We start from the raw sequence: 57671 nt of genomic DNA, 5'->3' as shown, positions 1-57671 counted from the left end.
CCTTTACACCATGGCCGGAGCGCTGCGTGGTGCACCCTATCTCGATTGGGGGATGAGCAAGCTGCCGGCCGAGTTCTACGGCCATATCGCCCACACCCATCATGCGATCGACGATGCCCGCGGCTTTGCCCGAGTCCTTGTCGAATTGTTCAAGATTTCCCGCGCCCTGCCGCCGATTACCGGCAGCCAGAGCGACTTCCGTTAAGGTATGCGATCATGAAGTTTACCCTTGAATGGCTCCGCGAGCATCTCGACACCACAGCCTCCGTGGATGAGATCAGCAAATCGCTGACCATGATCGGCCTCGAAGTGGAAGGCGTGGAAGATCAGGGCGAAGCGCTGAAGAGCTTTGTGGTGGCCCATGTCGTTTCGGCCGAGCAGCACCCCAATGCCGACCGGCTGCGCGTGTGCAAGGTCGATGCGGGCAGCGGCGAGATGATCGATGTCGTGTGCGGCGCGCCCAATGCCCGGACCGGGCTCAAGACCGTGTTCGCGTTCCCCGGGACCTATATCCCGGGCAAGGACATGACTATCGGGGTAGGCAATATTCGCGGCGCCGCCTCCAATGGCATGCTGTGCTCGGCGGCCGAGCTCGACCTGTCGAGCGACCATGATGGCATCATCGAGCTGCCCGAAGATGCACCCGTCGGTCACCGCTATGTCGATTATGCCGGCATCAATGGCGTCGTCTTTGACATTTCGATCACGCCCAATCGCGGCGACGCCACTGGCGTTTATGGCATAGCCCGGGATCTGGCAGCCTTTGGCCTTGGCACATTGAAGCGCACCGACATGTCTCCCGTGGCCTCGAAGGGTCCGAGCCCATTGGCGCCCCTGCCGCACCAATTCGCCGAAGGCGAGCCCAAGGCCATCCGCAAATTCGCTGGCCGGGTCATTCGCAACATCAAGAATGGCCCCTCCCCTGAGTGGCTGCAAAGCCGCCTGCGCGCGGTGGGTCTGCGCCCCATCAATGCGGTGGTGGATATCACCAATCTGGTGTCGCTGGGCTGGGGGCGTCCGCTCCACGCCTACGACGCCGACAAAATCGTGGGCCAGCCAGTGCTGCGCAATGCGCGCCCCGGGGAGAGCCTTGATGGTCTCGACAACAAGCTCCACCCACTCGACGAAACCATGACGGTGATCGCCGACGAGCAGGGGCCGCTCTGCCTTGGCGGCATCATGGGCGGCGAACGCTCGGGTTGCACCGACGGCACCACCACGATCCTGATGGAATGCGCCAGCTGGGATCCTGATCTGATTGCCCGGACCGGACGCAAGACCGGCATTGTCTCGGATGCGCGTTACCGGCTGGAGCGTGGCGTTGACCCGGCGCTGACCGAACCTGGTCTTGAGTTGGCTACCCGACTGGTGCTGGAACTTTGCGGCGGAGAGCCGGCTGAGCCGGTGATCTCGGGCGAGGACGTCTTCCCCAATACGCGGGTAGAATTCCCGCTTCCGGAGGTCAAGCGCCTGACCGGCCTGACGGTTGAACCCGGCCGGATCGAGGCCATCCTCGAACGTCTCGGTTTTGCTGTGACCGGCGGTGGTGAGACGCGCGATGTCGCAGTGCCCAGCTGGCGGCCCGACATCACGCAAAAGGCCGATATCGTAGAAGAAGTGATGCGCATGGTGGGCGTTGATGCCGTCCCCGTCGAGCCGCTGCCCCGGCTGCACCACGTCGCCCCGCGCGTGTTGACGACCATGCAGAACCGGCGGCGTATTGCGCGGCGCCTGCTGGCCGCCCGCGGTTTGGACGAGGCCGTCACCTGGTCGTTCATCTCGCACAAGGAAGCCCTGCGCTTCGGCGGAGGCGGAGAGACCCTGCAGCTGGCCAATGCCATTGCTTCCGATATGACCGATATGCGCCCTTCCCTGCTGCCGGGCCTGCTGGCTGCAGCGCGGCGCAATTCCAATCGCGGCATTGAGGATCTTGCCCTATTCGAGGTCGGGCAGGTGTTCCTGTCCGACGCTCCCGAAGGCCAGCACACCTATGCCACTGGCATTCGCACCGGCACGGCCAAGCTGACCGGCAGCGGTCGCCGCTGGGACGGCAAGGCGGAACCCGTTGGCGTGTTCGACGCCAAGGCGGATCTCGCGGCCGTGCTCGATGCGCTTGGGGTTGATATCGAGAAGGTGCAGGTGCTGCCCGAAGCCGCCTCCTGGAGCCATCCCGGCCGTGGCGGGCGCCTGGCGCTCGGACCCAAGGTGACGCTGGGCTGGTTTGGCGAGCTGCACCCGGCCCTTAGTGCCGAGCTTGATCTTGTTGGGCCCGTCGCAGCCTTCGAGATCGATCTGGATGCCTTGCCCGAGCCCCGCCGCAAGCCGACGCGCACCAAGCCGGCCCTGCCGCTTTCCAGCCTCATGCCCCTGAGCCGTGACTTCGCCTTTGTGGTCGACAAGTCGGTGTCCGCCGGGACGATCATCAAGGCCGCCCGTGGTGCCGACAAGGCACTGATTACCGGCGTCGAGGTGTTCGATGTGTATGAAGGCACCCACGTCGGCGAGGGCAAGAAGTCAGTGGCGATCGCGGTAACGCTGCAGCCTACCGACAAAACCCTGACCGACGAGCAGATCGAAAAGGTTTCGGCCGCCGTGGTCAATGCCGTCACGAAGGCCAGCGGCGGCGTGCTCCGGACCTAGGAGCCTAGCGCCGGCGGGGCCGCTCGGCGCGCCAGGCCAGCACAGAGATCAACAGGCCCAGCGCCAGAACCGAGAGCAAGGGCCAATGGCGCCATTGGGCAAACGGTGTGCTGGCCAGCCGTTCGGACGGGCGCACATCGAGCGCGGCCATCTCCAGGGGCGCCAGTTGCCCGGTGATGCGGCCCAGCGGATCCGTGGCAAAGGTAATGCCAGTATTGGCCGCCCGGATCAGGCTTATCCCCTCTTCCACCGCCCGCACCCGGGCGTGATGGGCGTGTTGAGCCGGACCGATCGAGCCGTCGAACCAGGCATCATTGGTGATGTTGAACAAAAACTGGGCTTCGGCCGTGTCCCCCAGATCACCGGAAAACAGGATTTCGTAGCAGATCAGCGCCAATAGGGACGGCGTTCCCGGCAGGTTCAGCAAGCGCCGGCGCGCATCGCCATGGCCCCAGCCTTCCGCGCCGGGCACGAACTGCTTGATGCCAAGCTGGGCAAAGAAGTCCTGAAAGGGCAGGAACTCGCCAAAGGGCACCAGGTGAGCTTTGTCGTAGCTCTCGATCACCTCACCGTCGCTGTTGATCGCCAGAATGGCGTTGAAGGGCGGACCCGACGGACTGGTCGCGCCCGGAGCAAACTGCTGGCGCGGCGCCCCGGTGAGGAGGATGGTGTCGTCCGGCAGCATGCGCGCAATCCGCGCCAGCGCATCGGGATAGGACGCCACAAAGAAGGGTAGGCTAGATTCGGGCCAAACCAGATGGGTGATGTCGGCAAGACCCTGGTCCTGCGGATCCATCCGGATTTCCGACAGCATCAGCAGCCGGTCGATGAGGCCAGCCGGATCCACCCGGGCCCAGTTGGCATGCTCATACACCAAAGGCTGCACCAGGCGCATGGCGATATCGGTACGCTCGGCGACCGGGGTGCCTGCCAGCCGGTTGAAGCCATAGCCTAGCTGGCCAGCCAGGACCGCCAGCGACAGGAAGAACGGAAGCAGCCGCCGCGACAGCGGGCGCCCGTCAGCAGGCCAGATCAGGGCCGGCGTCATTGCCAGGAGGGCCGCAACAAAGGTGAGGCCATAAACGCCCACAAGGGCCGTCGCCTGCATCATCTCGGTTGTAGGCGTCAGGGCATAGCCAAGCAGGTCGAACGGAAAGCCGGTCAGCACATGGCCGCGCGCCCATTCGGCGGCGGTCACAAAGGTCGCGAGCGTCACAATGCGCCAAGGTCCGGTGGACCAGAGTAGGTGCGCGCCAGCGCTGCCCAACCCCCAAAACAAGGCGATCAAAGCAGCAAGGGCCAAGATGGCAAAGGGCATCAGCACCAGCATGACGCCGCCGTCCACAAAGAAAGCCGCGCCCAACCAGTGCAACGCGACTGTGAAATAGCCCCAGCCGAAAGCAAAACCAATGGCGAAGGCTGGTCCGAACAATCGCCGCCAGCCGCGGCCATGCTCGGCACCATCAAGGCACCAGACCCAGACGGGAAACGCCAGGAACAGCGCCGGCAACACGAACAAGGGGGGCACAGCGAGCCCTGCCATCGCCCCGGCCAGCACAAGCAGCATGAAACGGCGCCAACCATGGCTCAGCATGGCGGTCTCGGCCAGCCAGGTCATTGCGAACTACTGCGCGAATCGGGGTGCATGGGCGCAAGCTGGCTGCGCAAAGCCCCAGCGTCAAGGCGCTGCCCGAGGCACATTGGCGAGTTGATCGGTCTCGACACCGAAGGACGACGCCGCTAGAGCGATAGCTATGCAGACCCTGCCCATCACCCTCGCCATTGATACTGCTGCGCCCCGGCTGCAGCTCGCTGTGCTGCTCGCGGATGGAAGCGTGGATGTGCTAGTCGACGAGATCGCCACCGGCCATGCCGAATTGATCTTCGGGCGGCTCGCGGCGCTGCTGGAGCGCAATGGGTTGGGTTATGCCGATCTCGGGCGGGTGGCCGTCTCGACGGGGCCCGGTTCCTTTACCGGCTTGCGGATCGGGCTTTCCGCTGCCCGAGGCATAGCGTTGGCCCGGGGCATCCCGGTGGTGGGTGCCCCGACCCTTTTGGCCCTGTCCCTCTCCGCTCCAAGCGAGGGGCCGATAGCGGTGCTGCTCGATGCGCGGCGGGGTGAGGCCTATTCCCAGACTTTCAGCACTAGAGGCGTTCCGGCCGGTGCAGCGCAATTGCTGCCCATGGCGCAAGCGGAAGCTGCGGTGCCAGCAGGGGCAACTCTGCTGCGCGGCCCCTTCATCGATGTCAGCTTGCTGGCCCGCTTTGGGGCTACCGCTGATCCGGCCGACTATCCCCCGGAAGCTGCCTATGTGCGCGAAGCAGATGCCAAGCCCCAGGCTGCCGCCCGCATACCCCGGCTCGCCCCGTGAGAAAGCTGTGGCTGGGGCCGCATGGCCTGCATGTGGAGCCCGCCCAGGTAGGCGATGCCGAGGTCTTGGCCGCTATTCACGCCCAGGGCTTCTTTCGTGGCTGGTCTCGCGAGGAGTTTGCCGACTTCCTCCAGGAAACGGAATGCACTACCCTGGTCGCCTGTGACCCACGGCGCCAAGTTGCCGGTTTCATCCTGGTGCGACTGATTGGTGATGAGGCGGAATTGCTCAGCATTGCCGTTGAGCCTAAATGGCGGGGCAAGCGGGTGGGCCAGGCTCTGCTGCGAGCGGCTCTGGATGATCTGCTGTTTACCAATGCCCGCCGCATGTTCCTGGAAGTGGATGAGCGCAACAGTGCAGCGCTGCGACTTTATCGCAGTCATGGCTTTGTGGAAGTGGGTAGGCGCAAGGGCTATTATCCCCGCCCGGATGGTTCGGCAGCCACCGCGCTTGTCATGGCCGCCGATCTTGGCTAACTCCTTCCCATAGCCTTGGCAGGACCCGCTTGTGAGCAAGACCAGCAGCGAACCGACCCTGGAAGAGGCCTGTGTGGCGCAGGGCATGCGCATGACCGACCAGCGCCGGATCATCGCCCGCGTGATCCAGGACAGTGCTGACCATCCCGTCGTCGAGGAATTGCACCGGCGCGCAGCGGCGATCGACGCCGGCATCTCACTATCCACAGTCTACCGGACGCTCAACCTGTTTGAGGAAGCCGGCCTTGTCACCAAGCACGATTTCAAGGATGGACGCGCCCGGTTCGAACTGATTCCCGACGAGCACCACGACCACCTCATCGATGTTCGAAGCGGAAGGGTGATCGAGTTCCGCAACGAGGAAATCGAGGCGATCCAGGAAGTGATTGCCAAGCGGCTGGGATACCGGCTGGTGGATCATCGCCTTGAGCTTTATGCCGTGCCGATCGAAACCGGATCCAAGCCCGCCAAGGGCGAGCCGCAGTAGCACTGCCGTCCCAAGTTAACACTAACCGCCGAGCCTTCTAGCGTTAACGAGCCTTCGACGAGTACAGCATCCTTGCTGGCGCTGCAGGGAGGTTGGCGTGGCTTGGCAATTGATCGCGATCTGGACGCTAGTGGTGCCCGCCGTGCTGTGGTTTGCAGTGGATGAGCGCCAAGAGCATCGTCGCCGGCGGAGGGCGGCCCGGCTCTACCCTTCCCCTGCCCCACGAGCCGCGGCAGAGGCTCAAAACGCTCAGACTTTTCCCGGCCTTTCGCCCGCCTACCGCGCCTTCCTGCAGACCACAGGCAATCAGCCCTATACCTGATCGAGCTTCGATTTCAGCCGCGCCAAAATGTCGGCGGCTTTCACCAGCAAGGCCATGTCGATATCTTCTTCGCTCATGGTTTCGGACGTGTTGGCCCAAACCGGGATATCCAGATCGTGGCGCTGTTCGCGCCCATCGCGTATTTCGGTCAGCACGGCGCGCACCTTGCCAGTTACGCGGTGAGGCAAGCGGGGATGGGCGCTTTTATGCGCTACGGCAATGTCGATAAGTTGGTAAGTCAAACGGTTACGGCCCTGTGGACAGGCAACGATGCTGGACGTTTAGCGTTCCAGCCCAGTTAACCGCCTCGAACTAAAGGCGGTTCTCCACAGCGTGCGGGAGGGTCAAACGCGCACGGCGTGCTCTACCCGACCAGCATCACCAAAAACGCGCAGATAACGCTCAATTTCGCTTTTCTCGCCAGTTGCCTTGGCCGGATTATCGGACAGCTTGACCGCCGGCCGCCCATTGGCCTCGCTGACCTTGATGACGATCGAAATTGGGTCCAGTCCCGGATTGGGCTCTGGCGCGCAGCCTTCAAAATCATTGGTCAGGTTGGTGCCCCAGCCAAAGGCCATGCGCACGCGCCCGTCGAAGTGCAAATAGGCCTCTTCGATCATGTCGACATCGAGCCCATCGGAAAAGATCAGCAATTTGTCACGCGGGTCGCGCCCCCGCTCCTGCCACCAACGGATGATGCGTTCGCCGCCGGCAATAGCGGGGGCACTATCTGGGCGGAAGCCAGTCCAGTCGGCAACCCAATCGGGGGCATGCTTGAGAAAGGAATCAGTGCCGAAGGCATCGGGCAGCACGATCTTGAGATTGCCGCCATAATAGCTTTCCCAGTCCTGCAGCACGCCATAGGGGGCCTGGCGCAGGGCGTCATCGGTCTTGGCCAGCGCCGCGAGGACCATTGGGAGCTCATGCGCATTGGTGCCGAGAGCCTCGAGATCGGTATCCATGGCCAGCATGACATTGGAGGTACCGGTAAAAGCTTCCCCGATCCCTTCCTTGAGCGCCTCGACGCACCAGCGCTGCCAGAGGAAAGAATGGCGACGGCGTGTGCCAAAATCGGAAATGCGCAATTCCGGCAGCTTTTGCAGCCGTTCCACCTTTTCCCACATCTTGGCCTTGGCCCGGGCGTAGAGCACATCAAGCGTGAAGGGCCCGTAGCGCTTCATCGCGGCCCGGCTGCGCAACTCGTTGATGATTGAAAGTGCGGGAATCTCCCACATCGAGGTTTCCAACCACTTGCCTGGAAATTCCAGCACGAACTGACCGTCGCGCTGCTCCAGATGGTATTCCGGCAGCCGGAAGTCTTCGAGCCATTGCAGAAAGGCTGGCTCGAAAATCTGGCGCGAGCCGTAAAAGGTATTGCCGGCCAGCCAGATCATTTCCTTTTTGGAGAAGCGCAGAGTGCGCGCGTGATCAAGCTGGGCGCGCAACTCGGCGATGTCGATCTCATGGGCAAGCTGAACCGAGCGGGTGCGGTTGATCAGGGAGAAGGTGACGTCGATCTTGGGGTACAAGCCCCAGATCATCTGAAGCATCAATAGCTTATAGAAGTCGGTGTCCAGAAGGCTCCGGATGATCGGGTCGAGCTTCCAGGTATGATCATAGACCCGCCGAGCGATATCTGTTGTGGGCACGCGGTTCACCTCCAGCTGACGCGGCCGCCTTGTAGCGCGGCGGGCGGTGGATGGAAAGCGGCTGCAGCGGGTTGGGTCGCCGAGTGATTGAGAACCCTCGAGCGGGGCTCAACCCCGAGACAAGTCTCGTCAGGGAAGTTATCGAAGGATTGGTGGAGCCAAGCGGGATCGAACCGCTGACCTCTTGCATGCCATGCAAGCGCTCTCCCAGCTGAGCTATGGCCCCATCTTTTCGGGTTCGTCCGGGTCATTCCCGTCCGAAGCGAGGCGGAACCTATTGGATGCTCCGTCCCCTTGCAAGTGCCTAAATGACACTTTTTTATTTCGCCGGCCGAAAGCTTGGCCGGCGAAAAAATTCAAGCGAAATCAACGATCCTCGTCGCCGCCAACATCGAATGCCAGGCTGTCGTCCTCGTCGTCTTCCTCTTCCAGGAACACGTCTTCGTCGTCGCCGAGTTCCTCGTCGACCTCGACATCCTCGACATCAGGGATCTCGTCCTCGCCGGCTTCTTCAGCATCGGCGTCCTCGAGCGAAACGATCTCGGGCGCTGCCGCGTCCACGACCTCGTCTTCTTCTTCCGTCTCGTCTTCTTCCTCAACTTTCCGGGCGGTTGCCGGGGAAGCCTTGCCGACCAGCACCTGCTCGAAGTAGGACCGCGGATAGCTCTTGCCGGTATAAGGCGAAACGATCGGGTCCATGTTGAGGTCGTAGAACTTCTTGCCGGTGTCGGGATCGGTCCGCTTGGTGCCGCGTTCGGAACTGGCCATGGGTGGTCCTCGTCGATGGGAGAGCGCGGGGCAAGCCCCGCATTGGCTCGTCCGGTTATGGGCAAACCTTGCCCCTGTCAAACCGAAAATGCTAAGCCCGCCCCGCCGTTCCAGCCGCCCGGAGAAAGCCATGATCATCGCCGTCGACGGACCCGCTGCTTCGGGCAAGGGCACGCTCGCGAGCGGCCTCGCCCGCCATTACGGGCTGCCGCATCTGGATACGGGCCTGTTGTACCGCGCTGTCGGGCAGGCGGTGGACGGCTTTGAGGACGCCCCGGATTTTCAGAACCGCGCCATCGCAGCGGCCCGGAAGCTTGATGAGGGGGACTTGCAGTCCGAACTACTGCTTTCGGCGCGGGCGGGCCAGCTGGCGTCCAAAGTCGCCGTGATTGGAGAAGTCCGTCAGGCACTCTTTGACTATCAGCGCCAGTTTGCCCTGCAGGAGGGCGGTGCCGTACTCGATGGTCGCGACATCGGTACCGTGATCTGCCCCGAGGCGGATGCTAAGCTCTTTATCCAGGCTGATTCCAAGGCGCGCATGGAAAGGCGAGCCCGCCAGCTGGAAATGCGCGGTCAGGTGGTTGATCGCTACGCCCTTTATCACCAAATAGAAGAGCGGGATGCCCGGGACATGGCCAATCCCCATGGCGGTTTTTACAAGGCAGCGGACGCGCACTTGCTCGACACCACGCTTCTCGATATAGAAGCCGCACTCCGCGCGGCCATCGCTATTGTCGATGGAGCCATCAGGCGCAAGGCAGGGCTCGTGCCCTAATTCAATCCTTGTGCATGCAGGCTTCGGCTGCCGGGCAGAATACCCAACATTGCCGTTCCGATCGGGCGCCCGCGCGCCGGCATCTGACCAACAGATGGCGAGCCCCCATTGCGACAATGCCAACCCCCAACCGCCGGCGCATCTGGAGATGAATTTGGCACAGCAAACTGTGACTAAAGAAGATTTTGAATCCCTGTTGATGGACTCGTTCATCGACAACGAGCCTTTGGAAGGCACCGTCGTTAAGGGAACCGTGGTCGCGATCGAAAAGGATCTGGCGATCATCGATGTCGGTCTAAAGACCGAAGGGCGCATTGCGCTCAAGGAATTCGGCCAGGCTGGCCGTGACGGCACCATCACCGTCGGCTCGGTCGTGGAAGTCTATGTCGATCGCGTCGAGAACGCGATGGGCGAAGCGGTGCTGAGCCGCGAGAAGGCCCGCCGTGAAGAGAGCTGGGTCAAGCTCGAAGAAATGTACAACAATAACGAGCGCGTTGAAGGCACGATCTTCAACCAGGTCAAGGGCGGCTTCACGGTCGACCTCGAAGGCGCCATCGCCTTCCTGCCGCGCTCGCAGGTCGATATCCGCCCAATCCGCGATATCGCTCCCCTGATGAACGTTCCCCAGCCCTTCCAGATCCTCAAGATGGACAAGCGCCGCGGCAATATCGTCGTGTCGCGTCGCGCCATTCTGGAAGAATCCCGCGCTGAACAGCGTTCGGAAATCGTCCAGCAGCTGGAAGAAGGTCAGGTTGTCGACGGCGTGGTCAAGAACATCACCGATTACGGTGCGTTCGTGGACCTCGGCGGTATCGATGGTCTGCTCCACGTCACCGACATCGCTTGGCGCCGGGTCAATCACCCGTCCGAAGTGCTCACGATCGGCGAGACCATCAAGGTCCAGATCGTGCGCATCAACCACGAATCGCACCGCATCAGCCTGGGCATGAAGCAGTTGCAGGCCGATCCGTGGGAAGGCATCGAAGCCAAGTACCCGATCAACGCCAAGTTCTCCGGTCGCGTCACCAACATCACCGACTACGGTGCGTTTGTGGAGCTGGAGCCAGGCATTGAAGGCCTGATCCACGTCTCAGAAATGAGCTGGACCAAGAAGAACGTCCACCCCGGCAAGATCGTCTCCACCTCTCAGGAAGTGGAAGTGGTGGTGCTCGAGGTCGATCCCGACAAGCGCCGTATCTCGCTTGGCCTCAAGCAGACCCTGGCCAATCCGTGGGAATCGTTTGCTGACAAGTTCCCCGTGGGTTCGGTCATCGAAGGCGAAGTCAAGAACAAGACCGAATTTGGTTTGTTCATCGGCCTCGAAGGCGATGTGGACGGCATGGTGCACCTCAGCGACCTCGATTGGCAGAAGTCCGGCGAAATCGCGCTCGACGACTACAACCGCGGCGACATGGTGCAGGCCAAGGTGCTCGACGTCGATGTCGAGAAGGAACGTATCTCCCTGGGTATCAAGCAGCTAGCCACCGGCGAGACTGCATCCTCGGCTGAGGGCGAGACCGGCGGCATCCGCAAGGGCGCTGTGGTCACCGGCACCGTGATCGACGTCAACGATGGCGGCATTGAAGTCAAGCTGGCCGATAGCGACATGACGGCCTTCATCCGCCGCGCCGACCTGTCGCGTGATCGCAACGACCAGCGTCCCGAGCGTTTCAGCAAGGGCGAAAAGGTCGACGCACGCGTCACCCAGTACGATCGCAAGACCTCGCGCATCCAGCTCTCGATCAAGGCGCTGGAAATTGCCGAGGAAAAGGAAGCCGTGGCCAATTACGGTTCCTCCGATTCGGGCGCTTCGCTCGGTGACATCCTGGGCGCTGCGCTCAAGGGTCGCGACAACAACTAAGATCGGCTTCATGCCATCTGGACCCGCGCTTTCTAGCGCGGGTCCTTTCTTTTGCGGGTATGCCATGACAAGCAAGGGTATTCACTGGCGGGGCATGACGACGCTGGATCTGCCGGCGGTGCAAGCTATTGCCGCTTGCGTGCATCCTAGCTTTCCCGAGGATCTTGCGGTGTTTGCCGAGCGCCGCGCCTTGTACCCGGATGGCGCCTGGCTGCTGGACATCAATGGCGCACCGAGCGGTTATTTCCTCACCCACCCTTGGACTGCCGGCACCATGCCGAAGCTCAATCAGCTTTACGGCACCCTGCCGAGCGGGCCGCGAACCTATTATCTGCACGATCTGGCACTTCTGCCCCAGGCTCGCGGCCATGGAGCGGCTGGAGTGATCGTCGAGCAGGTGCTGGACCATGCCAAGCGCGCCGGCTTTGCCACGGCTAGCCTTGCCGCCGTCAATGGCTCGGCGCCGTTCTGGAGCCGGCAAGGCTTCGTCCCTGTTGATGTGCCCGAGTTGCGCGAAGCGCTGCTGAGCTATGAAGACGCCGCGCAATATATGGTGCGGCAACTGAGCTGACCCGCCGCATGCTTGCTTTCCCGGGCCCGCCTCGCTACCGCTTGGCGGGCAAAGAGTGAGCCGATCATGACCGAGCAGCCTTTTCCCGAGCCTACCCGCCCGTTCGATCCGCATGGGGCGCTTGCTGCCGTCCATTTCCGCCGGTCACGCCGTTGGTGGCGCATTGTTGCCGCGCTTGCCATTGTCGTGGCCATCCTGGCGCTGCTGGGTCGGTTCACCGGTGGCGATGGCGTGGTCGGCGACCACATTGCCCGGGTTGTGATCGATGGCGCGATCAGCACCAATCGTGATCGGCTGGAAGCGTTGGAAGAGCTCGCCGAGGACGACAGCGTCACCGCTGTCATCGTGGCCATCAACTCACCTGGCGGCACGACTGCGGGCGGCGAGGAACTCTATGAAGCGCTGAGCCGACTGCGCCAAACCAAGCCTGTTGTCGCGGTGGTCCAGGAACTGGGCGCATCGGCCGCCTATATGACCGCCATCGCCGCAGATCGCGTTTTGGCGCGACGACTGTCCATCGTTGGCTCCATTGGCGTGCTGTACCAGCATGTGAATGCCGGCAAGCTGATGGATATAATTGGCGTCAATCTCGACAAAGTTGCTTCAGGCCCGCTCAAGGCTGAACCCGACTTTGATGAACCTTTGGTGGGCCCAGCACGCGAATCCATCGCGGCCCTCGTCAACGACAGCTTTGAGTGGTTCGTAGACGTAGTGGCGGAACGGCGGGGCTTGCCGCGCCCCGAAGCGCTGGCGCTGGCGGACGGGCGTATTGTCACAGGGCGAATGGCTGTTGCAAGCAAACTGATCGACGGTATCGGGTCCGAGCGTGAGGCGGTTGAGTGGCTAGTGGCGGAGCGCGGCATTGCCGAGAATCTGGAGCTTGTGACCGCTTGGCCCAAACCTGATCAGGGTCTGGGCTGGATCGGCGCCATGATCTCCGGGCAGGCGCGGGCGGCACTCGGGCTGCCTCCTGCCGGTGCCATCGCGCTTGACGGGTTGGTTTCGCTTTGGCAGGTTGACCCCGCCTCGTGAGTGGGGACGGATTAGGGCACCTTCGGAGCCAAACATGATCAAGTCGGAACTCGTCGAGAAACTTGCGGCCGAAAATCCGCACCTGTTCCAGCGCGATATCGAAAACATCGTCAATGCCATTCTGGATGAGATCGGCGATGCAATGGCGCGGGGCGACCGGGTGGAACTGCGTGGGTTCGGGGCCTTTTCGGTCAAGAACCGGCCGGCGCGCCTCGGGCGCAATCCGCGTACTGGCGAGCAGGTGGATGTGGGGGAGAAATACGTTCCCCAGTTCAAGGCTGGCAAAGAAATCCGCGAGCGGCTAAACCGTTCGTAACGGGCACACAGCCCAAGGCAGCGCTTTTATGGTCAAGAAAATCGTCGGCTGGCTGGTTCTGGTGCCGCTATGCGCCCTCTTGATCGTGTTCGCGCTGGCCAACCGCCATTTCGTGCTGATCAACTTCAACCCGTTCGTGCCCGTCGAATCCATGGCGACACCCGGTTATGGCGTGCCGTTGTTCGTCGTGCTCTATGTCGTGTTGCTGGTGGGCGTGCTCCTTGGGGGTATTGCCACCTGGTTCGCCCAGGCTCGGCATCGCAGTGGCGAGCGGCATTGGCGGCGTGAAGCCTATGCCTTTCAAAGCGAGCTCGAAAGCTTGCGCAAAACCCCGGCAGGGGGCGCCAGCGCCCCGCTTGCCGAAGTGGATGATCTTTTGGAACTGCGCTGATGCGCACCTTGCCCCCCAATCCGTGACAGGCGATGGCAGACCCTCTTATCATCAAGATTTGCGGCATCAAGACCACTGAAATGCTGGAAACCGTCATTGAGGCGGGCGCCGACATGGTGGGCTTCGTGCATTTCGTGCGTTCACCCCGGCATTGCACCATCGAGGACATTGCCGGGCTGATTTCCACTGCTCGTGGCCGGATCGAGAGCAGCGTGTTGCTGGTCAATCCGGACAATTCCTGCGTCGCCGAAGTAGCGGCGCTCGGCCCAGACTGGATTCAGTTGCATGGGCCCGAAAGCCCGCACCGCGTCGCGGCGATCCGCACTGAAGCGGGCGTTGAGATCATCAAGGCGGTGCCGATCGGGACTGCCGAGGACGTCGCCAATGTGGCTGGTTTCTCTGAAGTGGCCGACCGTATTCTGCTTGATGCCAAGCCACCCAAGGGCGCCGACCGGCCGGGCGGTCTGGGAGAGACCTTTGACTGGTCGCTGCTCGAGGCGCTCGACCCCGCCATACCCTTCATGCTGTCGGGCGGCCTGACGCCCACCACTGTCGCTGACGCCATCCGCATCGTGCGGCCAATGGGCGTGGATGTGTCCTCGGGGGTGGAATCCTCACCTGGCGTAAAAGACAAACGCCTGGTCGAAGCCTTTATCCGGAACGCCCGCGCCGCGCTTTGAGTTTGCAATTGGGACGTTGCAGGGCCTATTGAAGCGGCAAGCTCCGGCTTCCTTTCTGCTCCGCGATCGATTGGCGAGACCCCATGGACGGCATCAACTCTTTACGCAATGGCCCTGATGAAGCGGGCCGCTTTGGCCCATATGGCGGCCGGTTCGTTGCCGAAACGCTGATGCCGCTGATTTTGGATCTGGAGGCTGCCTATCGCGCAGCGCAAAAAGATCCCGCCTTTGCCGCCGAACTGAACGACCTGTCGACCCATTACGCCGGCCGGCCCAGCCCGCTTTATTTTGCCGAGCGGCTGACTGAGCATCTTGGCGGAGCCAAGGTATGGTTCAAGCGCGAAGAGCTCAATCATACCGGATCGCACAAGATCAATAATTGCCTCGGGCAGATCCTGCTCGCACGCCGCATGGGCAAGACGCGGGTGATCGCCGAGACTGGCGCGGGCCAGCACGGTGTGGCGACCGCTACCGTTTGCGCCAAGTTCAATCTGCCCTGCACTATCTTCATGGGTGCGACCGATGTCGAGCGGCAGATGCCGAACGTGTTGCGCATGAAGATGCTGGGCGCCGAAGTGCGCCCCGTCACCGCCGGCGCCGGAACGCTCAAGGACGCTATGAATGAGGCGCTGCGCGACTGGGTGACCAATGTTGAATCCACATATTACCTGATCGGCACCGCCGCGGGCCCCCATCCCTATCCCGAGATGGTGCGCGATTTTCAGTCGGTAATCGGCACCGAACTTAAGGAGCAGTTCCGGCAAGCCGAGGGCAAGCTGCCCGAAGCGATCGTGGCCTGCGTCGGTGGTGGCTCCAATGCCATCGGCACCTTCCACGCCTTTCTTGATGATCCGGAAGTCGCCATCTACGGCGCCGAGGCAGGCGGCCATGGCATCGAGGTGGAGAACGGCCATGCGGCCTCGATGACCGGCGGCCGCCCCGGCGTGCTGCACGGCAACCGCACCTATTTGCTGCAGGACCGCGACGGGCAGATCCTTGAAGGTCACTCGATTTCGGCCGGCCTCGATTATCCCGGCGTCGGACCCGAGCACTCTTTCCTGCACGACACCCAGCGTGTCACCTATGTGCCCATCACGGACACCGAAGCCGTCGAAGCCTTCCAGCTGTGTACCCGGCTAGAGGGCATCATCCCGGCGCTGGAATCGGCCCATGGCCTGGCGCAGGTGATCAAGCTCGCCCCCACGATGTCGAAGGACCAGTCGGTGGTGCTATGCCTCTCGGGCCGCGGTGACAAGGATGTGGAGAGCGTTGGCCGACGCCTGGGTCTGCTCTGACGCGACAGCGGCTGTCGTTGACAGCTGCCCGCTTCTGCTCCTAAACCGCCCAGCTGCTCCCATCGGAACCATTCATGTTTCAGTCCCGTATCGACAAGCGTTTTGCCCAGCTCAAGACCGAGGGCCGCCCGGCGCTCGTGACCTTTGTGATGGCGGGGGATCCTGATCTCGCCACGGGCCAGGCCATTTTCGAAGCCTTGCCGCAAGCGGGCGCCGATGTGATCGAGCTGGGCATGCCGTTTTCCGACCCCATGGCCGATGGCGTTGCCATTCAGTTGGCTGGTCAGCGAGCGCTGGCTTCGGGCCAGACCTTGCGCGGCGTGCTCGGCATGGTGGAAGATTTCCGCCGTAAGGATGAAACCACGCCGGTTGTGCTGATGGGCTACTACAATCCCATCTTCTCGTTTGGGGTTGAGCGTTTTGTCGCCGCCGCCAAGGAAGCAGGCGTTGACGGGCTGATTATTGTCGACCTGCCCCCCGAGGAGGATGAGGAGCTGTGCCTGCCTGCGCTCGCGGCTGGCATCAACTTCATTCGCCTGACCACGCCGACGACGGACGACAAACGCCTGCCCAAGGTGCTGCAGAACACGTCCGGCTTTGTGTATTACGTATCTATGACCGGCGTGACAGGATCGGCGATCAAGTCGCGCGGCGCTGTCGGCGAGGCGGTTGACCGGATCAAGGCCCATACCAATCTGCCGGTCGCCGTTGGCTTTGGCATCAAGACCGCAGAAGACGCCGCCGAGATCGGGCGCCATGCCGATGGCATCGTGGTTGGCTCGGTTCTGGTGGACGCGGTGCGCAATTCGCTGCAGGACGGCAAGGCCACCGGCGCAACCGTTGGGGCAGTGCGCGACTTGGTGGCGAGCCTTGCCGGCGGCGTGCGGCGCGCCCGCGCGTGAATCCTCGCCACATTGGCGATTGTGGTCGCCGCTGATAACAATGCCACAATCGTCTCCTAAGCCATCCTTTCGCGACCAATCCGCCGAGGCTTTCGCATGAACTGGATCGATAATTTCGTCCGCCCGAAAATCCGCTCGTTCCTCAACACGAAGCGCGACACGCCGGAAAATCTCTGGGTCAAGGACCCTGAGTCGGGCGAGATGGTGTTCTATCGCGATCTGGAAGCCAATCAGTGGGTGGTGCCCAATTCGGGCTACCACATGAAGATCAAGCCGGCCGATCGGCTCGCCACCTTTATGGACGAAGGCCGCTATGACCTGGTGCCGGTGCCCGCAGTGCCGCAGGACCCGCTGAAGTTCCGCGACCAGAAGCGCTATACTGACCGGCTCAAGGAAAACCGCGTCAAGACGGGCCACGAAGATGCGGTGATTGTCGCCACCGGTACGCTTTATGGTCACGCGATTACGGTGACGGTGCAGGACTTCGACTTCATGGGCGGCTCGCTCGGCATGGCCGCCGGACAGGGCATCATTACCGGGCTGGAAACGGCACTTGAGCGCAAAACGCCGATGGTGCTGTTTGTGGCTTCGGGCGGTGCGCGCATGCAGGAGGGCATCTTGTCGTTGATGCAGATGCCGCGCACCACGGTTGCCGTGCTGCGGCTGCGCGAAGCGGGGCTGCCCTTCTTTGTCGTGTTCACCAACCCCACTACGGGCGGCGTTACCGCATCCTATGCGATGCTGGGCGACGTGCATATTGCCGAACCGGGCGCCTTGATCTGCTTTGCCGGACCGCGCGTGATCGAGCAGACCATTCGCGAAAAGCTGCCCGAGGGCTTCCAGCGCTCGGAATATCTGTATGAGCACGGCATGGTTGACATGGTGGTGCACCGCCACAATCTGCGCTCCACCATCGGCTCGCTTGCCGGCATCTTCACCAAGACCGAGCCGGTAGCGGAACTCGCCTCGTCCTCACCGCTTCTGCAGCAGGTAACGCTGCGTGAAGTGGCGGTGGCGGCAGAAGCGGATGACGAGGCGCGGCCGCAACCCCCGGCCTATGCCGAATAGCGCCAGCCGCTGATTGCGACTGATCAGCCGATCTCGCGCTGCTCGCTTGAGCGGCGGCGAGATCGGGGCTAGGGAGTGCCGTCCAGTCAGGGGGCCCCATGTCGCGTACCGACCTCATTTTACAACGCCTTTCGGGGCTTCATCCCAAATTGATTGATTTGGAGCTGGAGCGTATCGAGCGGCTGCTTGAGGCGCTGGGGCGGCCACAGGATCGGCTGCCGCCGGTGATCCATGTCGCGGGCACCAATGGCAAAGGCTCGACCATCGCCTTCATGCGCGCCTTTCTCGAGGCCGCGGGGCAATCGGTGCATGTCTACACCTCCCCTCACCTCGTGCGCTTCAACGAGCGCATCCGGCTTGGTGGGCAGCTCGTGCCGACGCGCCGCCTCAACGAGGCCCTGGAGCGGGTGGAGCGGGTCAATGGGGGCGAAAACATCACCCTCTTCGAGGTGACCACCGCCGCCGCGTTCCTGCTATTCAGCGAAACACCGGCCGATTTCCTGCTGCTCGAAGTGGGCATGGGCGGCATCTATGACACCACCAATGTCGTTGCCCAGCCCCGAGGCGTCGTTATCACACCCGTGGACCTCGATCACCAGGCATTCCTCGGCAACACCATTGCCGAGATCGCCGTCAGCAAGGCCGGCATTCTCAAGCGCGGCAGCCCGGCCGTCATCGGCTATCAGCAGCCCGAAGGTCGCGATGTGATCGAGCGGGCGGCACGCCGGCTTGGCGTTCACCCCGCCTTTCAGGGCGAGGATTTTCACGGGCATCTGGAAGATGGGCGTCTGGTGTTCCAGGATGGCGATGGCCTCCTCGATCTGCCTCCGCCAGCCCTTTTTGGCGATCACCAGGTGGACAATGCCAGCCTCGCCATTGCCGCCGTACGGCGCTTCGGTTTGCCGGTCGACAAGCAGGCACTGGAGAGGGGGCTGAGGACGGTTTCCTGGCCCGCGCGCATGACCCCGCTCACGGGCAAGTTGCGCGATGCCTTGCCCCCCGATGCAGAACTCTGGCTCGATGGTGGCCATAATGCCCATGGCGCTGCCGCACTGGCCCGCGCGCTGGCGGCTCTCCAGGGCCAGCGCCCAGCCCCGCTGGTGCTGATCATGGGCATGATGAATAATCGCTCGCCTGCAACCTTCCTTGAGCCCCTCAGGCAATTCAATCCGTTGGTTCTGGGCTTGACCATCCCCGGCGAAGCCAACGCCCACGAGGCTTCGGCTATCGCCCAGACCGCGCAGGCACTTGGCCTTGAGGCCAGCCCCCAGCGCTCGCTCGGTGCCGCGATCCGCAAGGCCGCGGGTGTTCCGGGGGCCCGGGTCGTGATTTGCGGCTCGCTCTATCTTGCCGGGCACGCGCTGGCGCTCAACGGCACCCCGCCGAACTGAGGCAGTACCGCACAAAAAGAAACACCGCCGGATCGCTCCGGCGGTGTCAGCTAGTCTCGTGATCGGTCGATCAGCTTAGGCGGCGTGCGAGGACAACCACTTGCTGAGGCCAGCCTTGGGGGTGCCGGCACCGATCTTCATGTCGGCGGCTTCCCCGTCCTTGAACAGGATCATGGTCGGGATAGAGCGAACGCCGTATTTGACGGTGGTGGAGGGGTTTTCGTCGATGTTGAGCTTGACGATCTTGACCTTGCCAGCCAACTCGGTCGACAGCTCATCGAGCACGGGTGCGATCGCCCGGCAGGGCCCGCACCATTCGGCCCAGAAATCGACCAGAACGGGCTCTTTGGAATTCAGAACTTCCTCGCCGAAATTGGCGTCGGAAACGTGTTTGGTCATCAAAATTGCCTTTTGGTTGAAAGCGGTGCTTTGTTTGCTCCCAAAGCTGGGAAGAGTCTAGCGTTTCAGCAAGCAGACTCACCGGATGGTGAAACCCTCGCGCGCCTCGTGCAAGAGGTGGGGTGGAAGATACATCAATGATTCCAGCGTCGTCCACAGGATGGCGGCCCGCACCCGCAGTCCAGGGAAGAGCTGTTCTGCAACCAGTGCATACAACCCCAGCTGGGTCAGGTAGTTCCGCGCCACTCGTTCAGGTGCATCAGGAACCATGGCGTCGGATTTGAAGTCGATCACCAGAACGCCGTCGGCATCGACGACGATACGGTCCATGCGCCCCGCCAGCCGAATTGGCTCGCCGTTTTGGGCGGCATCAAACAGAAACGGCACCTCCGCGCGGCTCGAGGCGCCGAAGAGCCCCGCCAGCTCGGGCCGGGTCAGGATGGAGATAGCCTTGGTGCCCACGACCGTCTGTCGTTCGGGCGCCTCGGGCAAGAGCGCTGCGACCGCCTTAGGCACGACCTGGGGCCAAAGCGCGGGCTCCACGCTGCCGAGATGCTGCAGCAGCGCATGGAGCGCAATACCCTCGCGCCGTGAAGCCTCGGCGTCGCGCACCCCTTCAAGCGCGGTGCTAAAGGGGGTACGTGGCGCGCCCTGCGTGCCCGCTCCAGCGGGCGTGACGGTGGGAATGGCGCGGAATGTTGGCAGAGGCTCAAGCGCAAGCATGCCCGCGCTCTGGGTCTCTTGGGTAGTCCCGCCGGCCAAGCCGGCCGGTTGCTTGCGATCGCTTGGAAAGACCAGCGCGGTCTCAACGCCATCGGTATTGGTGACGCTTTGGCTTAGAGGGCGGAGGGCGGCTTCCACGGCTGCATACCAACTGCCCTCGAGCTGCTTTCCGGCGTCGCTCCCAGGAGTGAGCGCACCTGTCAGGTAAAGCTCGTCCTCGGCCCGGGTCATGCCGACGTAAAGCTTACGCCAATATTCGTTGAGCAGATTGGCATCGATCCGCTGCTTAAGAGGCGAGGTTTCGGGCAAATGCCCGTTGGCGCCGCTTGCATGGATTAGGAGCGGGCCGGGATAGTCAGGCACGAGGTAGATCGGCCGCCCCACCTGTTGCGGGCGTGGTTTGTTGACGGCATCGGCAAGGATTACAATCGGGGCCTCGAGCCCCTTGGCGCCATGCACGGTCATGATGCGCACCCCTGCCCCCGATTCGGGCAGTTCCCGCTTGACGGTACCGCCGAGCCCCCGCATCGCCGCGACAAACCCCAGCAGCGAAGGTTGTTCGGTCTGCTCGTGAGCGAGGGCCAGTTCCAGCAGCGCTGCCAGCACGTCGTCCACTTCGCTGCCGAGCCGGGCGTGAAAGCGCGCAAGCCCGTCTTCAGCATAAAGCACCTGGGCGAGAAACTCGAACGGGCGCTCGAAATCGAGCTCGCCGCGCCAGCGATGGAGCCGTTCGTACGCCTCGGCGCAAGGGGCAATCGTACATCGGCTCAACGCCTGCCACAGGCTTTGCCCCTGCGCCCGCCCATGACTGAGGCCGAACAGATCATCCTCGGTGATGTCGAACAAGGGCGAGCGCAGCAAGGCCGCCAGTTGCAGATCGTCGGCGGGATTCAGCAGCACGTCGCAGAGCGCCAAGAGGTCCATGACCGCGATGTGGCTGGTGACCCCCAACCGGTCGGCGCCCGGGGTGGGCAGGTCCCATTTGCGAAGCGCCCGGATAATCTCGGCAAAAAGCGGACCACGTGATTGCACGAGAATCAGGATGTCGTCGGCCCGCACCGGGCGGCCGCGGCCGGTGAGGGGACGCCCTCTCTTGATCCAGCCGCTGATCTCGGCGGCAATGCGTTCGGCGACTTGGCGTGGCGCGGTCTGCTCGATGGGCGGAACGCTGGTGGGCCATTCATCGTCCTCCCTGCCGCCCGCCGGCTGCTGCAGCGGGGGCCACAGGGTCACCGTACCACCCCGCATGGTGCGGGCGGCCTGGTGCTCCACCGGCTCGTTTTCCAGCAGGGCTTCACGCATCTCGGGGCTGTTGGTGACGAGGTCCACCGCCTGCAAGATTTCTGGCAGGGTGCGGAAGCTCGTGCGCAGGGGCACCGGCAGGAAGGGAGCATCGGCTTCAGCGGCCAGCCGGCGGTAGCGCTGGCCGGTTTCGCCAAAGAGTTCAGGTTGGGCGCCCTGAAACGAATAGATGGATTGCTTCTGATCGCCCACAGCAAAGAGCGAACGCGGCCGCGTCACCGCCCCTTCGCCGGCAAAAAACTCGGCGGTGATCGCCTTGACCACCCGCCATTGCTCGCCATTAGTATCCTGGGACTCATCGACGAGGATGTGATCGATCCCGGCATCGAGCTTGTAGCGCACCCATTCGCCCGCTTCGCGCTCGAAGAGGTCGGCAAGCCGCTCCACCAGGTCGTCGAAATCGAGCTTGGACTGCCGGCGCTTGGCATCCTCATAGCGTTGGTGGATGGCGCCCAGGATCTGAAAAAAGGCCTCGCTACGCTCCACCAGTTCGAGCTTGCTCAATTCCGCATCGAGCCGAACCACGCGCTCCTGCTCGCGTGTCAGCAGATCGAAGAGATCGGGGCGCTTGGCCTGCTGGGCGGCCGTGAGCAGGCGCGAACGCGGCCCCTTGTCTGTCAGGAACAGGCGCCGCAACTCACCCGCGGTGATCAGATCGGGATTGCAGCGCGCGAGCATGTCAACAAAGCGCGCACCTACCCCCTTAAGGGGATCGCCGGCAAATATCGTTACGAGATCACGGCAGCTAAGCGCGTTGAGCAGTGTATCGTTCTGGAGCTCGGCTTCCACTTCGGCGCTGGAGCGGTTGCCGGCATCCACCAGACGCCGGAGATTCGCCTTGGCCCGATCGGGATGCTGCAGCACAGTCTTGAGCTTGCGCCCATCAGCCAGGGCATCGGCAATGGCCTTGCGGATTTGGTCATCCGAAAGGGCGCGAAAGAGGGTTTCGACGGCCCCTTCGACGCCAATGCCCTCGGCCAGCACCGCTTCGCGGGCGCCGAGCAGCATATCTTCGCGCGTGTCATCTTCCACTACGGAGAAGTCGAAGGGCACCCGCGCTTCGAGTGGAAACCGATGCAGCACGCTTTCGCAGAAAGCGTGAATGGTGTTGATGCGCAGACCCCCCGGGGTTTCCAGCGCGCGGGCAAACAAGGTGCGGGCGCGTTCGCGCATGGCGGGGCGAAAGCTTGCGCCCTCAAGCTCGCGCAGGTCCTCTTCGAGCGCCGGCTCTTCCATGGTTGCCCAGCGCGCCAATTCGCGCGCCACCCGGCGCCGCATCTCGGCGGCCGCGGCCTTGGTATAGGTCAGGCACAAAATAGCCTGAGGATCGACGCCCGCGAGTAACAGGCGCAGGACGCGGCGCGTGAGCACGAAGGTCTTGCCCGAGCCCGCATTGGCCGACACCCAGATCGAGAGGCCGGGATCTGCCGCCTGGGCTTGGTTGGCGCGGGTATTGAACGGAACCTGAAGTTCGCCGCGATCGCTCACTGGTCGCCCTCCGTGCCATCCATGGCGCTCCATTCGGCGACCCGGGCGAGATGATCATAGGCTCCGGCAAAGCGCTGACCGGCCAAGGGCAAGAGCCGGGACGGCATGGGCGTCTGGCGCAAGAGGAAATGCTCCATATGGGTCTGGGCGCGACGCGCCAGCTCGTCGGCTGCCGACATCAGGTCGTGCCCTTCGGGGGGAACAAAGGCCTTGGGCACAAAGGCATCGGGACCCAAGCCAACCTTCACATAGGTCAGGGCAGCCGTATCGGCGGGCGCCACACCCTCCAGCGCGCCGACGCGCGCCATTTGCGCCTCGAGTAGCAGCTGGGGCACCTGGAAGTTCTGCATGGCCGCCTTGTTGGGCGGAGTGCCGGTCTTGAAATCGACGATCTCGAGCGTGCCATCGACGCGCTCGTCGACCCGGTCGGCCCGGCCGGTGATACGCATGGGCTCGTTGAGCTTGAGCGCCCAGTCGCCATCGATCTCGGCATGGCGGCGCCGAATCTCGGCGTCGCGGCTCCGCTCCCAATCGAGGAATTGCCGGGCAGCGGTATCGAAGCGGCGCAGCCAGATGTCGCGCCGCTCGGAAATGGCGTCGAGCCCGGCGAATTTGACGCGCGCAATGGCATTGAGGATGTCGATGGCGTCCGCGGCCATCGCATCATGACCATCGATCACGAACTGGGCAAAGATGTCGTGGATGATGGTGCCGCGTTCGCGGGCATCGGGCGGGCTGCCCAAGGCATCGATCGGGCGCAGGCCCAGCACGTGCTTGGCATAGAGATCATAGGGCGAGCGCATCAGGGTTTCGATCTCAGTGACCGAAAGGCGCCGTGGGCGCACTTCCACCGGCGGATTGGGTGCGGGACGGGTCGCCGGTAGCACGGCCGCTACCGCGTCAAGCGCCCGCGCCTCTACGCACCAGCGGCTGCCGCGCGAACGCAACGCCTTGATGCACACGTCCCCTGCAAAGGCTTCGAGGCGTTGCACGAGGCGCGAGGCAATGGCGGGGCTCGTGCCGATGCGTTCGGAAAAGGCGAGCAGCACTTCGCCATTACCCAGCGCCTGGGCAAAGTCGTGCGCGGCGAGGCCCTGCCGCCGCTCGGGCGGCTCGAGCCCGGCGGAAAGACGCATGCCGCGGCTGAGCCAGGGGCCGGGATCGGCCGGTTCGGGCCATTTGTCTTCGTTGAGCGCGGCGAGGATCAGCAGATCGGGGTTTTGCAGGCGCCCTTCGAGCTGTCCCCAGATGGTGATGTCAGTGCGCCGGGTTTCAAGCGTGCGCACCTGGAACCCGGCCATGAGGGCACGCAGCACCGCGTCAAGGCCGCGTGGGGCAAAGCGAAGGCCCTGCTCGCCGTGACCATCCAGTTCATTGGCCCAGGCCTCGAGTTCCCGGCGCCCCGGGATATCGGCGCCATCGGCGACACCGACAAAGCCGGCCAGCAAGGCCGAGGCGAGACCCGCCGCCGTGATCTCGGGCGCCGCCAGCTGCGCCTGCAAGGGCGCGAGGGCCGCCTCCACCATGTCGAGCAAGCCTGAGATGTCGGCGCCCGCCCGTGGGTCCAGCCGTAAAGCCGGGAAAGCGGTGATGCCATCGAGATTGGCCGCCAGCAGGGTGCGAATGCCGTTAGGGCCGGGGCTGGAGCGCTGCCCTCGCAAAAGGCCCAGCTCGATCATGTCAGCGACCCGGGCGATCTCGCCACGGGAGCGGCCAAAAAGGGCGGCGCGGTTGCGCAGCAATGCCATCAGGTCAACGGCAGCGCAGCCATTGGTGGCGAGCGCGAGGATTTCCCGCACCAGCCGCCCGGCGGCAGATTGATAAAGGGGAGCGCCGGCGGCGTCATCCACCCGAACATCCCAACGGGCCAGTTCCGCAGCAATCCGGCGCGCGAGGTTACGATCAGGCGTGACGATGCCCACGGTCTTGCGCGCCGCAAGCGCCGCTCGGGCAGCCAGGGCAATGGCGCGCGCTTCCTCGTCCTCGGTGCGCGCCGCAAGAATGCTCATGCCTGAAGTGGCAAGCGCAAGGGCTTCGTCGCTCATGCGCTGCTCGGACCAAATAGCGGTTTGGGGCGTTGGCGCGAGCGCGAGGCGGACCAGGTCGGTGCGGGCGGCTGGGGTATCCTCAAGCTCGATCACCTCACCGATCCCCGCTCCAAGCCCGCGCAGCAGCTTGCTCAACCCATATTGAGGGTGCCCATGGGGATTGTTGGCATCATCGAGCAAGGCGGCATGCTCGGCCTCGCTCATCGTCGTATCGAAGCCGGGCAGCACCAGCGCACCGCGAGGGAGCCGCCGAATGGCATCCAGAAGCCGCGCCGTTGCGGGAATAGAGCCCGTGGATCCGGCCGCAATTACCGGCCGGTCACCATAGAGCAAGGGCGCGGCGGCCGCCTGTCGGTCGAGGCGCAATGAGCGCAATGCGGCCGGATCGGCACGGCCCCGCTCGCGCAGGTGCTCGGGCCAGAACTGCAGGGCGATATCGAGGAAGCGCAGGGTTTGCTGCCAATAAGCACCGAGATTGCTTTCCACCCCAGCGGCGATAGCGCGCAGGTCGCCGGCGGTGCGCTCCTCGGTGGTCAGGTCATCGATCAGCTCTCCCAGCGAGTCGGCCATGGAGAGGATTTCGCCGGCCGTGGGCGGGGTCGAAAACGCTGCGCGCCCTTCGCTGGTATTGGCCCAGGCACCAACCAGGCGCGATAGCACCAGGCGCCGCTCCAGCCCCGAAGCTGCCGGCGGCAACAAGGGCGCATCGAAGGGCGGCAGGAACGGCTCTTCATCCTCCACTTCGCCACCAAAGGTCCGGATATCGGGTAATAGGCCACCGCCACGCTGCCGAAAGGCTTCTGCGAGCCCCAGCCGGGCGCGCTGCGTCGGGACAATCACGGTGACGTCGCTTAACCAGAAAGGCTGGCTGCGGTCCCAATCGCCCAGCAGCGTGCCATCAAGCATTCGGTCTGCCAGCTTGGGCAGGAAGGGCGCGTGGGGCGCAATGGAATAAATGGTCACGCCAGTTCCTGCTCCGCCGCCGCCAGTGCCTCGGGGTCGCCGACATGAAACCAGTGGGCATTCAACGCTACACCGGCAAGGGTCTCCCGTTCCATTGCCCGGTCGAACAATTGGGTGAGGGAAAATGCGCCATCCGGGGAATCGGCGAAGGCCGCTTTGCCGAGGAGAGCGACGCCGGCATAGATCACGGGCGCGCCATAGTCCGGCGTGACCCGGCCGAAGGGATCAAGACAGAAATCGTGACTGCGCCCGAACCCTGTTGCCCGGCTGGGATGGACACAAAGCAGCACGATCTCGGCTTCTCCCCCGTCCCAGCGCTCCAGCATGCGGGCGAGCGGCGTGTCCGCCCCCGGAAGCCAGAAGGCATCGGTGTTCATCACGAGCACCGGGTCGGAATGAAGCATGGGCAGCGCCGCCTTGACCCCGCCGCCGGTCCCCAGGAGCGTGTCCTCGCGCGACACTTTGAGCAGACCACCGAAATGGGCGAGCAACTGGTCGGCACGATAATGGGCGTTGGCGACAAAGCGCTTGGCTCCCTCGGCGCGGGCGCTGGCCATCACCCGCTCAATCAGCGGGGTGCCGCCCACGGGCACCAGCGGCTTAGGCAAGGTTTGAGTGATGGGCCGAAGCCGGGTGCCAAGGCCGGCGGCCAGCAGCATGACGTCAGGGAATCGAGCGATTTCGGTCATAGGCCGATATGAAGGGCTGGACTGGACCCTGTCCAGACCAAGAGTTCTCGCTGATGGTCCCCTGAACGCCCCCAGTCATGGACAAGCTTTGCTCACCTTCACGCCAATGAGATATCAAGCTTTCTTTATATCCGCCTTGACCGCTACGGTCCCCGGTGCCAAAACCACCCCTGAAGAGGGGAAATGCTGCCCTTCTGACGGTAGCGGAGAACAAGGCGTGGCACGCTCTTCTTATCTTTTCACCTCTGAGTCGGTTTCAGAAGGCCATCCGGACAAGGTCTGCGACCGTATTTCCGATGAAATCGTGGACCTCGTCTTCCGCGAAGCCAAAAAAACCGGCATGGACCCGGCCAAGGTCCGCATTGCCTGCGAAACGCTGGCGACCACAAACCGCGTGGTGATCGCGGGTGAAGTGCGCGTGCCCGAAACACTGCTGAAAAAAGACAAGGACGGCAATGTCGTGCTCGACGCTGCCGGCCAGCCACGCGTCAATCCGGCCAAGTTTAAGGCCGCGGCCCGCAAGGCGATCCGTGCCATCGGTTATGAGCAGGCAGGCTTTCACTGGAAAACCTGCAAGATCGACGTGCTGCTGCATGGGCAATCCGCCGATATCGCAGCTGGTGTGGATGAAGCGGGCAACAAGGATGTCGGCGCAGGCGACCAGGGGATCATGTTCGGCTATGCCAGCCGCGAAACCCCCGAACTGCTGCCAGCACCGATCTTTTATGCCCACAAGATTCTCGATGTGCTGACCCAGGCGCGCAAGTCGGGAGTGGGTCCGGCGGCCGTGCTGGGGCCCGATGCGAAATCGCAGGTGACGGTGCGCTATGAGAACGGCAAGCCGGTTGGTGTTACCCAGATCGTGCTCTCGACGCAGCACCTTGATGAAGACCTGACCTCGGCCGATGTGCGAACGATTGTCGAACCCTTCGTGCGCGAGGCCCTGCCCGACGGCTGGATCGATGACGCCACGGTGTGGCACGTCAATCCAACCGGCAAGTTCGTGGTTGGTGGCCCCGATGGCGATGCCGGACTGACCGGCCGCAAGATCATTGTCGATACTTATGGCGGGGCTGCCCCCCATGGTGGTGGCGCCTTTTCAGGCAAGGATCCGACCAAGGTGGATCGCTCGGCCGCTTATGCAGCACGCTATCTCGCCAAGAATGTCGTAGCAGCAGGTCTGGCCGATCGCGCGACCATTCAGCTGTCCTATGCCATTGGCGTGGCACAGCCGCTCTCGATCTATGTGGACCTGCATGGCACGGGCAAGGTCGAGGAAGAAGCCGTGGAGCTGGCTCTGGGCCAGGTTATGGATCTGACCCCGCGCGGCATCCGCACTCATCTCGATCTCAACAAGCCCATCTATGCCAAGACTTCGGCCTATGGCCATTTCGGGCGCAAAGCGGGACGAGACGGCTCGTTTTCGTGGGAAAAAACCGACCTCGTAGGGGCGCTCAAGGCGGCGGTAAAGTAGGAGCCCTTGGCGTAACAGGCAGCGGCCTGCTATAGCCGCGAACCTGATGACCAAGACCGCTCACCAACTTCCGCAAACGCGCGCGGGTGAACCGCGCGCTTTTTTTGGCCGCCGTTCCGGCAAGAAGCTCCATGGCGGGCAGCAGGCGGTGTTCGACGCCACCCTGCCCGCGCTTGAGATCGAGCTCGAAGGATCACTCGATCCCCGCTCGCTGTTTCCCGACGCCAACGAGATCATCGTCGAGATAGGCTATGGTGGGGGTGAGCATCTTGCCCTTGAGGCCGGCCGGCATCCGCAAACCGGCTTTATCGGCTGCGAAGTGTTTACCGGCGGCATCGGCAAGATGGTGCAGACCATCGCCGCGCAGGGGCTGCGCAATATCAGGCTCTTTACCGATGATGCCCTCAAGCTGCTGATGGCGCTGCCGGACGCCAGCCTCGACGGCGTTTACCTGCTTTATCCCGATCCCTGGCCCAAGACGCGACACCACAAGCGGCGCTTTGTGTCGCCGACAACACTGGGGGAACTCGCGCGAGTGATCCGCCCCGGTGGGAAGTTCTATTTCGCCACCGACATCGAGGATTACGCCAATTGGTGCCTCGCTCATATCCTGCGCAGCCCCGATTTCGCGTTCAATCCCGGTGGTGCAGGCGAGTGGCACGAGCCTTATCCTGGCTGGGAAGCGACGCGGTACGAGACCAAGGCGCGCCGGGAAGGCCGGATGGTGTCGTTCTACTTCAGTTTCGAGCGTCGCTGATGGAAGCCTTGCAGCGCTGGCAATACAGCGCTATATAAGGGTTCAACATCTCTGGCAGTTTGCAGAGTGGGCGCCTTCCCGGCCCCGCTCTTTTTTATTACCTGAAGGTTCAATGCCAATCGATCTTACTGAAAAACGCTTCATCAAGGAAACCGGACTCGAGCAACGGCTGGCAGCCATTATCGAGCCGGTCGCCAACAGCCTTGGTTATGCCCTGGTGCGGGTGAAGGTCACCCAGGAAAATGGCATGACCTTGCAGATCATGGCCGAGGACGAGAACGGCCGCTTTGCAATCACCGATTGCGAAACCCTGTCCAAGGATCTCTCCCCGGTGCTGGATGTCGAGGACCCGATCGACCGCGAATATCACCTAGAAGTGTCGTCGCCAGGCATTGATCGCCCGCTGGTGCGCCGCCGCGACTTCGAGACCTATATCGGTCATGAAGCCAAGGTGGAACTGGCCGATGCCCTTAATGGCCGCAAGCGCTTCCGCGGCATCATTAAGGCCGTCGAGGATGATGCCTTCGTCATTACCATTCCCGATGCGCCGGGCGGCACCGATCCCGATTTCCGCCTGCCCTTTACGGCTCTTGCCGAAGCCAAGCTGGTTATGACCGATGCCTTGATGGAAAAGGCGCGAATCGACCAGGAAGCCCATCCCATCGATGACGACGAAACGGAAACGGTTGAGTTCACCGATCCCGGCGACGACGATGAAGACGACCAAATCGTTCAGGAGACCCACTAAATGGCCGTTAGCGCGAACAGACTCGAGCTCTTGCAGATTGCAGATGCCGTCGCCCGCGAGAAATCGATCGACCGCATGGTTGTGATCGAAGCCATGCAGGACGCCATGGAAAAGGCCGCCAAGGGCCGCTATGGCGCGGAAACCGAGATCAAGGTCGAGATCAATCCCCGCTCGGGTGAGACCCGGATGTGGCGCCTGCTGGAAATCGTTGACGAGGTTGAAGAGCCCAGCCGTCAGGTTGACCTGAAGACCGCCCAGATCAAATCGCCTACCGCCAAGATCGGCGACTTCCTGACCGAACCCCTGCCCCCAATGGAATTTGGGCGCATTGCCGCTCAGTCGGCCAAGCAGGTTATCGTGCAAAAGGTGCGCGATGCCGAGCGCGAGCGCATGTATGACGAATACTTCAACCGCATTGGCGAGATCGTCAACGGCACCGTCAAGCGGGTTGAATACGGCAATGTGATCGTGGATCTGGGCCGGGGCGAAGCCATTATCCGGCGCGACGAGCTGATTCCGCGCGAAATGTTCCGCTATGGCGATCGCGTGCGCGCCTATGTCTATGACGTGCGCCGCGAGCAGCGCGGTCCGCAGATTTTCCTGTCGCGCACCCATCCGCAGTTCATGGCCAAGCTGTTCATGCAGGAAGTGCCCGAGATTTATGATGGCATCATCACCATTCGCTCGATTGCCCGTGATCCGGGATCGCGCGCCAAGATCGCGGTGACCTCGTCGGACTCTTCCATCGACCCCGTGGGCGCATGCGTTGGTATGCGTGGCTCGCGCGTGCAGGCCGTCGTGGGCGAACTGCAGGGCGAAAAGATCGACATCATCCCGTGGACCGACTCCATTGCAGATCTGGTGGTTTCGGCGCTGCAGCCGGCAGATGTTGCCAAGGTTGTGCTCGACGAGCAGGCCGAGCGCATCGAAGTCGTGGTGCCCGATGAGCAGCTGAGCCTTGCCATTGGCCGCCGTGGCCAGAATGTCCGTCTTGCCAGCCAGCTCATTGGCTGGGATATCGATATCCTGACCGAGCAGGAAGAAAGCGAACGGCGTCAGAAAGAATTCACCGAGCGCTCGACCCTGTTCATGGATGCCCTTGACGTGGACGAGATGGTTGCCCAACTATTGGCTTCTGAAGGCTTCTCGTCGGTTGAAGAACTCGCCTATATCGAACTCGATGAAATCGCGTCGATCGAGGGCTTTGACGAAGAAACGGCTGCGGAAATCCAGAACCGCGCGACCGAATATCTGGCCGCCATTGATCGGGCTCACGACGAGGAGCGCCAGGCACTCGGTGTCGAGGACGATCTTTACGAGATCCCGGGCCTGACTGCCGCCATGCTGGTTGCTCTGGGCAAGGATGACATCAAGACCGTCGAAGACTTCGCGGGCTGCGCCGCCGACGACCTCGTGGGCTGGAGTGAGCGCAAGGACGGCGAAACCAAGCGGTTCGAAGGCACGTTGAAGGACTTTCCGGTCAGCCGCGAGGAAGCTGAAGACATGATCATGCAGGCGCGCGTGCGGGCCGGCTGGATCAACGAAGACGAACTGCCTGGCGCGCAGGCTGAAGAAGGCGAAGACACTCAAGCAGAGGCGGCGGTTTAAGCCGCCTCAAGGCAAGGGAGCTCCGTTTGGCCCGGCGCGAAGAAACAACGCGGATGTGCGCACTGACTCGGCAAGAAAAGCCGGTCGCCGAGTTGATCCGCTTTGTGCTCGGCCCCGACGGGGTTCTGGCCCCCGATACGGAGGCGAAGGCCGATGGGCGGGGCGTCTGGATCAGCCTCAACCAGCAGGCCGTTGCCGAGGCGGTGAAAAAGAAGGTGTTCGGGCGCAGCCTCAAAAGCGAGGTTGTGGTCCCCGAAGACCTGCCTGGGCTGGTGCGAACCCGGCTTGAGCAGCGCTTGTTGCAGGCCCTGAGCATGACGCGCAAGGCGGGGCAACTGGTGACCGGGGCGACCAAAGTCCGCAGTCTCCTTGCCACGGGCGAGCTGGTTGCGCTGATCACCGCGTCCGACGCCTCGGCGGATGGACGCAGCAAGATGGTAGGACCCCTCAAGGCCCTTCATCACGCCGCACGCGAAGAAGGCGTGGACGACTTTGAAGTGCCTCATCTCGAATTGCTCTCTTCGGAGCAATTGGGTTTGGCACTTGGCCAGGAAAATGTGATACATGCTGCCCTAACGAAAGGGGCGGCAGCCCAATCGGCAGTGGAAAAGGCCCGCAGACTGGCCCTTTACACCGCCCAAGCGATGGCCGACAGCACCGACCGCCCTGCGGTTGACGGTGCTGTTTTGCCAGACGAACGAGTTTGAGAGACGCGAGATACATGGCTGATAACGACGACAAGCGCATCGACGACACTTCTGGCGGGGGCAAGAAGACGTTGACATTGAAGGGGGGTCCGGGTGCCGGAAACCGCCCCGGCATGTCGCGTCCACAGTCGCGTACCGTGGTGGTCGAGAAGCGCACGCGCCGCGTGCCCACGCCGGGCGCCCCGAGTGGTGCACCGCAGCGGCCCCAGTCAGCGGCTCCGGCCCCTGCCGCCGCGGCGAGCCAGCGGCCAGCGCAAAGCCAGCGCCCTCCCCAGAGCCAGCGTCCGCCGCAAGGTCGCCCGGCCGGGCAGAGCCGTGCCCCCCTGGGCCTGTCAGCTGCTGAAGCTGAAGCCCGGCGCAACGCCCTGTTGCAGGCCGGCGCGCGCCAGGCGGAGGAGCAACAGCGCTTTGCCGCCGAGGAAGCCCGCCGCGTTGAGGAAGATGCCCGCCGCCGCCAGGTGCGTGAAGAGGCGGCCCGGCTCGAAGAAGAGCGCCGTCGCGCCAGCGAAGCGGCATCAGAGACACCTGAGCCATCCAGCCCTGCCCCTCAGGCTGAAGCAGCTCCAGTTGCAGCTGCGGCCGAGACATCGGCTCCCACTCCTGCCCCGGCAGAAGCTGCTGCACCCGTTGTTCCAGCGTCTCAGCGCAATCCCGGGCCGAGCAGCGTTCGTGTGGTTGCCGGCCGCCCAGGCCAGCCGCCTCGGCCAACGCGCCCGGCAGGCGACCGCCCCAACCCCAATCTGCGCCCCGCAAGCGAGCGCGGCGCAGGCGCTGCACTGCGCCCCGGTGCTGCCACGGCCCGTCCGTCGGGCACTGCCACTCGTCCTGCGGAGGCTCGTCGTCCAGCGGGCGCTGGCATGGCACCGATCGGCAATGTGCCGCCAGCACCGCCCAGCGAAGCCGATGGTCGCAAGATCCGCACCAGCGCGCCCACCAATCGGGGCCCGATCAGTGAAGCTGAACTGGAAAATGCCCGCCGCGCATCGCGCGCCACGCCGGAGCGTCCGACGCGCCGCGTTGGTGAGGATGCCAATGCTCGCGGCCGGTTGACGGTTACCAATGCCGGCGCCGAAAGCGACCGTGATCGCGGTCCCTCGCTGGCTGCAATGCGCCGTCGTCGCGACAAGAAGATGGGCCGCAACCAGCAGGTGGCGCCCAAGCTTAGCCGTGAAGTGACCATTCCCGAGGCGATCACCGTCCAGGAACTGGCCAACCGCATGGCCGAGCGCGCCGTTGACGTCATCAAGCTGTTGATGGCCCAGGGCCAGATGATGAAGATCAACGACATCCTCGATGCCGATACGGCCGAGCTGATTGCGACCGAACTCGGTCACACCGTCAAGCGCGTGTCGGAAGCCGATGTTGAAGAAGGGCTTTATGATCTGCCCACCGATGACCGGGCTGAGGATCTGACTAATCGTGCGCCCGTCGTGACCATCATGGGTCACGTGGACCACGGCAAGACCTCCCTGCTCGACGCCATCCGCGAAGCCAATGTGGTGAGCGGGGAAGCCGGTGGCATCACCCAGCATATCGGCGCCTATCAGGTGGAAAAGAACGGTGCACGGATCACCTTCCTCGACACCCCGGGCCACGAAGCCTTTACCGCCATGCGTGCCCGTGGTGCGCAGGCGACCGACATTGCCGTTTTGGTTGTGGCAGCCGATGACGGCGTGATGCCTCAGACCATTGAATCCATCAAGCACGCCAAGGCGGCCGGTGTTCCGATCATCGTAGCCATCAACAAGATGGACAAGCCCGATGCCAACCCGACCCGGGTTCGCACCGAGTTGCTGCAGCACGAAGTGTTCGTTGAAACCATGGGCGGCGACGTGCTCGATGTCGAGGTTTCCGCCAAGACGCGCGATGGCCTCGACAAGTTGCTCGAAACCATCCTGCTGCAGGCCGAAGTGCTTGAGCTGCGCGTGGCGCGCGACGGCCGTGCCGAAGGCCTTGTGATTGAAGCCAAGCTCGACCGCGGTCGCGGTGCCGTTGCGACGGTGCTGGTGCAGCGCGGCACGCTGGCGATCGGCGACATCGTCGTGGCTGGTACCGAATTTGCGCGCGTTCGTGCGCTGATCAACGATCAGGGCGAACAAGTCAAAGAGGCCGGTCCCTCGGTCCCTGTTGAGGTGCTGGGCTTTACCGGCGTGCCAAGCGCTGGCGATCGGTTCTCGGTGGTTGAAAGCGAAGCACGGGCTCGCGAAGTCACCGAATACCGTCAGCGCGTTATCCGCGAGAAGACTGCTGGTGGCGGCGCGACCAGCCTTGAGCAGATGATGAACCAGCTCAAGGCCTCGGGCATTGCCAAGTTCCCCTTGATCATCAAGGGCGACGTGCAGGGTTCGGTGGAAGCGATCGTGGCTTCGCTCAACAAGCTCTCGACCGATGAAGTGTCGGCGCAGATCCTGATGAGCGCCGTGGGCGGGATCACTGAATCGGACGTGACCCTGGCTTCGGCCTCGAACGCGATCGTTATCGGTTTCAATGTGCGTGCCAACAAGCAGGCCACGGATCTTGCGACCCGCGACGGGATCGAAATTCGTTACTACAACATCATCTATGATCTTGTGGATGATGTGAAAAATGCGATGAGCGGCTTGCTCAAGCCTGAGCGCCGCGAGACCTTCATTGGTAATGCGGAGATCCTTGAGGTCTTCCAGATCACCAAGGTCGGCAAGGTCGCCGGTTGCCGGATCACCGAAGGCATGGTGGAGCGTGGCTCGGGCGTGCGTTTGATCCGCGACAACGTCGTGATCCACGAAGGAAAGCTCAAGACTCTCAAGCGCTTCAAGGACGAAGTGAAGGAAGTCCAGACCGGCCAGGAATGCGGCATGGCCTTCGAGAACTACGAGGACATGCGTCCCGGCGACGTCATCGAATGCTTCCGCGTCGAGACGGTGCAGCGCACGCTGTAGGCTTAAAAACACTGAAATTGAAAAGGGGCGCGGATCGGATCCGCGCCCTTTTTTGCTGCCTTGGTCACAAAGGGGCCATGTAGCTGAACGGGTTCTGAACAGCCGCTGAGGGCTTGTTCATGCGCGAAGCGGCACACCTAGCCGCGCCCCTGCCGATCGCCGCCCAAGCGCAGTTATGAGGCGCGCAAAAAACCACACGCGGCCCCGGAATCAAATGGCGGCAAACAAAAAGCCCGCTCTCGACGAGAGCGGGCTTTTGATGCTGGACCGGGTCATTGCCGCGACAGCGGCGTTCTTTGGTTCGGTGACTACGGGATCCGAAAAAAGGAGCCCCGCTGCCGCGGCAATGACCCAATCCGTTTAGTTGTAAACGACCACGCGAGTGCCGGTGGGAACGCGCGAATACAGGTCGATGATGTCCTGGTTCATCAGGCGAATGCAGCCAGAGGAGACATTGGTGCCGATGGTGTAGGGCTCGGTCGTGCCGTGCAGGCGGAACAGGGTGTCCTGCCCGTTCTTGTAGAGGTAGAGCGCGCGCGGACCAAGCGGGTTGGTCGGGCCGCCTTCAAGACCGCCGGCATACTGGCCATAGCGCTCGGGTTCGCGATTGATCATGGACCGGGTCGGGGTCCAACGGGGCCAGGCAGCCTTGCGGCCGACCGTGGCATTGCCGCGGAACTCAAGAGCTTCGTCCTTGCCCACACCAATGCCGTAACGCATGGCGCGGCCGTTTTCCTGCACAAGGTAGAGGAAGCGGTTGGGGGTATCGACGATGATGGTGCCCGGGCGCTCGTCGGTGACATATTCCACTTCCTGGCGCCACCACTTGGGGTCGACACGGCGCAGGTCCATGGCGGCGACGGGATGAGGTTCATCGAGCACGGGTCCGTACATGGACACGTAGAACGGATCAATGGTCGGCTCTGACATCGTCGGCGCACGACGCGACGTGGTACAGGCAGCCAGGGCGAGGGGTAGTCCAATCATAAACAGGCGGCGGTTGAGCACAGTAGTTCCCTGGTGGAGCGGCTGAACGAAAAAATGGTGATTCAACAATGACCTAAGCCCCGTGACAGCCATTGTCGAGTGCAGGAAAGCATCACTACGCCAACGCTACGTTAACGCGTGGGTTGCCTCGCAGAGATGTGAAATGTGGTGTTGCAAAGGCGCAACTAAGGCAAAGGGGCCCGGTTTGATACCGAGCCCCCTTGGGAGATGTTTTTCGGCTTATTCGGCCGGCTCGCTCTTTTCGACTTCCTTGCCGGTTGCCTGATCGACAACCTTCATGGAGAGGCGGACCTTGCCGCGCTCGTCAAAGCCCAGGAGCTTGACCCAGACCTTGTCGCCTTCCTTGACCACGTCGGTGGTCTTGGCAACGCGAGCCTCGGCCAACTGCGAGATGTGCACGAGGCCATCCTTGGCGCCGAAGAAGTTCACGAAGGCACCAAAGTCAGCAGTCTTCACGACCGTGCCCTGATAAATGGCACCAACTTCGGCTTCGTCGGTGATCGAGCGGATCCACTTGATCGCCGCTTCGATCTGAGCGCCGTCCGAGGACGAAATCTTGATGGTGCCGTCATCATCGATGTTGATCTTGGCGCCGGTCTTTTCGACGATCTCACGGATCACCTTGCCGCCGGTGCCGATCACTTCACGGATCTTTTCGGTCGGGATCTTCATGGTTTCGATGCGCGGAGCGAATTCGCCCACTTCGCTGCGCGAAGCGGTGATCGCCTTGGCCATTTCGCCCAGGATGTGGATACGACCGCCCTTGGCCTGTTCGAGGGCGATCTTCATGATCTCCTCGGTGATGCCGGCGATCTTGATGTCCATCTGGAGCGAGGTGATGCCTTCTTCGGTACCCGCCACCTTGAAATCCATGTCGCCCAGGTGATCTTCGTCACCGAGAATGTCGCTGAGCACAGCAAACTTCTCGCCTTCGAGGATCAGGCCCATGGCAATGCCGGCCACGGGACGGGCCAGCGGCACGCCAGCATCCATCAGCGCCAGCGAAGTGCCGCAAACGGTGGCCATCGAGGAGGAGCCGTTGGACTCGGTGATCTCGGACACGACGCGGATCGTATAAGGGAACTCTTCAACCGAAGGACGGATCGGGTTGATCGCGCGCCAAGCGAGCTTGCCATGGCCGATTTCGCGACGCCCTGGGGAACCCATGCGGCCAGCTTCACCCACCGAATATGGAGGGAAGTTGTAGTGCAGCAGGAAGTTCTGCTTCTGGGTGCCTTCAAGCGAGTCGATATATTGCTCGTCTTCACCGGTGCCGAGGGTGGCAACCACCAGCGCCTGGGTTTCGCCGCGGGTAAACAGCGCCGAACCATGGGTGCGGGGCAGAACGCCAACTTCCGAAACAATGGGACGAACGGTCTGCAGATCGCGGCCGTCGATGCGGTAGCCGGTGTCGAGCACGTTCCAGCGCACAACCTTGGCCTGGAGCGACTTGAACACGGCGCCAACATCTTCGGCCGAGATCTCGCCGGCATCAACGCGGGCAGCAAAATGCGCCTTGGCCGTTGCCTTGACCTTGTCGACCGCGTCGTAGCGATCTTCCTTCTTGGTGATCTTGTAGGCAGCGCGCAGATCGGCTTCGATCACGCCGAGCATTTCGGTTTCGATGGCCGAGAAATCCTCGGGCTCGAAATCGCGGGCGTCCTTGGCGGCCAGCTCGGCCAGCTTGATGATGGCGTCGATGACCTTGCGCGATTCGGCGTGGCCGAACATCACGGCGCCCAGCATGACTTCTTCTCTGAGTTCCTTGGCTTCCGATTCAACCATCAGCACGGCATCCGCAGTGCCCGCCATGACGAGATCGAGCTTGGAGTCGGCGCGACGGTCAACCGGCAGGTTGAGGACGTATTCGCCATTAACGTAACCAACGCGCGCAGCGCCGATCGGGCCCATGAAGGGCACGCCCGAAATGGTGAGGGCGGCGGAAGCGGCAACCATGGCCAGAACGTCAGGATTGTTTTCCATGTCGTGCTGGAGAACGGTAACGATCACCTGGGTTTCGTTCTTGTACCCATCGGGGAACAGGGGACGGATGGGGCGATCGATCAGGCGCGAAGTCAGCGTTTCAGCTTCGGTCGGGCGACCTTCGCGCTTGAAATAGCCACCGGGGATCTTGCCGGCGGCAAAGTATTTTTCCTGGTAGTTGACGGTCAGCGGGAAGAAGTCGATGCCCGGCTTGGGGGACTTGGCGCTGACGACGGTGGCCAGAAGCACGGTTTCGCCCAGGGTGGCGAGAACGGCACCATCGGCCTGGCGCGCAATCTTGCCGGTCTCGAGGGTGAGGGGCTGGCCGCCCCAGTTGAGCTCTACCTTGTGGTGATCAAACATGTGTTTGTCTTTCATCTCTGCCCAATGACCCGGAGCGCGGCGCATAGCGACCGCGAAGTCATCGAGTGTGTCCGCACCGAGCGCCGCACCCCATGTGCCGCGCCGGCTCAAAACCAGACACTGTTTCGGTTCGGCGGGCTGAAACATGGGCAAGACAACAAGACGCTCCCCGAATGGTGGGGCGCCTCACGGATTCAAAACCAAGGAAATGATTTTGCAGTGCGTGAGGCGGGGAGCGGCCAATAATCCTGCCATGCTCCGGCGAACGCCGGTCTACGCTTCCGACCCCTTGATCTTCGCGTGAGGGCGGCCTGCAAGTCCGTTTTTGCGGTTCCGGTGCTGAGGTACCGATGTACGCTCCGCTCCGGTTCTCGAAAACCGAACTTTCGGCTCGCCCTGACGCAATCTCAAGGCGCCGGCGACAGATGCGGAACCGGGTCCCGCATCCGCAAATCATCTGACGTCGCTTAGCGACGAAGGCCGAGACGTTCGATCAAGGTCTTGTAGCGATCCTCGTCGATCTTCTTGACATAGTCCAGAAGGCTGCGACGGGTCGAAACCAGCTTGAGCAGGCCGCGGCGGGAATGGTTGTCCTTGGCGTGACCCTTGAAGTGCTCGGTCAAGTTGGCAATGCGCTCGGACAGAATGGCGACCTGCACTTCCGGCGAACCGGTATCGTTTGGCTTGGTCGCATATTCCTGGATCAGGGCGGTCTTGCGCTCAGGAGTAATCGACATCGGGCATATCCTTTCAATTGGGAGGATGGGTCGCCCCGGCCGGGATGTCGTCCAGGCGGGGCCGAATAAACTGACGGGGCAAAGCCCGCCAGTTGCCCTGCCCTATACTGCATTGGAGCGCGGAAAGCCAGATTTTATTGGATTACCAAACAGGCGATAGCCGCCACACCAGGGGTGCAGCGGCCATCAACCGGGTCGTGCAGGCGCTCAGTACTTGGCGATGGGGTCGCTGGCCGGGAAGCTTTCGTCGACGGCCTCATCCACTTCATCCCAATCCTCGGGTTTGTCGGCCTGGGACTCGCCGCCGGCTGGACGGATCTGCACCGGGGAATCCTTGGGGCCGGGCTTTTCGCCGTCCTTGAGTGCCGCTGCGCCTGGCGTGGTCGGATCGGTCATGATGACCTCCTTGAAAAAGTTAGCTCACGTTAAACGGCGCGGGGGGCCGGAAGTTGCAGGGAGCGCTTGGGTCTGGCGGCAGGCTCTGGTAAAGGAGCGCCATGACCCAGACGCGTGCCAACACCAAAAAGCTGTTCATCAAGACCTATGGTTGCCAGATGAACGTTTATGACAGCGACCGCATGGCCGATGCGCTGGCGCCGCACGGCTATGAGGCGACAACCGAGATCGGCAATGCCGATCTCGTGCTGCTCAACACCTGCCATATCCGCGAAAAGGCGGCCGAAAAGGTGTTTTCCGAGCTGGGGCGCCTCAAGGAATTGCAGGCCGAGCGGCGCGCCGATGGCGCCGACCTGATGATCGGGGTGGCCGGTTGCGTGGCGCAGGCCGAAGGCGAGGAAATCGCCCGCCGCGCGCCCGTAGTGGATATGGTGGTGGGCCCGCAGGCCTATCACAAGCTGCCCCAGATGCTGGCCGAAGCGCAAGCGCGGCGCGCCGTGCACCCCTCGCTGCGGCGCACCATCGTCGACACCGAGTTCCCCGAAGAAGACAAGTTCGACCACCTGCCCGCGCCGAAGCGCGAAGTGACGATCAAGCGCGGGCTTACGGCTTTTTTGACGGTGCAGGAAGGCTGCGACAAGTTCTGCTCGTTTTGCGTCGTGCCTTATACCCGCGGCGCCGAGGTCAGCCGGCCGGTGCGCCAGGTGCTGGCCGAAGCGCGGGGGCTCGTCGAAGCGGGGGTGCGCGAGATCACCCTCCTCGGGCAAAACGTCAATGCCTATCACGGCTTGGCCGATGACGGCCGGGTAGTAGGGCTGGGGGATCTGGCTTATCTGCTGGCAGAAATCGACGGGCTGGAGCGGCTGCGCTACACGACGAGCCACCCGCGCGATATGGACGAGGCGCTGCTCGCCGCCCATCGCGACCTGCCCATCCTGATGCCTTATCTGCACCTGCCGGTGCAGTCCGGGTCGGACCGGATTTTGAAGGCGATGAACCGGCGCCATACGGCGGCGGAGTATTTGGCCCTGATCGAGCGGATCAAGCTGGCGCGCCCGGACATGGCGCTGTCGGGTGATTTCATCGTCGGCTTTCCCGGGGAAACTGAGGCCGATTTCGAGGACACGCTCGCGATCATCCGGGCGGTGGGCTACGCCTCGGCTTATTCGTTCAAATATTCGACGCGACCGGGTACGCCCGGCGCCAATCTGCCCGACCAGGTGCCCGAAGAGGTCAAGACCGAGCGGCTTTATCGGCTGCAGGAGCTGGTGAATGCCCAGACGACGGCATTCCACCATACTTGCGTGGGCAAGACGCTGCCGGTGCTGATCGAGCGGGTCGGGCGGATGCCGGGCCAGGTCGGCGGGCGCTCGCCTTATCTGCAGGCCGTACATCTGGAAGGGAGCACCGCGCTGATCGGGGCCATCCACCAGGTGGAAATCGTGGGCACTTCGACCAATTCGCTGGTGGGGCGGCTGGCGGTTCCTACGCAGATGCCGCAGTTTGGGCGCAGCGAGACGCTGGTCATGAACGTGGGTTAAGCCGGCGGGCGCATAGCTGCGCTTGCGCGAAGGAGCGGCTTGCGCGCGGGCCTGGGCGTCACAATATTACTGCTGACGCGGGGACAAAATCGTCCTAGCCTCGTTTAACCCTTGCTGGCAGCGCCAGTGTTCCGTTCCCTTGAGGAGCCCCAGTTTTTTTGAGCAGGCATTTGGCACCCACCGCAGACAACGCACTGGCATCCCAACTCGAACTCGCATTTGAAGACAATCGCCTGGCGGCGCAGCTTTATGGTGATTTCGACCAGAACCTGGCGCTGATCGAGCAAAGGCTCAAAGTGGCGGCGGCGCCGCGCGGCAATCATGTGCTGCTCAAGGGCGCTGCAGCGGCCGTAGACCAGGCGCGGCGCGTGCTGGAATCGCTTTATGCCTCGCTCGAGGAAGGGCGCGCGCTCGGGATTTCCGACGTGGATGGGGTCATCCGCATGATCGAAACCGAGGACAGCCAGCTCACCCTCCCGACGCTCGAGCGCAAGGGCAAGGTGCGCATGGCCCAGATCGCCACACGCAAATCCACCATTTTGGCGCGCACCCCGGCGCAGGACGCCTATATGCGCGCCATGGATCGGGCCGAGCTCGTGTTCGGGGTGGGTCCGGCCGGCACGGGCAAGACCTATCTGGCGGTCGCGCATGCCGCTTCGCTCCTCGAACGCGGGGATATCAACCGCATTATCCTGTCGCGCCCGGCGGTGGAAGCGGGCGAGCGGCTGGGCTTTTTGCCCGGCGACATGAAGGAAAAGGTCGATCCCTATCTGCGCCCGCTTTATGACGCGCTCTACGACATGATGAAGAGCGAAAATGTCGAGCGCTGCATCACTTCGGGGATCATCGAAGTGGCCCCGCTCGCCTTTATGCGCGGGCGCACGCTGGCCAATGCGGTGGTGATCCTCGATGAGGCGCAGAACACCACCTCGATGCAGATGAAGATGTTTTTGACCCGTTTGGGTGAAAATTCCAAGATGATCGTGACGGGCGATCCGACGCAGGTCGACCTGCCGCGGGGCGAAAAGTCGGGGCTGGTTGAGGCCGTGGGGTTGCTCGACGGGATCGAGGGCGTCCATGTCTCGCGCTTTGGCGACAAGGATGTGGTGCGCCATGCCCTGGTCGGGCGGATCGTGCGGGCCTATGAGGCCGACACGACCCGCAAGGCGCAGGAAAAGCTTGCCGAAGGGGTGGCCCGCTGAGCGCTTCCCCACTCGAGATCGCGGTGATCCGCAACAGCGACGCCTGGCCCGAAGATCTCGACCCGCTCGCGGAGCGGGCGGTGCTGGCCGCGCTTGCCCATAGCAAAGCACGTATCGCGGGCGCTGCCGAAATCTCGATCCTTCTGACCGACGATGCCGAACAGCGCGAACTCAATGCGCAATGGCGTGGCAAGGACAGCTCCACCAATGTGCTGAGCTTTCCCCAGATCGAGCCCTTTGGCCCGGTGGTCGGGATCCTTGGCGATATTACGCTCGCCCACGAGACCCTCACGCGCGAAGCCGAAGAGTTGGGCAAGAGTTTTACCGATCACTTTACCCATCTGGTGGTGCATGGATTTCTCCACATCCTGGGTTATGATCATATTGTTGAAGACGAGGCCCTTCAAATGGAGGGGCTCGAAACGCAGATATTGGCAAGTCTGGGGGTCGAGGACCCCTATGCCGATTAGCGCCCGCAGGGCCCACACCCCTTCCCACAGCAGAAGAGCCGCCGTTTGCGGCATGAAACAATGACCGACAGTGACAGTTTGGGCCACCGACCCGAAAATGCCGAGCCTCCTTCTTCCCCCGCCCCCGCGCCGGTAGCCGCCCGGGGGCTTTCGATCCTGAACCGCATCCGCTCCATGCTGGTGCGCGGCACGGCGTCCCTGCGCGAAGACCTGCAGGAGGCGCTGGACGAGCCGGGAAGCGCCGAAACCGGCGACTTTTCCGAAAGCGAGCGGACGATCCTGCAGAACGTGCTCAAGCTGGGCAATGTGACGGTGGGCGATGTGATGGTGGAGCGCTCGGACATCCAGGCCATCGAGGCCGATGTCAATCTGGGCACGCTCCTGGCCAAGTTCCGCGATGTGGGCCATTCCCGCCTGCCTGTCTACGAGGACGGGCTCGACAACATCCTCGGCTTCATTCACGTCAAGGACGCGCTGCGGCGCATTACAGACAGCGTCAACGATCCCGAAAAGGACGTGCCGGTCAAGCTGGTGTCGCCGGCGCTGCGCTCCAAGATCGGCAAGCTCGATCTCGTGCGCACGGCGATGTTCGTGCCCACCTTCATGCCGGTCGGGGACCTCTTGCAATCCATGCGCGCCAGCCGCGTCCACATGGCCATCGTCATCGACGAATATGGCGGCACGGATGGGCTCGTCACCATCGAGGACCTGCTCGAAGCGGTTGTCGGCGAGATCGAGGACGAGCACGACGAATTCACCGCTGCCCTCATCCGCAAAGTGGGCGAAGACACCTATATCGCCAATGCCCGGGCGGAGTTGGCCGATGTGCAGGCGCTGATCGGGCCCGATTTCGATCCCGGCACTTATGCCGAGGAAGTCGATACGGTGGGCGGGCTGGTGTTCGACCTGGCCGGACACGTGCCGAAGCGTGGCGAAAAGGTCGGCGGACTGAAGGGGTTCGAGTTCGAGGTGCTGGCTGCCGATAGCCGCCGTATCAAGCGCTTGCGCATTCGCCGGGTGCCCGAGGGTGGCGCTCCCGAAGAGCCGCTGGCGATCACCGATCAGCGCAGCGAAGGCGAAAAAGCCGCCTCCTGATGAAAAAAGCCCGGATCGCTCCGGGCTTTTTTTGTCAGTGAAGGATAGCCTAGACCTGCTGGACGGCTTCGACGCCGGGCACGAAATGGCGCAGCAGGTTTTCGATGCCGTTCTTGAGGGTCGCGGTCGAGGAAGGGCAACCCGAGCAGGCGCCCTGCATGTGCAGGAACACGGTGCCTTCCTTGTAGCCCTTGAAGATGATGTCGCCACCATCCATCGCCACGGCGGGACGCACGCGGGTGGAAAGCAGCTCCTTGATCACCTCGACGGTTTCGCTGTCTTCGGCCTCGAAGAACTCGGCGCCATCATCGGCAAAGTCGGAAGCGCCCTCGCCTTCGGGCGCCAGCACCGGCTTGCCGGAAAGGAAATGATCCATGATCACGCCCAGAATGGCGGGCTTGATATGGGCCCAGTTGGTGTCGTCCTTGGTGACCGAGATGAAATCGGAGCCCAGGAACACGCCAGTCACGCCGGAAATGGCAAACAGGCCCGTCGCCAGCGGGGACGCTGCGGCAGCATCGGGATTGCGGAAATCGCGCGGCTCGCCCACCAGCACATCGCGCCCCGGCAGGAACTTGAGGGTCGCCGGATTGGGCGTGGCTTCGGTCTGGATGAACATGGCGCTTCCTTGCCGTGGACGTGTTTAGAACGCTTCTAAAATAGTCTTTTCGCGGCGCGGTGCAAGAGGCTTTACGCGACCTCGCGCCGCGTGGCTCCCATGCGCTGCGGGCGGTACAACGCGGGCATGATCCAATGGTTTCGACGACTAGCCCTCTTGGAGGGCATCACCACGCTGGCGCTGTTCGGCATCGCCATGCCCATGAAGTATGTTTCGGGCAATCCCAGCCTCGTGCCGCCCGTCGGGGCCGCGCATGGGGCAGCGTTTGTGCTGTATCTGCTGGCCATGCTGGTGTGCCTGCCGGGCAAGGGTTTTACGCCAGGGGAGTGGGTGCGCACGGCACTGGCGGCCTTTGTGCCGCTCGGGACGTTTGTTAATGATGGGTTGTTGCGGCGCAAGCAGATGGCCGTGGCGGCGCGGGACTGAACGGGCGAGGCTGAGCGATCTGCTGGCTTGGTGCTTGACCATCGACCCCCTCCCCGGCCCTCCCCTCAAGGGGGAGGGAGGGCAGGAGCATAAGCGCTTTTGCGAGGGAAAGATCGGGTGGACACCGGTCATGGGAGTTGCGCCTCCCTCTCCCTTGAGGGGTGGGATTGAGGGTGAGGGTTCGGGCGGTCCCGCATAGTCCCAGTTTGTGGAGAGGCTCGAACCCCCACCCTGGCCCTCCCCTCAAGGGGGAGGGGACGATGGGGCGGATGGCTCGGTGCTAGCCTTGGCCGTAGATTGCCGACTTGCGCCAGAACTGATGGACCCCCTCCCCGGCCCTCCCCGCACGGGGGAGGGTGGGCAGGTGCCGTGAGGCTGGCGTCGCGTGCGTTCGCCCGCCGGTCACAAAAATTAGCAGATGGCGATGATTTCTTCGTCGGTCATGTGGCCGGGGACGATGGTGAGGGGGATGGGGAGGGCGTTGGCGCGGTTGGCGAAGTGGAGGACCAGGGGGCCGGGGCCTTCGGGGGAGGTGGAGGCGGCAAGGACGAGGATGGCGACGCCCTTGTCCTTGTCGATCACGCGCTCGATCTGTTCGGGGCCGCTGCCTTCGCGGATCACCGATTCCACCTTGATGTCGCCGATGGAGCGCAGGCGCGCGAGGCGGGTGTCGAGATTGCGCTCGGCTTGTTCCACGGCCTCTGCGCGCAGCACTTCCTCGACGCCAAGGCCGATGAATTCGGGCGGCTCGACCACGCTCATCAGCACGACGGCGCCGCCGGTGCGCTTGACGCGATAGGCGGCAAAAAGAAGGGCGCGGTCGCATTCCTCGGTTTCATCGATGACGACGAGAAATTTACGCTTGTATTCGTTGGCGGGAACCATGCGGGCCTCCGTTAGCGGATAAAGCCGACGATCTGGCGCACATCGGCCATCACCGGCGCGGCAATGGCGCGGGCACGATCGGCGCCATCGCGCAGGATGCGGTCCATTTCGCCGCGATCGGCGACGAGGCGCTGCATTTCGTTGGCGATGGGCGAGAGCACGCTGACGGCCAGATCGGCGAGGGCGGGCTTGAATACCCCCCAGCCTTTGCCGCCATATTCGGCCAGCACCGCATCGACGCTTTGATTGGAGAGCGCGGCATAGATGCCAACGAGGTTTTCCGCCTCGGGGCGGCTTTCGAGCCCAGCCGCTTCGCTGGGCAGGGGTTCGGGATCGGTGGTGGCGCGCTTGATCTTTTTGGCCACCACATCGGCATCATCGAGCAGGTAGATGGTGGCGAGGTCGGACGTCGACTCGGACTTGCTCATTTTCTTGGAGCCGTCTTTCAGCGACTTGACGCGCATGGCGGGACCGGTGGCGAGGGTTTCGGTGATGGGGAAGAAGTCTTCCTCGAAACCCAGCTCGGCGATTTGCTTGCGGAAATCGTGGTTGAATTTTTTCGCAATGTCGCGCGTCAGCTCGAGGTGCTGGCGCTGGTCCTCGCCCACCGGCACGGCGGTGCTCTTGTAAAGGAGGATATCGGCGGCCATCAGCGAGGGATAGGCAAAGAGGCCGAGCGAGACGTTTTCGCTGTTTTCGCCGGCCTTGTCCTTGAACTGGGTCATGCGGGCCATCCAGCCCATGCGAGCCACGCAGTTGAAGATCCAGCTCAGTTCAGCATGTTCCATCACCTGGGACTGGTTGAAGATGATGGAGCGCTTGGGATCGAGCCCGGCGGCGATATAGGCGGCGGCGATCTCATAGGTGCGGCGCTTGAGATCCTCGGGCTCCTGCCAGACCGTGATCGCGTGCATGTCGACCACGCAATAGATGGTCTCGTGGGTGTCCTGCAGCGGCACGAACTGGCGGATGGCGCCGAGGTAATTGCCCAGATGCAGATCGCCCGAAGGCTTGATGCCCGAAAAGATGCGCGGGGTGAAGGTCATGGAACGCCTGGTCGAACGGAATGGGATCAGAGGGGAAGCATTATAGGGCAAATGCCCGGTATGGAACCTTGGAGTTGGTCAAGAGCCGGCAGGAGTTTGGCTTTTGGGCCGGCGACGGCGCAGGCGCGACACGAGGCCGCCCAGCGACTGGGCACCGCTGAAATGGGCCAGGGTGAAATAGGTCAGCGCGCCAAAAAGGCAAATGGCACCGAGCGCCACCACCTGCAGCAGGATGGACTGGCCGGGGGCAAAAATCGCCGCAGCGCGCGCGGCAAGGAGATAGAGCACCGCCCCCATGACCATGGCGACGAGGAGAATGGTGGCGAGGCGCCGCCATTCAGAGAGGCTCATGCGGAAATGGCCGCGACGGCGCAGGAAAACGGCAAGGAGGAGGACATTGAGCCAGGCGGAAGCGGAGGTGGCGAGCGCAATGCCCAGATGCTGGAGGGTCGGGAACAGCCAGAGGGAAATGGCAATATTGGCCGCAACCGAGACGCCGGCAAAGACGGTGGGGGTGCGGGTATCCTGGCGTGAAAAGAAGCCGGGCTGGAGCACGCGCACCAAAACAAAGGCAGGGAGCCCCACGGCGTAGCCGACCAAGGCCTGAGCCGTCAGCAGGGTGTCCTCGGGGCCAAACTGACCGCGCTCGAAGAGGACGCGGATGATGGGGACGGGAATGGTGGCGAGGGCCACGGCGGCGGGGAGCGAGAGCAGCATCGCCAGGAGCAGCGACTGGCTTTGGCTGGCGCGGGCTTCGGCCTCGCGGCCGGCGCCGATATGGCGGGAGAGCTCGGGCAGGAGCACGGTGCCGATGGCGATGCCGACAATGCCGAGGGGCAATTGGTAGAGGCGATCGGCATAGGCGAGGATCGAAATGACGTTGTCGCTGGTCGAGGCGATGATGGTGCCAACGAAGATGTTGATCTGGGTGATGCCGCCGGCAAGGATCGCGGGAATGGCGAGGACCCAGAAGCGGCGCACATCGGGGTCAAAGCGCGGCAGGCGCAGGCGGGGCACAAAGCCAGCGCGACGAATGGCGCCATAGACCAGCGCCAGCTGGGCAATGCCGCCGAGCATGGTGGCGATGGCGATCCAGAAGGCGGTATCGGCCTGATCGGGCAGGTTGAGGAAGGCCAGCGGCACAAGGGCGGCGATGTTGACGATGTTGAGCACGACCGGCGCGAAGGCGGAGGCGAAATACCGCCCCAGAGAATTGAGGATCGCCGCATAGGCCGACATCAGCGACATGCAGGCGAGGTACGGGAACATCACCCGGGTGAGGAAGACGGTGAGTTCGAGCTTTTGCGGATCATCGGCAAAGCCGGGCACGAACCAGACCATGATCTGGGGCATGAAGATCTCGGCCAAGATGGTCACCACCGCGATGGCGGTGACGAGCCAGCTCATGATGCGCGAGGCGAGTTCCTTGGCCGCGTCGTGGCCCTGCTGCTCGAGCGCGGTCGAGAACATGGGCACAAAGGCGGTGTTGAAGGCGCCTTCGGCAAAGAGGCGCCGGAACAGGTTGGGAAAGCGGAAGGCGGCGTTGAAGGCATCGGCGACGGGGCTGATGCCGAGCACCGCCGCCATCAGCGCATCGCGGGCAAAGCCGGCCACGCGCGACACGAGGGTGAGCCCGCCCACGGACAGGAAATTGCGGTATAGGCTCATGGGCGCGCGCGCCGGGGGAAGGCCTCAGCCATTGGCCACCTTGGCTTCGGCGGCGCGGGGGTGGAAGACGGCAAGGAGCGCATCGCGGATGCGGCGCTGCCGGGGCTTGCTCGAAATCTTGCCGCCGGTGAGATCGGTGACATAGAAAACGTCGACGGCCTTTTCGCCATAGGTGCCGATATGGGCCGAGCCGATGGAGAGGTTGAGATCGGAGATCTCACGTGTCAGGGCATGGAGCAGACCCATGCGATCAAGGCCCGAAACCTCGATGACGGTGAATTTTTCCGACAGGGAGTTGGAGACCATCACTTCGGCCGGGAGCGCGAAGGGTTTGAGGCGCCGGTTGTGGCGCGATTCCTTGCCGAGATCGATGAGGATGGTGCGGCGGCCCTGCAGCAATTGCTTGACGGTATCAATGATGCGGGTGGCGCGCACCTTTTCGTCTTCGTCATTGGTGAAGGTGCGGCGCAGGCGGAAGGTGTCGATGGCGCGGCCGTCGCGGGTGGAAAAGATCTGCGCGCCGATGATGGACGCATCCTGCATGGTGCAGGCGCCGGCGATCAGCGAGAGGAGGCGCGGATGGTCGGGGGTGTAGAAGCTGACTTCGGTGATGCCCTCGAAAGCCTTGACGCGGATGGAGCCGGCAAAGGCGTCCCCGTTCTGGTCGGCCTGGCGGATCATGCGGGCGTGCTCGATCTGCAATTCGGGCTCGGCGCGCAGCCAGTAATGGTCATAGTGGCGGGCGGTATAGGCGGCTACTTCCTCGGCGGGCCAGCTTGAGAGGGCCTCGGTGAGGGTGGCGCGGACATCGGCGATTCGGGCGGACTGGGTAACCTGGGAGTGGCCGCCCGAGAGCAGCGGTTCGGTGGCGTAATAAAGGGCGCGCAGCAGCGAGCCCTTCCATCCCGTCCAGACGCCGGGGCCGACGGCGCGGATATCGCAGGCGGTGAGGATCATCAAAAGGGCCAGGCGCTGGGGCGACTGGACGATATCGGCAAAGGCCTTGGCGGTTTCGGGGTCCTGGATGTCGCGGGCCTGGGCCACTTCGCTCATCAAGAGGTGATACTGGATCAGCCAGGCAACGGTGTCGGTTTCGGCGGGCGAGAGGCCGAAGCGCGGACACAGGCGGCGGGCGATGCGGGCGCCGGCCTCGGAATGGTCTTCCTGGCCGCCCTTGGCAATGTCGTGGAGGAACAGCGCGACATAGAGCAGCCGGGTGTCGTTGAGCTGGGGCAGCAGTTCGTGGGTGAGGGGCAGTTCCTGGCGCAGGCCGCCATTGGCGATCTCGGCCATGACGCCGACGGCGCGGATCAGATGCTCGTCCACCGTATAGTGGTGGTACATGTTGAACTGCATCAGGGCGACGATCTTGCCGAATTCGGGCACGAAGCGCCCGAGCACGCCGCTTTCGTTCATCTGGCGCAGCATGCGCTCGACCGATTGCGGCGAGGTCAGGATGGTCAGGAAATAGCTGTTGGCCTTGGGATCGGTGCGCAGCTTGTTGTTGATCAGATGCAGCGAGCGGGTGATTTCCTTGATCGCATCGGGGTGGAACAGCAGCTGCTGGCGCCCGGCAACGAGGAACATCTTGATGAGGTTGACGGGATCCCTGGTGAAGACATCGGGGCGGGCGATATTGAGCCGGCCGGTATCGAGGATGAAATCGGTTTCGCCCTTGATCTTGGATTTGCCGGAGCGGAAGGGCGCGAGCACGCGGCCCACCAGGTCCATGTCCTTGGCGTGATTGAACTCGAGCGAAGCACAGAAGATGCGGGTGAGATCGCCCACATCCTTGGCGACGAGGAAATAGCGCTTCATGAAGCGCTCGACGCCCAGCATGCCGGCGCGCTTGGCATAGCCCATGCGCTGGGCCAATTCGGGCTGCACGTCAAAGGTCAGCTTTTCTTCGGCGCGGCCGGTGAGGAAATGCAGGTGACAGCGCACGGCCCAGAGAAAATCCTCGGCGCGCTGGAACAGGCGGTATTCGGAAGGGGCGAGCACGCCCTTGTCGACGAGTTCGGCCGAGGTCTTGACCTGGTAGAAGTATTTACCGATCCAAAAGAGGGTGTTGAGGTCGCGCAGGCCCCCCTTGCCATCCTTGACATTGGGTTCAACGACATAGCGCGTATTGCCCATGATGCGGTGGCGCTCGTCGCGCTCGGCCATCTTGGCGGCAATGAATTCGGGCCCGGTATGAGGCACGATCTCGGTTTCAAAGCGGTGGACGAGATTGTCAAAGAGCGCCTTGTCGCCGGTGAGGAAGCGCGCCTCGAGGGTGGCAGTGCGCACCGTCATGTCGGCGCGGGCCATGCGGATACATTCATCCACCGAGCGTACGGCGTGGCCGACCTTCTGGCCGAGATCCCAGAGCATATAAAGGATGTATTCGGTGACCTGTTCGCCCCAGGGGGTCTGGCGATAGGGAAGGATGAAGAGCAGGTCGATATCGGAGCCGGGGGCGAGGGTGCCGCGGCCATAGCCGCCAACGGCCGAGAGGGCAATGGCTTCAGCGCCGGAGGGATTATCGACGGGATAAACGCGGCGGGTGGCAAAGAGGTGGACGGCGGTGATGATCTCGTCCTGCGCCGCCGACAGATTCTGGGCGCAGCGCGTGCCCTTGCCACTGGCGATCAGTTCGGCTTCGGCACCCTGGCGCGCTTCGGCAAGGCACTGCCTGACATGGGCGAGGACCGCCGCACGTGCCGCCGCACTCTTGGGTGGCTCGGTGCCAATGGCAGCATCGAGTTCTTCCAGGATGACTTGGGCAGGTCGGGTCGCAAACAGCGGCTTTCGCGGCTTGGCGTCAACTTCGGCGAGCGGCATCGCGGGTTTTCTTCAACTCGTAGATCAGCTCGAGCGCCTCTTTAGGCGTAATTTCATCGGGGCGGATAGCGTCGAGCTTTTCATCAACTGGGTTGGCGACGGCGGGCGCCGGCGCTGGCTGGTGGGAAAACAGCGGTAGATCGTCTAGCACGCTGGTGACGCGGCCGGAAGGGGCCGCACCCGCCGCGCGCTCCTCCAGCACGGTCAAGACTTGGCGAGCACGGCGCAGAACCGGCTCGGGCAGGCCGGCGAGACGGGCAACCTGGATGCCATAGGAGCGGTCGGCCGCCCCCTGCCCCACTTCATGGAGGAACACGACCTCGCCCTCCCATTCTCGCACCTTCATGGTGTGATTGGACACGCGCGTCAGGGTCTTGGCGAGGCTGGTCAGCTCATGGAAGTGGGTAGCAAAGAGCGCACGGCAGCCGGTGGTTTCGTGCAGCGCCTCAACGGCTGCCCAGGCAATGGACAGACCATCGAAAGTGGCGGTGCCGCGGCCGATCTCATCGAGCACGACGAGGGAGCGGCGGGTGGCGCGATTGAGGATCGCGGCGGTTTCCACCATTTCCACCATGAAGGTGGAGCGCCCATGGGCGATGTCGTCTGAAGCGCCGACGCGCGAGAACAGGCGATCGACCACTCCGATATGGGCGCGATCGGCGGGTACGAAACTGCCCATTTGCGCGAGAATGGCAAGAAGGGCGTTCTGGCGCAGGAAGGTCGATTTACCGCCCATATTGGGGCCGGTGACGAGCCAGAGATGCCCGCCGCCCGACGCCTCGTCACCCGATAGATCGGCATCATTGGCGACAAAAGACTTGCCGTCGGCGCGCACCATTTCCTCGACCACCGGATGGCGGCCGGCGGTGATGGCAAAGGCGAGGGAAGTGTCGATCTCGGGGCGCACATAGTTGCGGGTGGCGGCGAGATGGGCGAGCGCGGCGGTGACATCAAGCTCGGCCAGCGCATCGGCGAGGGCGCGCAGGGTTGGTGTGTGGTCGAGCACGCCAGTGCGGAGGCGCGCGAAGATCGCGGTTTCGAGCTCGAGCGCGGCGTCGCCGGCGCGGGCGATGCGGCCTTCGAGCTCGGCCAGTTCGGCCGTGGTGAACCGCATGGCGTTGACCATGGTCTGGCGGTGAATGAAGCTTTGGCGCAGCGGCTCTTCAAGGAGCTTGGCGCCTTGGGCGGCGGGGACTTCAACGAAAAAGCCCAGCATGCCGTTGTGCCGGATTTTGAGGGCCCGAATATCGGTTTGCGCCACGAGATCGGCCTGGAGCGCGGCGACGACGGCGCGGGTTTCCCGGCCAAGGAGGCGCTCGGCATCGAGCTTGGGCTCATAGCCGTCGCGCACAAAGCCGCCATCGCGGGCGAGGAGCGGCAGTTCATCGGCGAGGGCGTTACCCAGGCTGGTGGCAAGATGGAGCGGAGCGCCGGACAGGATGGCGTGCAGCCGCGCGAGGGTGGTCGAGCCTTCGACGCCCGCGAGTTGCCCGCCGAGCGCGGCTGCGGCGGCGATGGCACGGCCGATGGCAGCCAGATCACGCGGGCCGCCGCGTTCCAGCGCCAGACGGGTCAGGGCGCGGGCGAGATCGGGCACGGCCTTAAGCTCGGTGCGCAGGCGCGCGGTCAGGGTCGGGTCTTGCGCCAGGGCCGCGACCGCATCGAGGCGCTCGTTGATGGCCCGGGCATCGTTGAGCGGGGCGGCAAGGCGGGCGGCCAGGAGGCGCGAGCCGGGGGCGGTGACGGTGAGGTCAATGGCGTGGCGGAGCGAGCCGCGGCTCTCACCGCGCTGGGTCTGGTGCAATTCAAGGGAAGCGCGGGTGGCGCTGTCGATGGCCATGAACTTGCCGGGCGCTTCGCTGGCTGGCGCGCGGAGGGGTACCGCCGCGCCCTTCTGGCTATCCTCGGCATAGGCGAGCAGCGCGCCCAGCGCCGCGCGGGCCGGACGGGACAAGGCGGTCGGGTCAAAGCCCTCGCCACCGAGGGCCGCGCGGATGCGGGCGGTGCCGGCTTCGCTGTCAAAAACGGCCGCGTCGGCTTCGTGGGTGAGCTTGTCCCAGGCGGGGGCCCAAAGATGCTGCTCGCGGAGGAGCAGGCGCGTCGGGGCGCTGACGAGGAGTTCGGCGGGATCGATGCGCGCAAGTTCATCGGCGAGCTCGGTGGCGGCCAGCTCGAGGGTAAAGGTTTCGCCGGTCGAGATATCGGCCCAGGCGAGGGCGAAATCGGTTTGGCCGTGGCGGACGGCGGCGAGCGCGGCGAGAAAATTGGAGCGGCGGGCGTCGAGGTGATCGTCTTCGGTGAGGGTGCCGGCGGTGATGAGGCGCACGACTTCGCGCCGCACCACCGATTTGGCGCCACGCTTTTTGGCTTCGGCGGGATCTTCCACCTGCTCGCAGATGGCGACGCGGTGCCCGAGCTTGATGAGCTTATTGAGATAATCATTGGCGGCATGGATGGGCACGCCGCACATGCCGATATCCTGCCCCAGATGCTTGCCGCGCTTGGTCAGCACGATGCCGAGGGCGGCGCTGGCGATTTCGGCGTCCTCGAAGAACAGCTCGTAGAAATCGCCCATGCGATAAAACAGCAGATAGCCGGGATGGTTCGCCTTGATCTCGAAGAACTGGGCCATCATCGGCGTCAGCGTCGGGGCTGGGCCGGTTGGGGCGGGCGAAGTGGGCGATCCGTGCATCAAGCTCTCAAAGGTCCGGGCTCGAAAGCGCGGACCTTACGGAATTGGCGGGGCAATGCCAACTGCGGCAGTTTGGATATGCCCGCAAGATTGGCGCCCGGTTTTCAGGCGCCCCGGATGAGCGAGGCCGGGTCCACGAGCTTGCGATAGAGGTGCCACGTGGCGTGACCGAAAATGGGGATCACCACCGCCAGCCCGACAAAGAGCGGCAGCGAGCCGAGGAAGAGGCCAGCGCCGACCATGATGCCCCAGGCCAGCATGGGAATGGGATTATGGAGCACGGCGCGGAACGAAGTTTCGATGGCGACATAGGCGCCCACATCGCGATCCAGCAGCAGTGGGAAGGCAATGACCGTGGTGCAGAGGGTCACAAGGGCAAAGGCCGCGCCCAGCAGCGTGCCGGCAACAAGGAGCGTGCGGCCGCCGGGTTCGCCCAGGATTTGGGCGAGGAAGGCGTTGAGGGTGCGCGGGGGAGAGGAGCCGATCAGCGCTTCGTAGAGGCCTTGGGCGGCGGTGAGCCAGAGGGTGAAAAGGACAAAGAGCATGATGCCGATAACGGCGATGGCGCCAATGGCGGGGGAGCGCAGCACGTTCATGGCCTCGCCCCAGGAAATATCCTCGCCCTGTTCGCGCCGGCGGCTGACTTCATACAAGGGGAGCGCCGCAATGGGGCCGATCAGCGCAAAGCCGCCGATCAGTGGATAAAGCAGCGGCCAGGTTTGAAAGCCGCTCATCCAGACGGTGAGCACGACGCCGACAATGGGGTAGATCACGGCGAGCAGGAGATAATGGCTGGGCTTGGCCCAGAAATCGTCGGCCCCGGCGCGCAGGGCCGCGACCAGATCGGCAAAGGTAATGGTGCGGATGACCGGCATATCGAGCTTGGTGCCCGCGCCGGTAACGATGTGGAAATTGGCCATGGCGAGTTTATCCTCCAATGGAGGCCACATGGCCCGCTGAGCGACGCCAGTGATGCGCAGGGCGGACCCGCAGCCGCAACGAGGGGAGGATAGGACAGGTGCGACGCGCTGTCGCCCCCATCCGCAAGATGTGAAGGGGCAGGGCGGGAGAAGTGCCCTGCCCTGCCCCCTCGTGGTTGAGCGTCAGATTTCGTAGCGGTCGCTGGCGTGGTGCTCGGGGCGATAGATGAAGTAGTCGAAATCGGCCGGGCGGGCGGTGCCGTTGAGATCCTGGGCAGCGACGCCGACAAAGGCGCCGGTGAAGGAGCCATGGGCCTGGTGGCCACCGCATTCATCCGAAAGGATGGAGGCATCGAGCACGGGCCCGATGGGCTGCATAGCTTCGCCTTCGAGGGCGTAATAGAACTGCAGCGCGGCCCCGCGAATGGAGAGGGCGAGCTTGAGCTTGCCGGTCTGGGGGATCTGCACGGGTTCTGCGGGGAAGCGCAGATTGCCGTCGGGCCAGCTCATTTCGGAGCTCATCAAGAGCAGCTCGCGCTGGCCATCGGAATGGGCGGTGACGGCGAGATAAAAGAAATTGTAGCGGCTGTAATAGGCGGTGAGGCCCGCCATGGTGCGTTCGTCGACGGGATCGAAGCTGAGCGTGGTTTCGGCATCGTAGGAGAAGTGGGTCTGGCGGCGGGCGACGAGGGATTGCTCGAACCAGGAGCCGATGGATTCGCGGCCGAAAAGGCGCAGCTTGCCATCCTCGAGCGCAAAGATGCGCTCGGGCTCGGGGGTGCGCAGCCACTGGAAGTCCTGGTGCAGTTCGCCATCGGCAAAGCTGTAGCGCTGCTCGCTCCAATAGGGGGTGTCGTTGCGGGTGCCGGGCACCTCGACATGGAGAGAGGGCACGGGACCCTGTTTCACGTGAATCCAGTCGTCATCGCCCCAATAGGCTTCCTGGATGGAGGTTTCGCGGCCCAGAACGCAGCGGCGGTTCTGGGTGGTGGGGCGGCCGCCGAGATGGACGAGATAGGTCTTGCCCTCGGGGGTTTCGACGAGATCGCCATGGCCGGCGCGCTGGATGGCGGCAAAGGGCGCGTCCTTGGAGGTGAGGATATGCTTGTCCGGGTGGGTTTCGTATTGCCCATCGATGGTGCGCGAACGGGCAAAGGTGCAGGCATGCTCATAGGCGGTGCCGCCCTCGGCGGTCAGCAGGTAGTACCAGCCGTTGCGCTTATAAAGATGGGGGCCCTCGACGAGCTTGAGGTCGGTGCCCTGGTAGATATTGGTGACCGGGCCGATGAGCTTGCCGGAGGCGGGATCGAATTCCTGGAGCGCAATGCCGGCGAATTTGAGCGGGCGGGTGCGGTGGTCCCAGAGCATGTTGACGAACCACTTGCGCTCGTCATCGTCGTGGAACAGCGAGGGATCGAAGCCCGAGGAGTTGATGTAGATCGGGTCCGACCAGGGCCCCTCGATCGAGGGGGCGGTGACGATGTAGTTATGGGCGTCCTTGAAGGAGCCGTCCTTGCGCTTGACGTCGGTATAGACGAGCCAGAAGAGGCCATCGGCATAGGAAATGTCGGGGGCCCAGACGCCGCAGCTGTCGGGATCGCCGCGCATGTCGAGCTGGGTTTTGCGGGTGAGCGGGCGGCAGACCAGGTCCCAGTTGGCGAGGTCGCGGGAATGGTGGATCTGCACGCCCGGGAACCACTCGAAGGTGGAGGTGGCGATGTAATAATCCTCGCCGACGCGGCAGATCGAGGGATCGGGATTAAAGCCGGGCAGAATGGGATTGGTGATGGTGGGCATGGGTTCCTCGCGCGAGCGCAGCGGTGGCGGTGCCTTGGGTCCTCTATGGAGCAGAGAACCGGGATGGTTGGCGGGGTCACTGAGGGACCCCCTCCCCCGGCCCCTCCCCTCAAGGGGGCGGGGTGGCGGAGGAGAGATCGGGGCGGTTCGAACTGTCCGAAGCGGGGACGCTCGAGCGGCGAAGTCGAAGTGGAGGAGAGGTTTGAACCCCCACCCCCGTTTCCCTCCCCTCAAGGGGGAGGGGTGGGACGGCACCCAAGTTTGGTGACTAAGAGGTCAGATGAAGCGGTTGATCAGGTTTTCGAGATATTCCTGGCGGCCCGAGACGGGTTGGGGGTTGAGGTTCTCGGTTTCCACTTTCTGGGCGAGGTCGGCAAGCGACAGCTTGCCCGAAAGGATGTCCTGGCCAAGGCCTTCGGTCCAGCCGGCATAGCGCTGGTCGACAGCCTGGTCATAGGTGCCGTCGGCGATGATGGCGGCGGCAGCCTTGAGGCCGCGGGCGAGGACGTCGAGCCCGCCGATATGGCCGATCAGCAGATCCTGGGGATCGAGCGACTGACGGCGCACGCGGGCGTCGAAGTTGAAGCCGCCTGACCCGAGGCCACCATTCTTGAGGATCTGCAGGAAGGCCAGGGTCATTTCGCGCGGGTCATTGGGGAACTGGTCGGTATCCCAGCCCGACTGCAGATCGTTGCGATTGGCATCGACCGAACCCAGCATGCCCAGCGACGCGGCCAGCGCCAGTTCGTGCTCAAAGGAATGGTTAGCAAGGAAAGCGTGCCCGACTTCGATGTTGCACTTCACTCGGGTTTCGAGACCGTACTTCTTGAGGAAGCCGTAAACGGTGGCGACGTCGAAGTCGTATTGGTGCTTAGATGGCTCCTGCGGCTTGGGCTCGATCAGGATCTGGCCCGTAAAGCCGATCTTGTCGGCATGATCGATCACGAGATGGAGGAAACGGGCCATCTGGTCCTGTTCCTGGCCGATCTTGGTGTTGAGGAGGGTTTCATAGCCCTCGCGGCCGCCCCAGAGCACATAATTGGCGCCACCCAGTTCATGGGTGAGTTCGAGCACGTTCTTCACCTGGCCGGCGGCATAGGCAAAGATCTCGGGATCGGGATTGGTGGCGGCGCCCGCCATGTAGCGGCGGTTGGAGAAGAGGTTGGCCGTGCCCCACAGC

Annotated in this window: 49 protein-coding genes and 1 tRNA gene (2 of these 50 running past the window's edge); 28 read left to right on the top strand and 22 right to left on the bottom strand. The window is 63.3% G+C overall.

Annotated elements, in window-relative coordinates; translation table 11 throughout:
- Together HRQ64_RS20420 and pheT are read left to right on the top strand one after the other, a co-directional pair.
- On the top strand, positions 1–205 hold the final stretch of the coding sequence (locus HRQ64_RS20420; protein ID WP_210258486.1) for an ASCH domain-containing protein. It extends 839 nt beyond the left edge of the window; only the last 205 of its 1044 coding nucleotides appear in the window; the start codon falls outside the window, past its left edge; the stop codon is at positions 203–205.
- 11 nt (positions 206–216) lie between these two features.
- On the top strand, positions 217–2640 hold the full coding sequence (pheT, locus tag HRQ64_RS01630; RefSeq protein WP_172121764.1) for a phenylalanine--tRNA ligase subunit beta: 2424 nt from the start codon (positions 217–219) through the stop codon (positions 2638–2640).
- Between the two features lie 4 nt (positions 2641–2644).
- On the opposite strand, the gene lnt is transcribed toward pheT, so the two are convergent.
- Positions 2645–4258 carry an apolipoprotein N-acyltransferase gene (gene lnt / locus HRQ64_RS01625; RefSeq protein WP_172121763.1) on the bottom strand — a complete coding sequence of 538 codons (1614 nt, stop codon included), beginning with the start codon at positions 4256–4258 and terminating at the stop codon, positions 2645–2647.
- Between the two features lie 136 nt (positions 4259–4394).
- Here lnt and tsaB point away from each other — a divergent pair, with 136 nt between their 5' ends.
- The 4 genes from tsaB to HRQ64_RS01605 all read left to right on the top strand — a co-directional run bounded on the left by tsaB (position 4395) and on the right by HRQ64_RS01605 (position 6297).
- The gene (tsaB, locus tag HRQ64_RS01620; RefSeq protein ID WP_172121762.1) at positions 4395–5012 is read left to right on the top strand and encodes a tRNA (adenosine(37)-N6)-threonylcarbamoyltransferase complex dimerization subunit type 1 TsaB; all 618 of its coding nucleotides are present in this window, start codon (positions 4395–4397) and stop codon (positions 5010–5012) included.
- The gene (rimI, locus tag HRQ64_RS01615; RefSeq protein ID WP_127755050.1) at positions 5009–5488 is read left to right on the top strand and encodes a ribosomal protein S18-alanine N-acetyltransferase; all 480 of its coding nucleotides are present in this window, start codon (positions 5009–5011) and stop codon (positions 5486–5488) included. Before tsaB ends, rimI begins: the two co-directional genes overlap by 4 nt.
- A gap of 85 nt (positions 5489–5573) precedes the next feature.
- Positions 5574–5975: a Fur family transcriptional regulator gene (locus HRQ64_RS01610; protein WP_127755392.1), complete on the top strand. Its 402-nt coding sequence runs from the start codon at positions 5574–5576 to the stop codon at positions 5973–5975.
- A 97-nt stretch (positions 5976–6072) separates the two neighbouring features.
- On the top strand, positions 6073–6297 hold the full coding sequence (locus HRQ64_RS01605; protein WP_172121761.1) for a hypothetical protein: 225 nt from the start codon (positions 6073–6075) through the stop codon (positions 6295–6297).
- Here HRQ64_RS01605 and HRQ64_RS01600 read toward each other — a convergent pair.
- The 4 genes from HRQ64_RS01600 to HRQ64_RS01585 form a co-directional block, all read right to left on the bottom strand.
- A complete protein-coding gene (locus tag HRQ64_RS01600) occupies positions 6288–6539 on the bottom strand; it encodes a hypothetical protein (protein ID WP_172121760.1) in 252 nt (83 codons plus the stop codon). The two genes, HRQ64_RS01605 and HRQ64_RS01600, sit on opposite strands and share 10 nt — an antisense overlap.
- A 102-nt stretch (positions 6540–6641) precedes the next feature.
- Positions 6642–7946 (bottom strand): nicotinate phosphoribosyltransferase, encoded by a 1305-nt coding sequence (gene pncB, locus HRQ64_RS01595; RefSeq protein WP_172121759.1) that lies wholly within the window; start codon positions 7944–7946, stop codon positions 6642–6644.
- 150 nt (positions 7947–8096) lie between these two features.
- Positions 8097–8172: transfer RNA gene (locus HRQ64_RS01590), tRNA-Ala, on the bottom strand.
- A 140-nt stretch (positions 8173–8312) separates the two neighbouring features.
- Entirely contained in the window at positions 8313–8714 is a 402-nt protein-coding gene (locus HRQ64_RS01585) for a TIGR02300 family protein (protein WP_127755047.1), read from the bottom strand.
- A gap of 130 nt (positions 8715–8844) precedes the next feature.
- Here HRQ64_RS01585 and HRQ64_RS01580 point away from each other — a divergent pair, with 130 nt between their 5' ends.
- The 11 genes from HRQ64_RS01580 (at position 8845) to HRQ64_RS01530 (ending at position 18996) form a co-directional block, all read left to right on the top strand.
- Positions 8845–9489, top strand: a complete 645-nt coding sequence (locus HRQ64_RS01580; protein ID WP_172121758.1) for a (d)CMP kinase — start codon at positions 8845–8847, stop codon at positions 9487–9489.
- 94 nt (positions 9490–9583) lie between these two features.
- Entirely contained in the window at positions 9584–11350 is a 1767-nt protein-coding gene (rpsA, locus tag HRQ64_RS01575) for a 30S ribosomal protein S1 (RefSeq protein WP_282567568.1), read from the top strand.
- A gap of 64 nt (positions 11351–11414) precedes the next feature.
- Positions 11415–11921 carry a GNAT family N-acetyltransferase gene (locus HRQ64_RS01570; RefSeq protein ID WP_248307152.1) on the top strand — a complete coding sequence of 169 codons (507 nt, stop codon included), beginning with the start codon at positions 11415–11417 and terminating at the stop codon, positions 11919–11921.
- A 66-nt stretch (positions 11922–11987) separates the two neighbouring features.
- The gene (gene sppA / locus HRQ64_RS01565) at positions 11988–12953 is read left to right on the top strand and encodes a signal peptide peptidase SppA (protein ID WP_172121757.1); all 966 of its coding nucleotides are present in this window, start codon (positions 11988–11990) and stop codon (positions 12951–12953) included.
- A gap of 34 nt (positions 12954–12987) precedes the next feature.
- On the top strand, positions 12988–13269 hold the full coding sequence (locus HRQ64_RS01560) for an integration host factor subunit beta (RefSeq protein ID WP_127755043.1): 282 nt from the start codon (positions 12988–12990) through the stop codon (positions 13267–13269).
- Between the two features lie 28 nt (positions 13270–13297).
- Positions 13298–13660 (top strand): lipopolysaccharide assembly protein LapA domain-containing protein, encoded by a 363-nt coding sequence (locus HRQ64_RS01555; protein WP_172121756.1) that lies wholly within the window; start codon positions 13298–13300, stop codon positions 13658–13660.
- 32 nt (positions 13661–13692) lie between these two features.
- On the top strand, positions 13693–14340 hold the full coding sequence (locus HRQ64_RS01550) for a phosphoribosylanthranilate isomerase (protein WP_172121755.1): 648 nt from the start codon (positions 13693–13695) through the stop codon (positions 14338–14340).
- An 83-nt stretch (positions 14341–14423) separates the two neighbouring features.
- Positions 14424–15635, top strand: a complete 1212-nt coding sequence (gene trpB, locus HRQ64_RS01545; protein ID WP_172121754.1) for a tryptophan synthase subunit beta — start codon at positions 14424–14426, stop codon at positions 15633–15635.
- A 74-nt stretch (positions 15636–15709) separates the two neighbouring features.
- Positions 15710–16537, top strand: a complete 828-nt coding sequence (gene trpA, locus HRQ64_RS01540) for a tryptophan synthase subunit alpha (protein ID WP_172121753.1) — start codon at positions 15710–15712, stop codon at positions 16535–16537.
- 96 nt (positions 16538–16633) lie between these two features.
- A complete protein-coding gene (gene accD, locus HRQ64_RS01535) occupies positions 16634–17605 on the top strand; it encodes an acetyl-CoA carboxylase, carboxyltransferase subunit beta (protein WP_172121752.1) in 972 nt (323 codons plus the stop codon).
- 98 nt (positions 17606–17703) lie between these two features.
- Entirely contained in the window at positions 17704–18996 is a 1293-nt protein-coding gene (locus tag HRQ64_RS01530) for a folylpolyglutamate synthase/dihydrofolate synthase family protein (protein ID WP_172121751.1), read from the top strand.
- Between the two features lie 75 nt (positions 18997–19071).
- On the opposite strand, the gene trxA is transcribed toward HRQ64_RS01530, so the two are convergent.
- From trxA to HRQ64_RS01510, 4 genes are all read right to left on the bottom strand, one after another.
- Positions 19072–19395: a thioredoxin gene (gene trxA / locus HRQ64_RS01525; protein WP_127755036.1), complete on the bottom strand. Its 324-nt coding sequence runs from the start codon at positions 19393–19395 to the stop codon at positions 19072–19074.
- A gap of 78 nt (positions 19396–19473) precedes the next feature.
- Entirely contained in the window at positions 19474–22908 is a 3435-nt protein-coding gene (gene addA / locus HRQ64_RS01520) for a double-strand break repair helicase AddA (protein WP_172121750.1), read from the bottom strand.
- The gene (addB, locus tag HRQ64_RS01515) at positions 22905–25919 is read right to left on the bottom strand and encodes a double-strand break repair protein AddB (protein WP_172121749.1); all 3015 of its coding nucleotides are present in this window, start codon (positions 25917–25919) and stop codon (positions 22905–22907) included. The genes addA and addB overlap by 4 nt, the downstream gene beginning before the upstream one ends.
- Positions 25916–26608 (bottom strand): nucleotidyltransferase family protein, encoded by a 693-nt coding sequence (locus HRQ64_RS01510; protein WP_172121748.1) that lies wholly within the window; start codon positions 26606–26608, stop codon positions 25916–25918. Before HRQ64_RS01510 ends, addB begins: the two co-directional genes overlap by 4 nt.
- A 217-nt stretch (positions 26609–26825) precedes the next feature.
- Here HRQ64_RS01510 and metK point away from each other — a divergent pair, with 217 nt between their 5' ends.
- From metK to infB, 6 genes are all read left to right on the top strand, one after another.
- Positions 26826–28082: a methionine adenosyltransferase gene (gene metK, locus HRQ64_RS01505; RefSeq protein WP_172121747.1), complete on the top strand. Its 1257-nt coding sequence runs from the start codon at positions 26826–26828 to the stop codon at positions 28080–28082.
- 46 nt (positions 28083–28128) lie between these two features.
- The gene (gene trmB / locus HRQ64_RS01500; RefSeq protein ID WP_172121746.1) at positions 28129–28839 is read left to right on the top strand and encodes a tRNA (guanosine(46)-N7)-methyltransferase TrmB; all 711 of its coding nucleotides are present in this window, start codon (positions 28129–28131) and stop codon (positions 28837–28839) included.
- A 112-nt stretch (positions 28840–28951) separates the two neighbouring features.
- On the top strand, positions 28952–29587 hold the full coding sequence (gene rimP, locus HRQ64_RS01495; protein WP_127755030.1) for a ribosome maturation factor RimP: 636 nt from the start codon (positions 28952–28954) through the stop codon (positions 29585–29587).
- Positions 29588–31195 (top strand): transcription termination factor NusA, encoded by a 1608-nt coding sequence (gene nusA / locus HRQ64_RS01490; RefSeq protein ID WP_172121745.1) that lies wholly within the window; start codon positions 29588–29590, stop codon positions 31193–31195.
- Between the two features lie 26 nt (positions 31196–31221).
- The gene (locus HRQ64_RS01485) at positions 31222–31902 is read left to right on the top strand and encodes an RNA-binding protein (protein ID WP_282567768.1); all 681 of its coding nucleotides are present in this window, start codon (positions 31222–31224) and stop codon (positions 31900–31902) included.
- A gap of 14 nt (positions 31903–31916) precedes the next feature.
- A complete protein-coding gene (infB, locus tag HRQ64_RS01480) occupies positions 31917–34820 on the top strand; it encodes a translation initiation factor IF-2 (protein WP_172121743.1) in 2904 nt (967 codons plus the stop codon).
- A 360-nt stretch (positions 34821–35180) separates the two neighbouring features.
- Here the strand turns inward: infB and HRQ64_RS01475 are convergent, their stop codons facing one another.
- The 4 genes from HRQ64_RS01475 to HRQ64_RS01460 all read right to left on the bottom strand — a co-directional run bounded on the left by HRQ64_RS01475 (position 35181) and on the right by HRQ64_RS01460 (position 39307).
- Positions 35181–35807 carry a L,D-transpeptidase gene (locus HRQ64_RS01475; protein WP_248307193.1) on the bottom strand — a complete coding sequence of 209 codons (627 nt, stop codon included), beginning with the start codon at positions 35805–35807 and terminating at the stop codon, positions 35181–35183.
- A 240-nt stretch (positions 35808–36047) separates the two neighbouring features.
- Positions 36048–38174 (bottom strand): polyribonucleotide nucleotidyltransferase, encoded by a 2127-nt coding sequence (gene pnp, locus HRQ64_RS01470; RefSeq protein WP_172121741.1) that lies wholly within the window; start codon positions 38172–38174, stop codon positions 36048–36050.
- A gap of 467 nt (positions 38175–38641) precedes the next feature.
- Positions 38642–38938, bottom strand: a complete 297-nt coding sequence (gene rpsO / locus HRQ64_RS01465) for a 30S ribosomal protein S15 (RefSeq protein WP_349236728.1) — start codon at positions 38936–38938, stop codon at positions 38642–38644.
- A gap of 180 nt (positions 38939–39118) precedes the next feature.
- Complete coding sequence (locus HRQ64_RS01460) at positions 39119–39307, bottom strand: hypothetical protein (RefSeq protein ID WP_127755023.1); 189 nt, start codon at positions 39305–39307, stop codon at positions 39119–39121.
- Positions 39308–39408: 101 nt separating this feature from the next.
- Between HRQ64_RS01460 and miaB the strand changes: the two genes are divergently transcribed.
- From miaB to HRQ64_RS01440, 4 genes are all read left to right on the top strand, one after another.
- Entirely contained in the window at positions 39409–40848 is a 1440-nt protein-coding gene (gene miaB / locus HRQ64_RS01455) for a tRNA (N6-isopentenyl adenosine(37)-C2)-methylthiotransferase MiaB (protein ID WP_172121740.1), read from the top strand.
- Positions 40849–41018: 170 nt separating this feature from the next.
- Positions 41019–42050 (top strand): PhoH family protein, encoded by a 1032-nt coding sequence (locus tag HRQ64_RS01450; protein ID WP_248307150.1) that lies wholly within the window; start codon positions 41019–41021, stop codon positions 42048–42050.
- Positions 42051–42073: 23 nt separating this feature from the next.
- Complete coding sequence (ybeY, locus tag HRQ64_RS01445; protein WP_349236658.1) at positions 42074–42520, top strand: rRNA maturation RNase YbeY; 447 nt, start codon at positions 42074–42076, stop codon at positions 42518–42520.
- 60 nt (positions 42521–42580) lie between these two features.
- Positions 42581–43615, top strand: coding sequence for a hemolysin family protein (locus HRQ64_RS01440; protein ID WP_248305194.1), 1035 nt, complete (start codon positions 42581–42583; stop codon positions 43613–43615).
- A 49-nt stretch (positions 43616–43664) separates the two neighbouring features.
- On the opposite strand, the gene HRQ64_RS01435 is transcribed toward HRQ64_RS01440, so the two are convergent.
- Complete coding sequence (locus tag HRQ64_RS01435; protein WP_172121738.1) at positions 43665–44234, bottom strand: NifU family protein; 570 nt, start codon at positions 44232–44234, stop codon at positions 43665–43667.
- Between the two features lie 126 nt (positions 44235–44360).
- Between HRQ64_RS01435 and HRQ64_RS01430 the strand changes: the two genes are divergently transcribed.
- Complete coding sequence (locus HRQ64_RS01430; protein WP_172121737.1) at positions 44361–44660, top strand: DUF3817 domain-containing protein; 300 nt, start codon at positions 44361–44363, stop codon at positions 44658–44660.
- A gap of 411 nt (positions 44661–45071) precedes the next feature.
- Here HRQ64_RS01430 and HRQ64_RS01425 read toward each other — a convergent pair whose 3' ends face one another.
- The 8 genes from HRQ64_RS01425 to xylA form a co-directional block, all read right to left on the bottom strand.
- On the bottom strand, positions 45072–45545 hold the full coding sequence (locus HRQ64_RS01425) for a universal stress protein (RefSeq protein WP_172121736.1): 474 nt from the start codon (positions 45543–45545) through the stop codon (positions 45072–45074).
- A gap of 11 nt (positions 45546–45556) precedes the next feature.
- Positions 45557–46591, bottom strand: coding sequence for a tryptophan--tRNA ligase (gene trpS / locus HRQ64_RS01420; protein ID WP_172121735.1), 1035 nt, complete (start codon positions 46589–46591; stop codon positions 45557–45559).
- Positions 46592–46669: 78 nt separating this feature from the next.
- Complete coding sequence (gene murJ / locus HRQ64_RS01415) at positions 46670–48259, bottom strand: murein biosynthesis integral membrane protein MurJ (protein WP_172121734.1); 1590 nt, start codon at positions 48257–48259, stop codon at positions 46670–46672.
- 24 nt (positions 48260–48283) lie between these two features.
- A complete protein-coding gene (locus tag HRQ64_RS01410) occupies positions 48284–51082 on the bottom strand; it encodes a [protein-PII] uridylyltransferase (protein WP_172121733.1) in 2799 nt (932 codons plus the stop codon).
- Positions 51063–53774, bottom strand: a complete 2712-nt coding sequence (mutS, locus tag HRQ64_RS01405; protein ID WP_248307148.1) for a DNA mismatch repair protein MutS — start codon at positions 53772–53774, stop codon at positions 51063–51065. Before mutS ends, HRQ64_RS01410 begins: the two co-directional genes overlap by 20 nt.
- A gap of 104 nt (positions 53775–53878) precedes the next feature.
- Positions 53879–54694, bottom strand: a complete 816-nt coding sequence (locus HRQ64_RS01400; RefSeq protein ID WP_172121732.1) for a DUF2189 domain-containing protein — start codon at positions 54692–54694, stop codon at positions 53879–53881.
- A 183-nt stretch (positions 54695–54877) separates the two neighbouring features.
- Positions 54878–56491: a glycoside hydrolase family 43 protein gene (locus HRQ64_RS01395; RefSeq protein ID WP_172121731.1), complete on the bottom strand. Its 1614-nt coding sequence runs from the start codon at positions 56489–56491 to the stop codon at positions 54878–54880.
- A 276-nt stretch (positions 56492–56767) separates the two neighbouring features.
- Positions 56768–57671, bottom strand: partial view of a xylose isomerase gene (xylA, locus tag HRQ64_RS01390; protein WP_172121730.1) — the 3' portion only. It continues 404 nt past the right edge of the window; the window shows 904 of its 1308 coding nt (coding positions 405–1308); its start codon lies off the right edge, out of view — the gene reads right to left on this strand; the stop codon is at positions 56768–56770.

The sequence above is a fragment of the Devosia sp. 919 genome (assembly GCF_013185965.1).
Lineage (GTDB): Bacteria > Pseudomonadota > Alphaproteobacteria > Rhizobiales > Devosiaceae > Devosia.
This window is presented reverse-complemented; position numbering and strand designations above follow the sequence as displayed.

Excerpts from the sequence above, each read along its gene's own strand:
- pheT (WP_172121764.1), top strand. The coding sequence starts at position 217 with ATGAAGTTTACCCTTGAATGGCTCCGCGAGCATCTCGACACCACAGCC.
- lnt (WP_172121763.1), bottom strand. The coding sequence starts at position 4,258 with ATGACCTGGCTGGCCGAGACCGCCATGCTGAGCCATGGTTGGCGCCGT.
- tsaB (WP_172121762.1), top strand. The coding sequence starts at position 4,395 with ATGCAGACCCTGCCCATCACCCTCGCCATTGATACTGCTGCGCCCCGG.
- HRQ64_RS01610 (WP_127755392.1), top strand. The coding sequence starts at position 5,574 with ATGCGCATGACCGACCAGCGCCGGATCATCGCCCGCGTGATCCAGGAC.
- HRQ64_RS01585 (WP_127755047.1), bottom strand. The coding sequence starts at position 8,714 with ATGGCCAGTTCCGAACGCGGCACCAAGCGGACCGATCCCGACACCGGC.
- HRQ64_RS01580 (WP_172121758.1), top strand. The coding sequence starts at position 8,845 with ATGATCATCGCCGTCGACGGACCCGCTGCTTCGGGCAAGGGCACGCTC.
- rpsA (WP_282567568.1), top strand. The coding sequence starts at position 9,584 with ATGGCGAGCCCCCATTGCGACAATGCCAACCCCCAACCGCCGGCGCAT.
- HRQ64_RS01570 (WP_248307152.1), top strand. The coding sequence starts at position 11,415 with ATGACAAGCAAGGGTATTCACTGGCGGGGCATGACGACGCTGGATCTG.
- sppA (WP_172121757.1), top strand. The coding sequence starts at position 11,988 with ATGACCGAGCAGCCTTTTCCCGAGCCTACCCGCCCGTTCGATCCGCAT.
- HRQ64_RS01560 (WP_127755043.1), top strand. The coding sequence starts at position 12,988 with ATGATCAAGTCGGAACTCGTCGAGAAACTTGCGGCCGAAAATCCGCAC.
- HRQ64_RS01555 (WP_172121756.1), top strand. The coding sequence starts at position 13,298 with ATGGTCAAGAAAATCGTCGGCTGGCTGGTTCTGGTGCCGCTATGCGCC.
- HRQ64_RS01550 (WP_172121755.1), top strand. The coding sequence starts at position 13,693 with ATGGCAGACCCTCTTATCATCAAGATTTGCGGCATCAAGACCACTGAA.
- trpB (WP_172121754.1), top strand. The coding sequence starts at position 14,424 with ATGGACGGCATCAACTCTTTACGCAATGGCCCTGATGAAGCGGGCCGC.
- trpA (WP_172121753.1), top strand. The coding sequence starts at position 15,710 with ATGTTTCAGTCCCGTATCGACAAGCGTTTTGCCCAGCTCAAGACCGAG.
- accD (WP_172121752.1), top strand. The coding sequence starts at position 16,634 with ATGAACTGGATCGATAATTTCGTCCGCCCGAAAATCCGCTCGTTCCTC.
- HRQ64_RS01530 (WP_172121751.1), top strand. The coding sequence starts at position 17,704 with ATGTCGCGTACCGACCTCATTTTACAACGCCTTTCGGGGCTTCATCCC.
- trxA (WP_127755036.1), bottom strand. The coding sequence starts at position 19,395 with ATGACCAAACACGTTTCCGACGCCAATTTCGGCGAGGAAGTTCTGAAT.
- HRQ64_RS01510 (WP_172121748.1), bottom strand. The coding sequence starts at position 26,608 with ATGACCGAAATCGCTCGATTCCCTGACGTCATGCTGCTGGCCGCCGGC.
- trmB (WP_172121746.1), top strand. The coding sequence starts at position 28,129 with ATGACCAAGACCGCTCACCAACTTCCGCAAACGCGCGCGGGTGAACCG.
- rimP (WP_127755030.1), top strand. The coding sequence starts at position 28,952 with ATGCCAATCGATCTTACTGAAAAACGCTTCATCAAGGAAACCGGACTC.
- nusA (WP_172121745.1), top strand. The coding sequence starts at position 29,588 with ATGGCCGTTAGCGCGAACAGACTCGAGCTCTTGCAGATTGCAGATGCC.
- infB (WP_172121743.1), top strand. The coding sequence starts at position 31,917 with ATGGCTGATAACGACGACAAGCGCATCGACGACACTTCTGGCGGGGGC.
- HRQ64_RS01475 (WP_248307193.1), bottom strand. The coding sequence starts at position 35,807 with ATGATTGGACTACCCCTCGCCCTGGCTGCCTGTACCACGTCGCGTCGT.
- pnp (WP_172121741.1), bottom strand. The coding sequence starts at position 38,174 with ATGTTTGATCACCACAAGGTAGAGCTCAACTGGGGCGGCCAGCCCCTC.
- HRQ64_RS01460 (WP_127755023.1), bottom strand. The coding sequence starts at position 39,307 with ATGACCGATCCGACCACGCCAGGCGCAGCGGCACTCAAGGACGGCGAA.
- miaB (WP_172121740.1), top strand. The coding sequence starts at position 39,409 with ATGACCCAGACGCGTGCCAACACCAAAAAGCTGTTCATCAAGACCTAT.
- HRQ64_RS01440 (WP_248305194.1), top strand. The coding sequence starts at position 42,581 with ATGACCGACAGTGACAGTTTGGGCCACCGACCCGAAAATGCCGAGCCT.
- HRQ64_RS01435 (WP_172121738.1), bottom strand. The coding sequence starts at position 44,234 with ATGTTCATCCAGACCGAAGCCACGCCCAATCCGGCGACCCTCAAGTTC.
- HRQ64_RS01430 (WP_172121737.1), top strand. The coding sequence starts at position 44,361 with ATGATCCAATGGTTTCGACGACTAGCCCTCTTGGAGGGCATCACCACG.
- HRQ64_RS01425 (WP_172121736.1), bottom strand. The coding sequence starts at position 45,545 with ATGGTTCCCGCCAACGAATACAAGCGTAAATTTCTCGTCGTCATCGAT.
- trpS (WP_172121735.1), bottom strand. The coding sequence starts at position 46,591 with ATGACCTTCACCCCGCGCATCTTTTCGGGCATCAAGCCTTCGGGCGAT.
- murJ (WP_172121734.1), bottom strand. The coding sequence starts at position 48,259 with ATGAGCCTATACCGCAATTTCCTGTCCGTGGGCGGGCTCACCCTCGTG.
- HRQ64_RS01410 (WP_172121733.1), bottom strand. The coding sequence starts at position 51,082 with ATGCCGCTCGCCGAAGTTGACGCCAAGCCGCGAAAGCCGCTGTTTGCG.
- mutS (WP_248307148.1), bottom strand. The coding sequence starts at position 53,774 with ATGCACGGATCGCCCACTTCGCCCGCCCCAACCGGCCCAGCCCCGACG.
- HRQ64_RS01400 (WP_172121732.1), bottom strand. The coding sequence starts at position 54,694 with ATGGCCAATTTCCACATCGTTACCGGCGCGGGCACCAAGCTCGATATG.
- HRQ64_RS01395 (WP_172121731.1), bottom strand. The coding sequence starts at position 56,491 with ATGCCCACCATCACCAATCCCATTCTGCCCGGCTTTAATCCCGATCCC.